Origin of the sequence: Moorena sp. SIO4A1, from assembly GCF_010672065.1 — a bacterium.
Taxonomy (GTDB): domain Bacteria; phylum Cyanobacteriota; class Cyanobacteriia; order Cyanobacteriales; family Coleofasciculaceae; genus Moorena.
In genome coordinates this window covers 57,672-115,342 of record NZ_JAAHHX010000011.1, presented here as the reverse complement: position 1 = coordinate 115,342, position 57,671 = coordinate 57,672, and the positions used below count along the sequence as shown (strand labels likewise).

Annotated in this window: 56 protein-coding genes (1 of these 56 only partly in view); 27 read left to right on the top strand and 29 right to left on the bottom strand. The window is 44.0% G+C overall.

Annotation, left to right across the window (positions count from 1 at the left end; genetic code table 11):
* From zwf to F6K53_RS11390, 3 genes are all read right to left on the bottom strand, one after another.
* Window positions 1–763, bottom strand: the beginning of a protein-coding gene (gene zwf / locus F6K53_RS11400) for a glucose-6-phosphate dehydrogenase (RefSeq protein WP_293017377.1). 767 nt of this gene lie to the left of the window's left edge; only the first 763 of its 1,530 coding nucleotides appear in the window; its start codon is at window positions 761–763; its stop codon lies off the left edge, out of view.
* 220 nt (window positions 764–983) lie between these two features.
* The gene (tal, locus tag F6K53_RS11395) at window positions 984–2,138 is read right to left on the bottom strand and encodes a transaldolase (protein ID WP_293017376.1); all 1,155 of its coding nucleotides are present in this window, start codon (window positions 2,136–2,138) and stop codon (window positions 984–986) included.
* Between the two features lie 43 nt (window positions 2,139–2,181).
* The gene (locus tag F6K53_RS11390; RefSeq protein ID WP_293080778.1) at window positions 2,182–2,508 is read right to left on the bottom strand and encodes a hypothetical protein; all 327 of its coding nucleotides are present in this window, start codon (window positions 2,506–2,508) and stop codon (window positions 2,182–2,184) included.
* A gap of 16 nt (window positions 2,509–2,524) precedes the next feature.
* Between F6K53_RS11390 and F6K53_RS11385 the strand changes: the two genes are divergently transcribed.
* The gene (locus F6K53_RS11385; RefSeq protein WP_293038000.1) at window positions 2,525–2,650 is read left to right on the top strand and encodes a hypothetical protein; all 126 of its coding nucleotides are present in this window, start codon (window positions 2,525–2,527) and stop codon (window positions 2,648–2,650) included.
* A gap of 112 nt (window positions 2,651–2,762) precedes the next feature.
* Here the strand turns inward: F6K53_RS11385 and fbp are convergent, their stop codons facing one another.
* The gene (gene fbp / locus F6K53_RS11380) at window positions 2,763–3,857 is read right to left on the bottom strand and encodes a class 1 fructose-bisphosphatase (protein ID WP_293017374.1); all 1,095 of its coding nucleotides are present in this window, start codon (window positions 3,855–3,857) and stop codon (window positions 2,763–2,765) included.
* A 244-nt stretch (window positions 3,858–4,101) separates the two neighbouring features.
* Between fbp and F6K53_RS11375 the strand changes: the two genes are divergently transcribed.
* A complete protein-coding gene (locus F6K53_RS11375; RefSeq protein ID WP_293017373.1) occupies window positions 4,102–5,184 on the top strand; it encodes an ATP-dependent 6-phosphofructokinase in 1,083 nt (360 codons plus the stop codon).
* A gap of 543 nt (window positions 5,185–5,727) precedes the next feature.
* On the opposite strand, the gene F6K53_RS11370 is transcribed toward F6K53_RS11375, so the two are convergent.
* Together F6K53_RS11370 and F6K53_RS11365 are read right to left on the bottom strand one after the other, a co-directional pair.
* Window positions 5,728–6,006: an RNA-binding protein gene (locus tag F6K53_RS11370; RefSeq protein WP_075902801.1), complete on the bottom strand. Its 279-nt coding sequence runs from the start codon at window positions 6,004–6,006 to the stop codon at window positions 5,728–5,730.
* Window positions 6,007–6,333: 327 nt separating this feature from the next.
* Window positions 6,334–6,552: a hypothetical protein gene (locus F6K53_RS11365; RefSeq protein ID WP_293017579.1), complete on the bottom strand. Its 219-nt coding sequence runs from the start codon at window positions 6,550–6,552 to the stop codon at window positions 6,334–6,336.
* A 167-nt stretch (window positions 6,553–6,719) separates the two neighbouring features.
* On the opposite strand from F6K53_RS11365, the gene F6K53_RS11360 reads away from it, so the two are divergent.
* A complete protein-coding gene (locus F6K53_RS11360; protein ID WP_293017372.1) occupies window positions 6,720–7,304 on the top strand; it encodes an Npun_F5749 family FMN-dependent PPOX-type flavoprotein in 585 nt (194 codons plus the stop codon).
* Window positions 7,305–7,343: 39 nt separating this feature from the next.
* Here the strand turns inward: F6K53_RS11360 and cysE are convergent, their stop codons facing one another.
* The gene (cysE, locus tag F6K53_RS11355; protein ID WP_293017371.1) at window positions 7,344–8,144 is read right to left on the bottom strand and encodes a serine O-acetyltransferase; all 801 of its coding nucleotides are present in this window, start codon (window positions 8,142–8,144) and stop codon (window positions 7,344–7,346) included.
* 56 nt (window positions 8,145–8,200) lie between these two features.
* Complete coding sequence (locus F6K53_RS11350) at window positions 8,201–8,614, bottom strand: hypothetical protein (protein ID WP_293068918.1); 414 nt, start codon at window positions 8,612–8,614, stop codon at window positions 8,201–8,203.
* Between the two features lie 597 nt (window positions 8,615–9,211).
* Between F6K53_RS11350 and F6K53_RS11345 the strand changes: the two genes are divergently transcribed.
* Together F6K53_RS11345 and hrcA are read left to right on the top strand one after the other, a co-directional pair.
* A complete protein-coding gene (locus F6K53_RS11345; RefSeq protein ID WP_293068915.1) occupies window positions 9,212–9,571 on the top strand; it encodes a rhodanese-like domain-containing protein in 360 nt (119 codons plus the stop codon).
* 417 nt (window positions 9,572–9,988) lie between these two features.
* Entirely contained in the window at window positions 9,989–11,080 is a 1,092-nt protein-coding gene (gene hrcA / locus F6K53_RS11340; protein ID WP_293080775.1) for a heat-inducible transcriptional repressor HrcA, read from the top strand.
* 29 nt (window positions 11,081–11,109) lie between these two features.
* On the opposite strand, the gene F6K53_RS11335 is transcribed toward hrcA, so the two are convergent.
* The 3 genes from F6K53_RS11335 to F6K53_RS11325 form a co-directional block, all read right to left on the bottom strand.
* Window positions 11,110–12,837, bottom strand: a complete 1,728-nt coding sequence (locus tag F6K53_RS11335) for a hypothetical protein (RefSeq protein ID WP_293080772.1) — start codon at window positions 12,835–12,837, stop codon at window positions 11,110–11,112.
* 90 nt (window positions 12,838–12,927) lie between these two features.
* The gene (locus F6K53_RS11330; protein ID WP_293080769.1) at window positions 12,928–13,278 is read right to left on the bottom strand and encodes a hypothetical protein; all 351 of its coding nucleotides are present in this window, start codon (window positions 13,276–13,278) and stop codon (window positions 12,928–12,930) included.
* A gap of 19 nt (window positions 13,279–13,297) precedes the next feature.
* A complete protein-coding gene (locus tag F6K53_RS11325; RefSeq protein ID WP_293080766.1) occupies window positions 13,298–17,170 on the bottom strand; it encodes a CHAT domain-containing tetratricopeptide repeat protein in 3,873 nt (1,290 codons plus the stop codon).
* Window positions 17,171–17,614: 444 nt separating this feature from the next.
* On the opposite strand from F6K53_RS11325, the gene F6K53_RS11320 reads away from it, so the two are divergent.
* Both F6K53_RS11320 and F6K53_RS11315 read left to right on the top strand, forming a co-directional pair.
* Complete coding sequence (locus F6K53_RS11320; RefSeq protein WP_293080763.1) at window positions 17,615–18,073, top strand: DUF29 domain-containing protein; 459 nt, start codon at window positions 17,615–17,617, stop codon at window positions 18,071–18,073.
* A gap of 281 nt (window positions 18,074–18,354) precedes the next feature.
* A protein-coding gene (locus F6K53_RS11315) for an IS630 family transposase (protein WP_293080760.1) occupies window positions 18,355–19,532 on the top strand; the annotation gives its coding sequence in 2 pieces (ribosomal slippage) (window positions 18,355–18,796 and window positions 18,796–19,532; 1,179 coding nt in all).
* A gap of 34 nt (window positions 19,533–19,566) precedes the next feature.
* Here the strand turns inward: F6K53_RS11315 and carB are convergent.
* Window positions 19,567–22,809 carry a carbamoyl-phosphate synthase large subunit gene (gene carB / locus F6K53_RS11310; protein WP_293080757.1) on the bottom strand — a complete coding sequence of 1,081 codons (3,243 nt, stop codon included), beginning with the start codon at window positions 22,807–22,809 and terminating at the stop codon, window positions 19,567–19,569.
* A gap of 594 nt (window positions 22,810–23,403) precedes the next feature.
* Between carB and F6K53_RS11305 the strand changes: the two genes are divergently transcribed.
* The gene (locus F6K53_RS11305; RefSeq protein WP_293019068.1) at window positions 23,404–24,711 is read left to right on the top strand and encodes a transposase; all 1,308 of its coding nucleotides are present in this window, start codon (window positions 23,404–23,406) and stop codon (window positions 24,709–24,711) included.
* A 51-nt stretch (window positions 24,712–24,762) separates the two neighbouring features.
* Window positions 24,763–25,452, top strand: a complete 690-nt coding sequence (locus tag F6K53_RS11300; protein WP_293068942.1) for a Uma2 family endonuclease — start codon at window positions 24,763–24,765, stop codon at window positions 25,450–25,452.
* A gap of 216 nt (window positions 25,453–25,668) precedes the next feature.
* Here the strand turns inward: F6K53_RS11300 and ispG are convergent, their stop codons facing one another.
* Together ispG and F6K53_RS11290 are read right to left on the bottom strand one after the other, a co-directional pair.
* Window positions 25,669–26,886: a (E)-4-hydroxy-3-methylbut-2-enyl-diphosphate synthase gene (gene ispG / locus F6K53_RS11295; protein ID WP_293043478.1), complete on the bottom strand. Its 1,218-nt coding sequence runs from the start codon at window positions 26,884–26,886 to the stop codon at window positions 25,669–25,671.
* 101 nt (window positions 26,887–26,987) lie between these two features.
* A complete protein-coding gene (locus tag F6K53_RS11290; RefSeq protein WP_075906439.1) occupies window positions 26,988–27,191 on the bottom strand; it encodes a hypothetical protein in 204 nt (67 codons plus the stop codon).
* A gap of 759 nt (window positions 27,192–27,950) precedes the next feature.
* Here F6K53_RS11290 and F6K53_RS11285 point away from each other — a divergent pair.
* The 4 genes from F6K53_RS11285 to F6K53_RS11270 all read left to right on the top strand — a co-directional run bounded on the left by F6K53_RS11285 (window position 27,951) and on the right by F6K53_RS11270 (window position 29,139).
* Window positions 27,951–28,058, top strand: coding sequence for a pentapeptide repeat-containing protein (locus F6K53_RS11285; RefSeq protein ID WP_081431319.1), 108 nt, complete (start codon window positions 27,951–27,953; stop codon window positions 28,056–28,058).
* On the top strand, window positions 28,045–28,173 hold the full coding sequence (locus F6K53_RS11280) for a pentapeptide repeat-containing protein (RefSeq protein WP_081431320.1): 129 nt from the start codon (window positions 28,045–28,047) through the stop codon (window positions 28,171–28,173). The genes F6K53_RS11285 and F6K53_RS11280 overlap by 14 nt, the downstream gene beginning before the upstream one ends.
* Window positions 28,174–28,182: 9 nt before the next feature.
* Window positions 28,183–28,320, top strand: a complete 138-nt coding sequence (locus tag F6K53_RS11275; RefSeq protein ID WP_293043480.1) for a hypothetical protein — start codon at window positions 28,183–28,185, stop codon at window positions 28,318–28,320.
* Between the two features lie 177 nt (window positions 28,321–28,497).
* Window positions 28,498–29,139 (top strand): DUF6391 domain-containing protein, encoded by a 642-nt coding sequence (locus F6K53_RS11270; protein ID WP_293019073.1) that lies wholly within the window; start codon window positions 28,498–28,500, stop codon window positions 29,137–29,139.
* Window positions 29,140–29,529: 390 nt separating this feature from the next.
* Here the strand turns inward: F6K53_RS11270 and F6K53_RS11265 are convergent, their stop codons facing one another.
* Window positions 29,530–29,868: an NfeD family protein gene (locus F6K53_RS11265; protein ID WP_293019074.1), complete on the bottom strand. Its 339-nt coding sequence runs from the start codon at window positions 29,866–29,868 to the stop codon at window positions 29,530–29,532.
* Window positions 29,869–30,731: 863 nt separating this feature from the next.
* On the opposite strand from F6K53_RS11265, the gene F6K53_RS11260 reads away from it, so the two are divergent.
* The 7 genes from F6K53_RS11260 (at window position 30,732) to F6K53_RS11230 (ending at window position 36,711) form a co-directional block, all read left to right on the top strand.
* Window positions 30,732–31,691 (top strand): DUF362 domain-containing protein, encoded by a 960-nt coding sequence (locus F6K53_RS11260; RefSeq protein WP_075902836.1) that lies wholly within the window; start codon window positions 30,732–30,734, stop codon window positions 31,689–31,691.
* A gap of 567 nt (window positions 31,692–32,258) precedes the next feature.
* Window positions 32,259–32,471, top strand: coding sequence for a hypothetical protein (locus F6K53_RS11255; RefSeq protein ID WP_158069760.1), 213 nt, complete (start codon window positions 32,259–32,261; stop codon window positions 32,469–32,471).
* Between the two features lie 60 nt (window positions 32,472–32,531).
* Entirely contained in the window at window positions 32,532–32,726 is a 195-nt protein-coding gene (locus F6K53_RS11250) for a hypothetical protein (protein ID WP_075902840.1), read from the top strand.
* Between the two features lie 115 nt (window positions 32,727–32,841).
* Window positions 32,842–33,765 carry a Uma2 family endonuclease gene (locus tag F6K53_RS11245; protein ID WP_075902842.1) on the top strand — a complete coding sequence of 308 codons (924 nt, stop codon included), beginning with the start codon at window positions 32,842–32,844 and terminating at the stop codon, window positions 33,763–33,765.
* 489 nt (window positions 33,766–34,254) lie between these two features.
* A complete protein-coding gene (locus F6K53_RS11240; protein ID WP_070394912.1) occupies window positions 34,255–35,460 on the top strand; it encodes a Coenzyme F420 hydrogenase/dehydrogenase, beta subunit C-terminal domain in 1,206 nt (401 codons plus the stop codon).
* A 176-nt stretch (window positions 35,461–35,636) separates the two neighbouring features.
* The gene (locus F6K53_RS11235; RefSeq protein WP_293068887.1) at window positions 35,637–36,155 is read left to right on the top strand and encodes an MBOAT family O-acyltransferase; all 519 of its coding nucleotides are present in this window, start codon (window positions 35,637–35,639) and stop codon (window positions 36,153–36,155) included.
* 91 nt (window positions 36,156–36,246) lie between these two features.
* A complete protein-coding gene (locus tag F6K53_RS11230) occupies window positions 36,247–36,711 on the top strand; it encodes a hypothetical protein (protein ID WP_075902844.1) in 465 nt (154 codons plus the stop codon).
* A gap of 314 nt (window positions 36,712–37,025) precedes the next feature.
* Here the strand turns inward: F6K53_RS11230 and F6K53_RS11225 are convergent, their stop codons facing one another.
* The 3 genes from F6K53_RS11225 to F6K53_RS11215 form a co-directional block, all read right to left on the bottom strand.
* The gene (locus F6K53_RS11225; RefSeq protein WP_075902846.1) at window positions 37,026–37,271 is read right to left on the bottom strand and encodes a hypothetical protein; all 246 of its coding nucleotides are present in this window, start codon (window positions 37,269–37,271) and stop codon (window positions 37,026–37,028) included.
* Window positions 37,272–37,770: 499 nt separating this feature from the next.
* A complete protein-coding gene (locus F6K53_RS11220; RefSeq protein ID WP_293068883.1) occupies window positions 37,771–38,736 on the bottom strand; it encodes an alpha/beta fold hydrolase in 966 nt (321 codons plus the stop codon).
* Window positions 38,737–38,798: 62 nt separating this feature from the next.
* Window positions 38,799–39,419, bottom strand: a complete 621-nt coding sequence (locus F6K53_RS11215; protein ID WP_075902850.1) for a heme-binding protein — start codon at window positions 39,417–39,419, stop codon at window positions 38,799–38,801.
* A gap of 270 nt (window positions 39,420–39,689) precedes the next feature.
* On the opposite strand from F6K53_RS11215, the gene F6K53_RS11210 reads away from it, so the two are divergent.
* The 3 genes from F6K53_RS11210 (at window position 39,690) to F6K53_RS11200 (ending at window position 41,233) form a co-directional block, all read left to right on the top strand.
* Window positions 39,690–40,163 carry an EVE domain-containing protein gene (locus F6K53_RS11210; protein ID WP_293068880.1) on the top strand — a complete coding sequence of 158 codons (474 nt, stop codon included), beginning with the start codon at window positions 39,690–39,692 and terminating at the stop codon, window positions 40,161–40,163.
* A 20-nt stretch (window positions 40,164–40,183) separates the two neighbouring features.
* On the top strand, window positions 40,184–40,531 hold the full coding sequence (locus tag F6K53_RS11205) for a hypothetical protein (RefSeq protein WP_293043440.1): 348 nt from the start codon (window positions 40,184–40,186) through the stop codon (window positions 40,529–40,531).
* A gap of 267 nt (window positions 40,532–40,798) precedes the next feature.
* The gene (locus F6K53_RS11200; RefSeq protein ID WP_293019080.1) at window positions 40,799–41,233 is read left to right on the top strand and encodes a hypothetical protein; all 435 of its coding nucleotides are present in this window, start codon (window positions 40,799–40,801) and stop codon (window positions 41,231–41,233) included.
* A 173-nt stretch (window positions 41,234–41,406) separates the two neighbouring features.
* Here F6K53_RS11200 and F6K53_RS11195 read toward each other — a convergent pair whose 3' ends face one another.
* The 3 genes from F6K53_RS11195 to F6K53_RS11185 form a co-directional block, all read right to left on the bottom strand.
* Window positions 41,407–43,164: a peroxidase family protein gene (locus F6K53_RS11195; RefSeq protein ID WP_293019082.1), complete on the bottom strand. Its 1,758-nt coding sequence runs from the start codon at window positions 43,162–43,164 to the stop codon at window positions 41,407–41,409.
* Window positions 43,165–43,479: 315 nt separating this feature from the next.
* On the bottom strand, window positions 43,480–44,772 hold the full coding sequence (locus F6K53_RS11190) for a cytochrome P450 (protein WP_293080753.1): 1,293 nt from the start codon (window positions 44,770–44,772) through the stop codon (window positions 43,480–43,482).
* A 195-nt stretch (window positions 44,773–44,967) separates the two neighbouring features.
* Window positions 44,968–45,207, bottom strand: a complete 240-nt coding sequence (locus F6K53_RS11185) for an SDR family NAD(P)-dependent oxidoreductase (RefSeq protein WP_293019085.1) — start codon at window positions 45,205–45,207, stop codon at window positions 44,968–44,970.
* A 910-nt stretch (window positions 45,208–46,117) separates the two neighbouring features.
* Between F6K53_RS11185 and F6K53_RS11180 the strand changes: the two genes are divergently transcribed.
* Window positions 46,118–46,924, top strand: a complete 807-nt coding sequence (locus F6K53_RS11180; RefSeq protein WP_293068871.1) for an NADH:flavin oxidoreductase — start codon at window positions 46,118–46,120, stop codon at window positions 46,922–46,924.
* A 151-nt stretch (window positions 46,925–47,075) separates the two neighbouring features.
* Here F6K53_RS11180 and F6K53_RS11175 read toward each other — a convergent pair whose 3' ends face one another.
* From F6K53_RS11175 to F6K53_RS11160, 4 genes are all read right to left on the bottom strand, one after another.
* Window positions 47,076–48,251, bottom strand: a complete 1,176-nt coding sequence (locus tag F6K53_RS11175; RefSeq protein WP_293068868.1) for a catalase family protein — start codon at window positions 48,249–48,251, stop codon at window positions 47,076–47,078.
* A 65-nt stretch (window positions 48,252–48,316) separates the two neighbouring features.
* On the bottom strand, window positions 48,317–49,768 hold the full coding sequence (locus F6K53_RS11170; protein WP_293068865.1) for a Dyp-type peroxidase: 1,452 nt from the start codon (window positions 49,766–49,768) through the stop codon (window positions 48,317–48,319).
* Between the two features lie 60 nt (window positions 49,769–49,828).
* Window positions 49,829–51,151, bottom strand: coding sequence for a hypothetical protein (locus F6K53_RS11165; RefSeq protein WP_293068862.1), 1,323 nt, complete (start codon window positions 51,149–51,151; stop codon window positions 49,829–49,831).
* Between the two features lie 69 nt (window positions 51,152–51,220).
* A complete protein-coding gene (locus F6K53_RS11160; protein ID WP_293068860.1) occupies window positions 51,221–51,652 on the bottom strand; it encodes a hypothetical protein in 432 nt (143 codons plus the stop codon).
* A gap of 445 nt (window positions 51,653–52,097) precedes the next feature.
* On the opposite strand from F6K53_RS11160, the gene F6K53_RS45815 reads away from it, so the two are divergent.
* The gene (locus F6K53_RS45815) at window positions 52,098–52,331 is read left to right on the top strand and encodes a transposase (RefSeq protein ID WP_364302975.1); all 234 of its coding nucleotides are present in this window, start codon (window positions 52,098–52,100) and stop codon (window positions 52,329–52,331) included.
* A gap of 465 nt (window positions 52,332–52,796) precedes the next feature.
* Here F6K53_RS45815 and F6K53_RS11155 read toward each other — a convergent pair whose 3' ends face one another.
* Window positions 52,797–53,228, bottom strand: a complete 432-nt coding sequence (locus F6K53_RS11155) for a hypothetical protein (RefSeq protein ID WP_293068857.1) — start codon at window positions 53,226–53,228, stop codon at window positions 52,797–52,799.
* A gap of 79 nt (window positions 53,229–53,307) precedes the next feature.
* Window positions 53,308–53,883 (bottom strand): bifunctional adenosylcobinamide kinase/adenosylcobinamide-phosphate guanylyltransferase, encoded by a 576-nt coding sequence (gene cobU, locus F6K53_RS11150; protein ID WP_293080750.1) that lies wholly within the window; start codon window positions 53,881–53,883, stop codon window positions 53,308–53,310.
* Between the two features lie 137 nt (window positions 53,884–54,020).
* On the opposite strand from cobU, the gene F6K53_RS11145 reads away from it, so the two are divergent.
* Entirely contained in the window at window positions 54,021–54,746 is a 726-nt protein-coding gene (locus F6K53_RS11145; protein ID WP_293068851.1) for a hypothetical protein, read from the top strand.
* Between the two features lie 40 nt (window positions 54,747–54,786).
* Here the strand turns inward: F6K53_RS11145 and F6K53_RS11140 are convergent, their stop codons facing one another.
* On the bottom strand, window positions 54,787–56,034 hold the full coding sequence (locus F6K53_RS11140) for an RNA-guided endonuclease TnpB family protein (protein ID WP_070394933.1): 1,248 nt from the start codon (window positions 56,032–56,034) through the stop codon (window positions 54,787–54,789).
* Between F6K53_RS11140 and F6K53_RS11135 the strand changes: the two genes are divergently transcribed.
* Complete coding sequence (locus F6K53_RS11135; RefSeq protein ID WP_293068847.1) at window positions 56,033–56,314, top strand: hypothetical protein; 282 nt, start codon at window positions 56,033–56,035, stop codon at window positions 56,312–56,314. The two genes, F6K53_RS11140 and F6K53_RS11135, sit on opposite strands and share 2 nt — an antisense overlap.
* Here F6K53_RS11135 and F6K53_RS11130 read toward each other — a convergent pair.
* Window positions 56,289–57,434 (bottom strand): two-component regulator propeller domain-containing protein, encoded by a 1,146-nt coding sequence (locus F6K53_RS11130; RefSeq protein WP_293080747.1) that lies wholly within the window; start codon window positions 57,432–57,434, stop codon window positions 56,289–56,291. The genes F6K53_RS11135 and F6K53_RS11130 overlap by 26 nt on opposite strands.
* Between the last annotated feature and the right edge of the window lie 237 nt (window positions 57,435–57,671).

The following is a 57,671-nucleotide window of genomic DNA, read 5'->3' as shown; positions in this document are numbered from 1 at the left end:
TATCCCGCAGTGCGCCGGATTTGTCGTAGTAACCTGCCCGTTCCTCTACCCCTACCGATTCGCCTACGGTAATTTGGATATGGTCAACAAACTGGCGATTCCAAAGGGGCTCAAATATAGCATTACCAAAACGGAACACTAACAGATTCTGAACGGTTTCTTTGCCGAGATAGTGGTCAATGCGGTAAATTTGCTCTTCCTTGCAAACTTTTTGTACCACCCGGTTCAGAGATTGAGCTGAACTTAAATCCTTTCCGAAGGGTTTTTCAATTACCAAGCGCTGCTTGACTGGGTCACTCAACATTCCCGCTGCCCCCAATTGCTGGATGGCTTCTGTGAAGAATCTGGGAGCTACCGCTAAATAAAATACCCGGTTTCCCCGTGTTCCCCGTTTACCATCGAGTTCTGCCAAGAAGGCTTTCAGCTTCTGGTAACTTTCGGCTTTATCCATGTCACCGGAACAGTAAAACAGGCCATCGGCAAAGTCTTGCCACAACTCCTCCGATTGAATCCCGTCGGAAAATTCCTCAATTCCCTCCCGCATTTGTTCCCGGAAGTAGTCATGAGTCCAATCTCGACGGGCAACACCAACTATGGTAATTTCTGGTGGTAGACGTCGTTCTCGTTTAAGCTGGTAAAGTGCTGGTACGAGCTTGCGTTTAGTCAAATCTCCGGACGCGCCATAAATCACCATAATCAATGGTTCTGGCGTGCGCTCCTGTTGCAAGCCCACTCTTAAGGGATTTTCTAGCAGAGTAACCATCTTTGCCTATTGAAGGTGATCAGGGTGTTCGCGTAGCGTGGCCTTTTGGCCAAGGTTATCAGGTTAAAGGTTAAAGGTTAAAGGTTGTTGTTACCCAGGTGTTCGTTTTAGGGTAGGCTGAAGGGTGACGGTTAACACTTTAAATTAGCTTTCTATCGAAGCCATTTTGTCAACCGACAACCTTCAACCTAAATTAACTGGCAACCTTCAACGTCTTCTATTACACCGTAGCCAATAGTTTGACTTTGCTTTCTAAAGATGATATTAAGGAATCAAAGGGCTTAACAAATTTAACGATCCCTTCCTCAAGTAATTCATCCATAACTTCGCTGAGATTGATATTGACATCAGGATCGTTAAGAGAGTTTATGGTTTGGTAAGCTTCTTCAACACCTGTCTCAATCCGACTTTCTGGGGAACAGTGATCGGCACAAGCTTCGATGGTATTGGGAGGCAGGGTGTTGACAGTATTCGGTCCAATAAGTTCATCGACATACATCACATCGCTGTAGGCAGGGTTTTTGGTACTGGTGCTTGCCCACAATAACCGTTGTACCTGTGCACCTTTTGCTGATAGAGCTTTCCAGCGATCGCTTTGGATAATTTCTTTGTACTTCTGGTAGGCAACTTTAGCGTTAGCGATCGCAACTTTGCCTTCGATTCCCTTTAGCTTCTCTGTCACATTGGGGTCATCGCTCGCCGCACTTTTTTCCTCCAATTTGGCATCCACTTTGGTATCAATGCGGCTGAGGAAGAAACTAGCTACAGAAGCAATCTTGCTAATATCTTTCCCTTCTGCGGCTCGTTTTTCCAAACCCCGGATATAAGCCCAGAATGTCTCAACGTAGCTTTCTACAGAGAAGAGCAAGGTGACATTAACGTTGATGCCTTCACTGATAGCTTGCTCTACTGCGGGTAACCCTTCTGGGGTACCGGGAATCTTAATCATCACGTTTTCCCTACCAATAGCTTCGTAATAGCGTTGGGCTTCGGAAATCGTGCTTTGAGTATCTTTGGCGATAGTGGGTGGGACTTCAATGCTGACGTAACCATCTAACCCATTGGTTTGGTCGTAGACAGGTTTGAAGATATCACAAGCATTAGAAATGTCTTCAAATACCAGGGTTTCGTAAATTTCCATCACCGACTTCTCGGCACGAATACCGGCTTCGATATCGGTATCGTAGATGGCATTGCCTGCGATCGCTTTTTCAAAAATTGCTGGGTTGGAGGTTATCCCACAAATTCCCCGGGTTTTAATCAGTTCTTTTAGTTCTCCAGACTCAATCAGCGTGCGGCTGAGATTATCCATCCAGATACTCTGACCATAATTTTTTTCAATCTGAAAAATCGGATTCTCGGCTGTCGTTGTCATTGCTTAGCTCCTTATGTGTTATTTGTCAAGGGTTTAAGGTTGTTCACCTTTCGGGTTCGGTGTAGGGTTGGTTGGTTGAAGGTTGAAGGTTGGTTGGTTGAAGGTTGGTTGGTTGAAGGTTGGTTGGTTGAAGGTTGGTTGGTTGAAGGTTGGGTGGTTGAAGGTTGGGTGGTTGAAGGTTGATTGGTTGAAGGTTGGTTGATTGGTTGTTCGCCTTGGGGTTCGGTGTAGGGTTAGTTGGTTGGTTGAAAGTTATTGGCTTGACTATTGGCTTGACGGTTGGTTGGAGTTCGGCGAAGCTTTTCTCAAAGATTAGCCGTGGCCTTACCCCAAAGGAAAAACCGAAGGGTAGGGAGGTATTCATTGCCACCTTCAACCGGTTAACCTTGGCCTTTGGCCACGCGATCGCTCGATTGCGGGACTTCGTCCATCGCGTTCAACCGGTTAACCTTGGCCTTTGGCCACGCGATCGCTCGATTGCGGGACTTCGTCCATCGCGTTCAACCTGTTAACCTTGGCCAAAAGGCCACGCGTGCGCGTTCAACCGCTTAACCTTGGCCAAAAGGCCACGCGTGCGCGTTCAACCAGTTAACCTTCAACCTTCAACCTTCAACCTTCAACCAGTTAACCTTCAACCGGTTCACCCTGATCTACGTGCCCTGCCACTTCCAACTTTTCTTGCGCCTGCCTTGCCTTTTCCTCGATGAAGGACTTGACCAAAGCTACATCCTCTTTGCTGCCAATAATTAATGGAGTACGAGCATGGAGGGTTGTTGGCACAGTGTCCAAAATGTCTTCGGTACCTGTACTGGCAGCGCCTCCGGCTTGTTCTATCAAAAAGGCTAGGGGAGAAGATTCGTATAGTAGACGCAACTTCCCTTCTGGTTTTTTCACAGTACCGGGATAAAGGAATACACCGCCCTGATACAAGATGCGGTGAAAATCTCCCACTAATGCCCCACCATAGCGAGCGGTATAGCCTTCATGGCGATGGACATAGCGAACATAGTCCCGTATGGATTCTTCCCACTGCCAGAAGTTGCCTTCATTGGTGCTATACACTGGGCCATGTTCTGGCACCTGAATGTTTTCCTTCGACAGGATAAACTCTCCCAAGGTTGGATCGAGAGTGAAGGCATGAACACCCGTGCCGATGGAATACACCAGCATTGTGCTAGGACCATAGAGAACGTAGCCAGCAGCAATTTGCTTATGCCCGTTTTGGAGAAGATCACGGGCTTCCCCGTCTAGATCCTCTCCTTCTTGCTTACGAATCGAAAAAATCGAACCAACATTCAAGTTCGTGTCGATATTGGAGGAACCATCAATGGGGTCATACAGCAGAGTGTAACGTCCAATTGGGCAATTCTCCGGGATATAGTAGGGTTTTTCCATTTCCTCGGAGGCCAAGCGACAGACGAGACCACTTTGCTTAAATACCGAGATGAAAACATCATTGGCATAGAGATCCATCCTTTTGACAGATTCACCCTGCACATTGACTTCACCGGTGAATCCTAACACCCCTTCCATCAAACCAGCTCGGCTCATGCGTTGAGCAATTAGCTTGGCAGCTAGGGCGATGCGATTCATGAGGGCACTTAGGTCTTGTGCCTCCATCGAAAAACTTTGGAGTTGCTCGAAAACGTGACGGGATAACGTTTTACAATCCCGATCCAGGGCTCTTTCTTGAGTTCTAGGTTCAGCTCCCTCTGCCATAATTTTTGTCCTCCCTAGGTCTTAGGGCACTTGGTTTGTCAGAGATGTTGGTGTTCGCAAGAGTACCGATTGGCCCAGTGCCTAGTCCTCTTCACTTTCTATCTTAGGGAGGCATTTTTGATGATGCTTAATAACTTTAGAAGAAATACAGAAATCAAATCTTCACACCATTTTTCTTGTCTTGGAGCCTATACCTGAGGTCAAATTGATCTGAACATAAGCATTGCAACCTTAAACGGAGATTATGGGAGAAACTAAACGCATTGGCATTCTCACCAGTGGTGGAGATTGTGCTGGTCTCAATGCGGTGATTCGAGCTGTGACTCACCGAGCTGTGGCTACTTACAACTGGGAGGTGCTTGGCATCTGTCGGGCTACTCAGGGGTTGATGCAAAATCCGCCTCAAGCGATTAACCTAACTTTGGACAAGGTTGATCGGATCTTGACTATGGGTGGTACAATGCTTGGCACTACTAACAAAGGCGACCCCTTTGCTTTTCCGATGCCAGATGGTACGCTATGCGATCGCAGCAGTGATATTGCTGATGGCTATCACCAACTGGGACTAGACGCTCTAATTGGTATTGGAGGTGATGGCAGTTTGGCTATTTTGCGCAAACTTGCCCAACAAGGGGGGATGAAATTGGTAGGTATACCGAAGACTATCGATAATGACGTTGCCATTACCGAGCGCTCCATTGGGTTTGACACTGCCGTTAACATTGCCACCGAAGCTCTAGATCGCTTACATTTCACAGCGGCTAGCCATGACCGGGTGATGATTTTGGAAGTGATGGGGCGTGATGCTGGTCACATTGCTATCAGTGCTGGCATTGCAGGAGGGGCTGACGTTATTCTGATTCCAGAAATTCCTTATACCCTTGACAATGTCTGCCATAAAATTAAGCAACTTCAGGAGCAAGGGCGAAACTTCTGTTTAATCGTTGTTTCCGAGGCGGTTCGCACTGCAAGCGGTGAGGTGCTTCAGAGTAATGTGGGGTTTGGTGAATGTCGATTAGGTGGCATTGGCCAATATCTAGCCCAAGAGATTTGTAATTCGATTGGAGCGGAAACGCGAGTTACAGTTCTTGGACACACCCAGCGGGGTGCCACTCCTTCACCCCTTGATCGCTTAATTGCCTCAGCCTTCGGTGTGGCAGCAGTTGACTTAATCGCCAATGAACGATATGACCAGATGGTTACATGGCAATATCGCCAGGTTGTAAGTGTACCGATTGAGGAAACGATTAAGCATTATCAAGCTGTGAATCCGAACGGAACTCTGGTAAGAACCGCTAGAGGATTAGGTATTTGTCTAGGAGATTAGACAGTTTTAATATCATGAACTTTTTAAGTACATGAATCTTGTTGACTGTTGACTGTTAGTGGTCAACGGTCAACGGTCAACGGTCAAATTGAGAACTCGTGAAGTACCCCCACCTCGCGTACCAGGTGGGAGTGTCCGTCTTGATTACAAGGGCTTATCCCTCGCGACAGGCGGCATTCTCGCGCCTGCTTCCAGGACTTTTGCTGGACTGTTCCCCCAAGTCGTTTCCGCTATGGGGCCATGTTTATAATCTCTCACCTAGAGTCTGACGTATATAAACCGACTACACAGGATTTACAGGTTTGATTTCCCTTTCGTTGAGAGGTCGTGCCTCCAGGTTATTCAGAATCTTGTTCTGCCCTTTGCCGTACCGCTCAACATAAACCTAGTTATAGCACAGAATTTGTCGTTTCTTGACCGGATTGACCGGACAGAAGGCGTAAGACATGTGCGCCCCTAACCCCCACCTGAACGTTCGCGCAGCGTGGCGATAGCCAGGTGGGGGAATACGTCGCTCAATCTTGTTCAACAGCTGATTACCAACTACCAGGAATTGCGCCGTGGAGCGTTACTACGATTTTCCCGAGGTCTGGCTTTATTGACCCTGATTCTACGTCCCATCCACTCAGCACCATCCAACTGAGATATAGCTGAGTCTTCTTGATCTGATTCTGTCATTTCCACAAAGGCAAACCCGCGCATTTTGCCGGTTTCACGGTCTGTGGGCATAACAACTCGTTTAACGGTGCCGTAGTCTCCAAAAACTGTTTTTAAGTCGTCTTCGGTGGCTTGATAGGACAGGTTTCCGACGTAAATGGTCATGTCGATCGATGAGGCAGAACATAGAACTAAAGTTCAGAGGCACAGAAGAACGGAGTACAACGTATTTTGGTTGCTCACGGTCATATCTGAGGAACCAGTGGTAAATTTCGACAGTGGGCAACCACCTCAGGGGGGGGAAGCAATATCAAAATTTTACCCTAGTAATCCCTGAACTTGTGAATACCGTTTCATGATAGCTCACTTACGGGATTATCAGTGGTTGTCTAGTTGACACTATTTAATAATTCATCAAAAAAATGTTTTAGGGTGGTGCTTAAGCACCAATTATACCCCAAACACCCACGCTAAATAGAGTTGAATTAGCTCTTAATCAATGGAAATCGACTGCGGACCATTATTTTTATCATTTTCGCTTCTGTTATGACCATCTTTGTCTGCTTCAGAGCCAGTTTGAGCCTCTAGCCAACTTTTGAGAGGATCATCTGAGAGATTCAGGCGGAACACTCCTGAAAAAAATCCGCCCAAAAAAGCTACAGGCTGCTGAGTAAATTCTTCAAAAATTGGTGTCAGTTCATTGAGGAACATGAGTTGCTCTCCTGGTGCTGGTTGTGCTGCCAATAGTTGTATGAGTGATTAGATTGGGATTCTAATTGGGATTCTAACGTTTTGTCAGCCAACTTGCGACTTGGTTCCATCCTGAGCTTGAAACTACCCTACATTTGCGCTATTTTCTGGGCTATGTCTCAAAAAAAATGCCTATTGCTCTTTGGCGATCGCCCCTAGCTCGCGCACTCCATCACAATCGGAGCCTAGCTTATGCCCGTTACTTTCAACTTGCAACCGTTGACCCCAAGGGCTATCCGGCTAACCGCACCGTAGTTTTTCGAGGTTTTTTGGACAATTCCAACCAACTCAAAGTTATTACCGATACCCGTAGCCAGAAAATTCACGACATTAATCATCATCCCTGGGGAGAAGTTTGTTGGTACTTTCCTAACACTCGCGAACAATTTCGTTTAGCAGGCCAGTTGACCCTGATCACTGCTGATTATGCCGACGAAGGACTTCAACAAGTCCGCCAAGAGACTTGGCAAAATCTTTCTGATGCAGCTCGTTTACAATTTGCTTGGCCTGACCCTGGTGTTGCCAGAGTAGCAGATAAACAAGCCTTTTCCCCACCGCCACCTGCCCTAGATCAGCCTTTGCCAAATTTTTGCCTATTATTGATCGAACCAGTCAAGGTGGATCACCTAGCGTTGCAGGGTTTCCCCCAAAACCGATGGCTTTACTACCAAGACAGTTCTGGGGAGTGGTTTCAAAAAGCTGTTAATCCTTAGCTTCGGCTGTTTGGCTGTGCCAGTAAGAGTTTTATGCTCTTAAGAATCCCCCGCTATAATCTTCGATTTAGCGGTGGGAGTATCAAAACTATCTAAAAACTGCCGAATTTCTTTATCCTGGAGATCACAACATGGGGCATTAGCCCCCTTCTCTGGAGCATCTGGTGTTGAAGAGTGATCAGACATCATTGATGCCATTGAAGATTTTTGCTGAGCTAACTCTTGCAGCTGTTGTTCGAGAGACTCAATCCGGTCTACTAACGCTCGAATTACCTTGGCTTCTGAGTCAGGCAAGCTACCATGTTCAAGGGGATTGACTCGCACACCGGAACGATAGACAATCCGACCTGGAATACCGACGACAGTACAATCGGAAGGAACATCTCGCAAGACCACTGAGCCAGCACCAATGCGCACATTATTACCAATTTGGATATTCCCTAGCACCTTAGCACCAGCTCCCAGCACTACATTTTCTCCTAGAGTAGGGTGGCGCTTGCCACTTTCCTTTCCTGTACCGCCGAGGGTAACACCTTGATAGATTAGACAGTAGTCTCCCACAATGGCGGTTTCTCCAATCACCACACCCATACCATGGTCGATAAATACACCATGACCAATTTTGGCACCCGGATGAATTTCAATACCTGTAACAAATCGGGATAACTGACTCAGCAGTCGAGGAATGAATGGAATCCCAATCACATGTAACCAGTGACAGCAGCGATGGAACAGCAGAGCCTGTAGACCAGGGTAGCAGAACAAAACTTCCAGCCAGTTCTGAGCAGCTGGGTCACGCTCAAAGATAATACGGAAGTCAGCAATCAGGGCAGATAGCACTAGGGGTCACCAGAATTAATACTTGAACAGATTACTAACTAGTTTACCGTTTTTAGTTACTCAACAGCTGTCAGGGTGTAATCCCACCTTTGTCCTCCCTCAAAGGAACCTACCCAGATTTGGTATGTCCCAGCTGGCCAATTTTGTGCGGTTATGCTGGCATCTTTTTTTGAACCTGTATCATCCCCACAAAGGATCTGATTGTTGGGAAACTGAATTAGTAAAGTGGTATCCTTTCCCCCTGTGTTGACCCCTATAGTTAAATTATGGAAATCTGTCTCCAAAACCATCAGGTGATCTGGAGTAGGGTCTCCAAAACCGATACAGGGATCATTGTTGCGATCGCTATTCGCAATCGATGACAACGAGTAAGCACCACCGGTGTGACCACTGACCTGTCCTTGACTTGGGGAAAAACCAGGTGATAAGTTTAAAGAAGCAAAATTCGCTGTCTGAGATAAAACTGGCATAGAACAGAGGGCTACTATTAAAGCTATGACTCCTCTAACACCTTGTCGTACCATTGTCAAAACCCTCCTAAGACTAGTTGTTACTATTTCCTCCCTATTTGAGTACGAGTAAACTATAAAAAATTACAGTACTTACTTAGATTTTCCTATAAACCTCTGTTGTTTGATAGGAATACCTGTGACACTCTGCTATCTGCCACATTAATTATTTATTTATAGCTTTGGTATTAATTTATTCTTTACCAATTAGCTATCAGCTATCAGCTTAAGCGCTACTTGAGGTGCTACTTGAGGTGCTATCAGCCAACGCCTGAATACTTAGATGGGCAAATGACCAAACTTTCAATTCTGTAAAATCTCGAACTATTAAATTATTGTGTTCGATGTTTATTTTAAGCATGATAGCTGACGACTTAAAGCTGATGTTAATGCTGATCGTAACTCCTTTAAATATTGGTACATATTAATCAGCGACCATAGCTGCTCAGCCCATCACCTGATCATTATCTTTAGGGCGAATCAATGAAATTGGGATGACTAGAGGTAAAATAAAGGTCAAAACTAAGAAAACAAGCGCGTTACAGCTATTTCCGTCCTATGGTCGCTCAATCGTTTGATCAACCTCTTCTTGAAATCAGTGTTGAACAACTGGCAAGGCAGATGGCAGATTCCCCGGAGCAGTTACAGCTTATTGATGTCCGAGAACGGCAAGAAGTTGCGATCGCTTCTATAGAAGGGTTTGAAATTCTGCCTTTGAGTGAATTTGCTCAGTGGTCTGGGGAAATCTCTACTCGCTTTGACCCCGCAGTCGAAACCATGGTCATGTGCCATCATGGTATGCGCTCGGCTCAGATGTGTCAGTGGTTAATCAGTCAGGGGTTCACGAATGTCAAGAATGTAGCTGGGGGTATTGACGCTTACTCAATCATAGTTGATGATAGCATTCCTCGTTACTAATTGCAGGTCACTGCTAACTACTGCTATGAGTAGATTCTGCTATCTTAGAACAAATGTTCTTACAGCAAATATTATTAGAGAAAATGTATTAATAACCAACTTAATCCTTGGGTGAGCAGAAGCTGCCATAGCTATGGATAAATGCCAGATACTTCCAACTTTCACCAAAACCAACCCTGATTTTTGGTGATTGATTGGGATATCTAATTATCAGCCCTACTGTTTTGGACTAAAGACTGCTTAACTCAAGCCAGCTTTTAGGCAAAATTCTATGTCTTAATTCAGTCGCTCATGGGGGAAACCCCCAAAACCGCGCTGCATCGCTTCCTAGTTATTATGTTTTATCACCTTAATGGTAACTCCTCCCTCTAATTTAGACTTTTTTCCCTTTAAAATGAAGTTCAGCTTTGGTTCAAAATGTCTCGCCAACAACTAAGTTTAACAAGTCGGCAACAACATATTCTCTGGGCGACTATTCGTCACTATATTGCCACGGCGGAACCGGTTGGTTCTAAAGCCTTGGTTCAAGAATATGACCTGAGTGTTAGTCCAGCGACGATTCGTTCTTGCATGAGTATGTTGGAAAAAGTTGGACTACTATATCAACCCCATACCTCTGCAGGTAGGGTTCCTTCTGATTCAGGTTATCGAACCTATGTTGACCAGCTGATTCAACCGTCAGAAACCTTGAGTCAGTATGTTGAGAATTTATTGGCAGAGAAGTTGAACTGGGAGGAAGCTAAGTTTGAGGTATTGCTACGGAATGCTGCTCAAATTCTGGCAACGGTTAGTGGATATATTGCTTTAATTACTTTCCCTGACAATCGCACTACTCGCCTGCGCCATCTACAGTTGATGCACCTAGAGCTAGGGCAGGTGATGTTGATTATAGTTACCGATAGTTATGAAACTCAGTCGGTATTGATGAATCTGCCCCAGTCAGAGGATGATAGGACGGTTGATGAGTCGATTGTGGAGCGGGAGTTAAAAATATTATCTAACTTTTTGAATAGTAAGCTGCGCGGAAGAACTCTCAGGGAATTGGAGAAATTAGATTGGGGTGAATTAGACCGAGAATTTGTCCGCTATGCGGATTTTTTCAGCAATTTATTAGCTGAGTTGACCCGCCGCACTGTAGTCCCTAAGTCCAGCCCGATTATGATTCGTGGCATCTCAGAGGTGTTGCGTCAACCAGAATTTTCGGAAATAGACCAGACTCTAGACTTGCTGCATCTGTTGGAAGAGGAACAGGAGCAACTGTGGTCAGTAATCTTTAAAGTACCGGAAGAGTTTGAAGTTAACTCTCGTGTGAATATTAGGATTGGTGCGGAGAATTCCTTGGAACCGATGCGTGGCTGTACTTTGGTATCTGCTAACTATCAGCAAGACCAAGTGCCGGTGGGAAGTGTGGGAATTATTGGACCAACTCGCATGATTTATGAAAATGCGATCGCATTAGTGGAAGCAGCGGCAGATTATCTAACGGAAGCCTTGAGTCAACCAGCGTAAAGTAACCTCTTCCCTACTCCCTTTGCAGATCATTTTGACCCCCGATGGATAATTCGATCCACAATAAAAGCAGCGATCGCACCAACTCCAACACCAATCAAAACATGAAATAGCACAAACACGAAACTGTAACTCAAACAAGGGTAGAGTCCATCTTTAGGGCAATCTAAGGATCCCTTCGGGTCTAGTTTGGTCAGGATCACTTCTAGAGGTTGTTTAGCGTCGCTTTGGGAAGAAATACCACTGACCGCTAGGCCAGTACCGACGAAGGTAATCCAAAGTTGTAGTCTTTTCTCCTGTTTCTCAGCTTGTTTGTCTCGGGCTCGATCAGCCTCCTCTTTATCTCTGAGGGCTTGTTCCAAAGCGCGATCGCGTTCTGCTTGTTCAATTTCCACAATACCTCTGATTGAGGAAATCGCTTTGTCTAACAGTGCGGAGCTATGGGCAAAATAGCTTAAGTTTATTTGAATTTGTTCTTGATAAGTAGGGCTGATTTTATGCTCAAATACTGACAAAAAGCTTAAATCTTCGTCATTGGGTAATTTTTCTTGAATTTGTTGAAGCTTTTCGGAATAATTGTGAGCATTAATCTTGATTGTCAAGCTATAGCTTTCTAACTGTCTCAGCCAGTCTGAATAGTTCAAGTCTAGCTTCGGCAGTATTCTCAGCTTATGCTTAAAGTCCAACAGTTCCGCTTCAGATAATACAGCAACTTTCGCCCCCCTAGCCCCCCAATTTTGGGGGGAATTATTCGCCCCCCTAGCCCCCCAATTTTGGGGGGAACTTGAGTTAAAGTCCCCCAGAATTGGGGGATTTAGGGGGCTTGCAGCTCTCGGTAGTGAGGTCAATTCATCTGGCTGTAAGCTCTGATTATCTTTAATTTGAGCCGTTTCATTGATTATTTTTTTAATCTCTTGATATTGTTGTTTAACATCACTATACACCTCCCGGCTGATTTGATAAGCTCGAATGACTTTCTGGCGATAAAAAAATAAATCAATAAAGTATTGATAAAACAAGCTAAAGTTTTCGTCAGCTCGGGCACCATAGTTGCCATTAACGTCTTCTCCTAAAAATAGCCAAACAAAAATTTGGCCATAGTCTTGAGATTTATCAGGAATGCCATATTCAAAAATCGGACTATCAAATAATTGACCTTCTTGATACAGCGCTGGACAGTTATCCTTATCCTTTTCCCCCAGAAAATTCTGGACACACTGATCAGCTATCTCTTTCCATACATGGGAATCTTGCTGCTGCTTCTGGGGTAGCCAAGCAGTTAGTAACAGAATTTGTCCTAGGGAACTGTTAATGTTACTGTTAATTTTACTGGGAAGAAAGCACTGGTCTGGATTAAAATCCTTGAATATAGTCAGGTCTACGTCTTCGGTTTTCTGATTATTCTCAACTTCAGGAATACGAATATTCAAACCGAGAGCATAACTATCATAGATCTGGAGTGGACAAGCTTGACCAGTAATCCTTATTCCTTTGCCATTATTGACAGGTAACTTACCCTCCAAGGGTAAGAGAATATTATCCTTGGTGGCTCCTTTTAGTAAAGCAATGCGGGAACCTTCTGCAACCTCTCTCAGGTCTAGCTTCTCTTGAATTTGGAATTTAGCACAAATCTGATCGTACTTGTGCCAAAGCAGTTCGCTGTTATAATCCGTGTCTGGTTGGGAATCACTACTAGATTTATTTCTAAGATGGAAGGCAAAGAGATGAATATTAGGTGCGTAGATTTTATGAGTCATTGTTTGAGATTTTTTTAGCTATTCAGCCGTTAGCCATCAGCCGTCAGCCGTCAGCTATCAGCTATCAGCTGATAGCTCAATGCTTACCCTTTATTGCTGACTATGCTCTTGATCCTGTTGATTAGTTTTAGCTTTAATAACTTCTTTGTTGGTTTGTCGCAGTTCAAATAAGTTTTCAAGAATACTTGCTTCGGAATTAGGCGGAAGATCGGGCGAACGCTTTAATTCCTTATTATCACCAAATAGGCTTATAATAGTATCTCTGACTTGTTTATGGGTTTTGAACCATTTTTTGAGGATATTAACTAATTCTGTTTCCTCTATTTTAGTGTCTAAAGCTGCTAAAACTTGGTCTAAGCTTTGCAAGTCTTCAAGTTCAAACTTTTCAAATTGAGTTTTTATTATTTGCGGAAAAACTTGGATAATTTTTTCAATTTTCATTTTTTTTATGTTTATCTCACTAAAGATAGTATTGTCCAATGGCGCAGTAAGCCGCCCAATGAAAAGGAGAATCAAATGGGGTTTCTTCATTGTCAAATAAATCGAAGTATTCCTCCACTTCTTCCTTAAAGTTATTAGCCAATTCCAACTCTTGAGTTAACTGTTCAGCCCAATCTAGCAATTCCTCTACAGTGGCATCCCGCAGCCAGAGTTGCGCTTGGTTAAGGGCAACTGCTAAGGACATTGGCTTTAGCAGATTCTGATAAAATTTAATCATCAACAACGCTGTAGACACCTGGTTGACAGTCCAAAGGCTACTAACTACTGCTGGACTACCCGCAACTAGGAAACCACTGGGTAAACCAATGTATTCGTCACTGATTTTGGTGTAATCAATCAATCCTGTTTCGCAAGCAGAAAGAGTGACAAGGCCACATTGTTCTAATTTCTGTTCTAATTTCAGGGCAAAGATAGCATCTAAGGTGAGGCATTTGTCTAAGTCAATTACTTCATTGTCATCCAAAGGTAGATATTGTTCTGGATTGAGTTCAGCTGGTGCAGGGCTGAGGCGTGCATCTGCCAAAATCAGAGCCGATTTACCTGGTTCTTCGTAGTTAAAGTAACCATGACAGCTAAAATGGACACAGTGGAATGTGTTGAGAGGTTTGCTATCTATGGCGGCTTTGGTGGCAGCGTTTTCCACAAGGACATCTGTATCCGCTGCATTGAAGTAGTTTTTGATTACTTCTACTTCGATGTTAGCGTAACTTAAGTCACCCGTGGGGTTTTGAACAGCAAACATATGGGTAAAGTCAAAACGTTTTCTGGTTTGAGCAAGTTGCAGTAGTTGACAGCTAGGGGCGTAACTTACCCCTGCTGGAAAGCGATTCATCAGAATTTTAGATGTAGCTTCTCCCTGCTTACTGTTAATCGGTAAAGCATGAAGGGGAAACAAATGTAAAAACTGATGGGGGATTAAAATTAATCTGTCGCACCTTTCGGGAATCTGCTCAATAATGTCATCAATAGAAATAATTTCTGCCAGTGAATGTAGGCGGTTACTAAGGTCGTTTTGCCAATCATATTTTTTTGTATTGTAGTCTCGCCAATATCGATTTGCCCAATTTAACAATTCCTCGAAGTCTTGTGACTCAGATTGCCAAACTATTGGCTGTTCAGTTTGGCGGGTGAAGATGAAAGTGAGCAGCTTATTGCGTGTAATGTAAAATTGTACAATAGCAGTGTGGTCATCCAAATTTTTATTATGAAATTTATCAAAGTTAAAGCTAGAACCGATAGGTAAATATTGGTCTTGTAAATCATTGCGCTGCTGTCGCAATTGTTGAAGACGTTGTGCCAGGACGGTTGGATTTTCAGCTTTGCCCTGTTGGATTTGATATTGACCTGCTGCTATTTCATCCCTGTATTGTTCTAGTTTAGTAACAACATCTACAGGAAAGATAGTTTTCAGGTCACCGCTGATAATCTTTTCAACTAAATTCTGGGTTTTGCTCCGTTCAACATATTCAATCGCTTCTGTGCTCTTATTTGATTTTAGGCAAGTTTCTACAATGCCTCGATAGCTTCGGTTGTATTGTTCAGCTAGTTTGGTCTTGTCTTCTTCTACTCCAGAACCAGAATTAATTTCATCTCGCAGGAATTCTACTGTTTTAATGGCAGCATCAAAAGCCTTGTAAGCTTCCGGAAAATTTTGAGCATCTTGGTAAGCAAAACCAAGATTATTGTTAGTATCTAGATACTTTTGGGGAAATGCCTCAAAGGTAAAAACTCTAAGAGCCTGTTGTAAACAAGCGATGGCATCTTCTATATTCTGAGCTTTCTCCCCTTCGATGCGGTCACGGTAAGCATTTCCGATATTATTTTGTGTCGATGCCCACTCAATAGGAAATGCCTCAAAGGTATAAACTCTAAGAGCCTGTTGTAAACAAGCGATGGCATCTTCTATCTTCTGAACTTTCTCCCCTTCGATGCGGTCACGGTAAGCATTTCCGATATTATTTTGTGTCGATGCCCACTCAATAGGAAATGCCTCAAAGGTATAAACTCTAAGAGCCTTTTGTAAACAAGCGATGGCTTCTTCAATATTCTGTGGTTTCTCCCCTTCGATGCGGTCACCGTAAGCAATACCGATATTATTTTGTGTCCTTGCCCACTCAATAGGAAATGCCTCAAAGGTATAAACTCTAAGAGCCTGTTGATAACAAGCGATCGCTTCTTCAATATTCTGTGCTTTCTCCCGTTTTATTTGGTCACCGTAAGCATTTCCGATATTATTTTGTGTCCTTGCCCAATCATAAGGAAATGCCTCAAAGGTATAAACTCTAAGAGCCTGTTTGTAACAAGCGATCGCTTCTTCAATATTCTGTGCTTTCTCCCCTTTGATTCGGTCAATGTAAGCAATACCGAGATTATTTTGTGTCGTTGCCCACTCAATAGGAAATGACTCAAAGGTATAAACTCTAAGAGCCTGTTTGTAACAAGCGATCGCTTCTTCAATATTCTGTGCTTTCTCCCCTTCGATGCGGTCACCGTAAGCAATACCGAGATTATTTTGTGTCCTTGCCCAATCATAAGAAAATGCCTCAAAGGTATAAACTCTAAGAGCCTGTTGATAACAAGCGATCGCTTCTTCAATATTCTGAGCTTTCTCCCCTTTGATGCGGTTACCGTAAGCAGCACCGATATTATTTTGTGTCGTTGCCCACTCAATAGGAAAAGCGTCACGGGTGTAAACTCTAAGAGCCTGTTGGTAACAAGCGATCGCTTCTTCAATATTCTGAGCTTTCTCCCCTTTTATTCGGTCACGGTAAGTATTTCCGAGATTATTTTGTGTCGATGCCCACTCAATAGGAAATGCCTCAAAGGTATAAACTCTAAGAGCCTGTTGATAACAAGCGATCGATTCTTCAATATTCTGAGCTTTCTCCCCTTTGATGCGGTTACCGTAAGCAGCACCGATATTATTTTGTGTCATTGCCCAATCATAAGGAAATGCCTCAAAGGTTCTGAATCTAAGAGCCTGTTGATAACAAGCGATCGCTTCTTCAATATTCTGAGCTTTCTCCCCTTTGATTCGGTTAACGTAAGCATTTCCGATATTATTTTTTGTCCTTGCCCAATCATAAGGAAATGCCTCAAATGTTCTGAATCTAAGAGCCTGTTTGTAACAAGCTATGGCATCTTCAATATTCTGAGCTTTCTCCCCTTTGATGCGGTCACGGTAAGCATTTCCGATATTATTTTGTGTCGTTGCCCACTCAATAGGAAATGCCTCAAAGGTAAAAACTCTAAGAGCCTGTTGATAACAAGCGATCGCTTCTTCAATATTCTGAGCTTTCTCCCCTTTGATTCGGTTAACGTAAGCATTTCCGATATTATTTTGTGTCGTTGCCCAATCATAAGGAAATGCCTCAAAGGTATAAACTCTAAGAGCCTGTTGGAAACAAGCTATGGCATCTTCAATATTCTGAGCTTTCTCCCCTTCGATGCGGTCACGGTAAGCATTTCCGATATTATTTTGTGTCGTTGCCCAAGCTTTTGGAAAAGCGTCGCGGTTGAAAACAGTTAATACGACTTCATAGCCAGTGATTGCAATTTCCATAGTGCTGGCTTTGTCACCCAAGGGGAATTGCTGAATTAGATTGCTAAAATTGCCAATATCTGCTGCTAAGTATTTCGTATAATCTGCTTCCAATTCCGCCAGCTTACTTGTTGCCCAATCCCGCAATACTTCTGCTAATCTACCATTAAGTTTGTCTGTATTGTCTGCCAGTAATGGGTAAACTACCTGGGCGTCACCATTACTGTCTGCGGTTGCTTGTAGAACCTCTAATAGAAAGTCAAGTTGGGCATCAGATGTATTGTCAGCCATTCCCATCAACTGCTCTTCAATATTTATTGAAATATTATAGCGTTTCTTAAGAAGTCAGAAGTTAGAAGTCAGAAGTTAGAAGTCAGAAGTCAGAAGTCAGAAGTCAGAAGTGGGTAGTGCTGTATTAATATCTAACATACGAGTACCCATTAACCGCAAACCAGTACTAGTTTTTCGCAAACCAGTACTCGTTTCTCACATACCAGTACTAGTTTCTCACATATTAGTACTATTTTATCAGTAACTAGTACTTGTTGCTAATGCACTAGTACTTGTGTATTAAAAAATGGTACTAATTTGTTCTTAACAAGTACCATTTTCTCACATGGTAAGAGGGAATAGGTAAGAGGCAAGAGGCAATAGGCAATAGGCAATAGGCAAGAGATAATAAACTATATAGGTATTTAGATTAATGTAAAAAACTGTAATAATTTTTTAAATTGTATGGATAAACCTTCCCTATACGAGCAAGACTTTTATGCTTGGACTCAGCAGCAGGCCCAAGCACTGAAGCACAAGCAATTTTCTAAGCTTGATTGGCAGCATCTGGAGGAAGAAATTCAAGCTTTGGGAAGACAGGAATATCGGGAATTGGTAAGTCGCCTTTGCGTTCTGCTTGGTCATCTGCTGAAGTGGCAGTATCAACCAGAGAATCGTAGCCGCAGTTGGTTTTTGAGTATTAGAGAGCAACGTCGGGCAATTAAACGGCATTTACGGCAAAACCCCAGCTTAAAGTCTCGCCGGTCGGAAGCAATGATGGATGGCTATGAAGCAGGTGTTGATTTGGCTTTGCGAGAAACTAATTTACCAATACGAACGTTTCCAGAAGCTTGTCTTTATTCCTTTGATGAGATTATTGAGGATACTTTTTTGTGTGATACTAGCCAAGATTGGGAAAATTAGTGGGACTTACCAAGTTAAACCAAAAATCAAGGGTTTCAGCTATAGGGAACAGGGAACAGGGAACAGGGAACAGGGAACAGGGAACAGGGAACAGGGAACAGAAGGTTTCAGGAGAATGGTAGTGGTAAAGATGTAGTCCAAACCCTGGCGGTGCGTTACGGGACGGGCTATCCTAACACTGGCTACCGAGAAAATTAGGCCGAGCCCGTCCCTAACACACCCTACTGGACTGGCACAGCTAAAATAGTGCAATAGAAGGATCATTATTTGAGGTCAAAAAAATGGGAAGAGGTCGTAGAGATAAAGTGCTGCTGACAATCGAACAAAGACGAAGACTAGAAAACATCAGTCGCAATGGCTATGCTCCTGCCAAGAAAATCCTCCACGCTAGGGTTCTTCTGATGTGTGACGAAGGAGAACAAGCGATAGATACATGGACAGATGAAGGGATAGCCAAAGCTTTAAATCTACATCGAAATACCGTAGGGCGTATCAGAAAAAGATATCTGACCCAAGGAGAAGAACCAGCACTCAATAGAAGGTTAAGAAAGAAACCACCAACTCCGCCAAAAATAGATGGCGCGACAGAAGCCCAAATCATTGCCATGTGTTGTTCAGACCCTCCAGAAGGAAGAGCAGATTGGACGATTAGACTACTGACATCGGAACTGAAAAAGCGAAGAGTAGTCACAGAAATCTCTCGTGAAACGGTACGTCGCACTTTAAAAAAAACCAGCTACGTCCTTGGAAAGTAAAACGTTTCTGTATTCCTGAACGAGATTTGGCCAGATTTGTCGCCCAGATGGAAGTAATTTTAGACCTTTACTGTTCTGAGCATTGTCGAGATCAGCCATTGATTTGTATGGATGAAGCATCAGTCCAACTCCTAGATCATCTCTATAAACCGATTAAAATGCAACCTGGTCAAGACCAGAAAGAAGATTATCACTATACTCGTGAAGGGACACAAGCCCTGTTTATGTTTTTTGACCCTAATGCTGGATGGCGGCGAGTTAGCAATCGAGACCATCGGTCTCGTGTAGACTGGGCGGAAGAAATTCGCCAATTACTGGATGTTGACTATCCCCATGCTAGTAAAGTCAAATTAGTCTGCGATAATCTCAATACTCATAATATTGCTTCTCTTTATGAAGCTTTCCCGGCTGATGAAGCTCATCGTCTTGCCAGACGACTAGAAATTTATCATACTCCTCGTAATGGCAGTTGGTTAAATGTAGCAGAGATTGAACTAAGCATTTTAACCAAACAATGTTTAGCCCGCAGGATTTCTAGTCCTGAAAAATTGGAAAAGAAGTTAAAAGCTTGGGAACAAGAGCGAAACAAAACAGCCAGTCAAGTAATTTGGCATTTTTCAACCCCGGATGCCAGAGTCAAACTTAAACACCTTTATCCAGTGTTTGAAGATGAAGAGATGGCAGATTATAATGCACCAAATTAGCTGTGCCAGTCCACTACGGCTGTGAGAGCAAAACCTAATTCGTGATATAATCCTGTAGAGCTTTAACTCCCAGTGGTTGCGACTGTAGTGAACGAATTGCTGCTGCTGTTGCTTTAGCACTAGCAATTGTAGTTACAATCGGAATCTTATACCCTAATGCTGTTCGGCGAATTAACCGCCCATCGGCATAGGCATCTTCTCCAGAAGGGGTATTAATAATTAGCTGAATCTTTTGATTCTTAATCCAATCCAAGACATGGGGACGTCCTTCATGGAGTTTTAACACCAACTCTACATCCAGTCCATGCTCTTGCAGCACCTTGCGAGTGCCATCCGTTGCCACTAGCTCGAAACCCAACTCGATTAAGTCTTTCGCCACTGGTACTACATTTTGCTTGTCTCGGTGATTTGTAGAAACGAACACTGTGCCAGACAGGGGTAAACGCTGACCAGCTGCTAATTCTGCTTTGGCAAATGCCTTGCCAAAATCTGTGTCAATCCCCATTACTTCCCCAGTAGAACGCATTTCCGGTCCGAGGAGGGTGTCTGTACCAGGAAATTTCTCAAAGGGCAATACCGCTTCTTTGACTGCAATGTGCTTAGGGCTAGCTTCTTCAGTTAACCCAAGGGATTCCAAGGTTTCACCGGACATAACCCGAGATGCTAACCCCGCCAGGGGTACCCCTGTTGCCTTGGAGACATAGGGAACTGTTCGGGATGCTCTGGGATTGGCTTCGAGTATGTAAACGGTTTCCCCTTGCACCGCAAATTGAATATTCATCAACCCCACCACCTTCAGGGCTTTTGCCAGCTGATAAGTCCAAGTGCGAATAGTTTCCAAAGCAACGGGTGTTAGAGAGGTGTGGGGTAAAGAACAAGCAGAGTCTCCGGAGTGAATCCCCGCCTGTTCGATGTGTTCCATGATGCCACCAATCACTACCCGACCAGTCTCATCTGCGATCGCATCCACATCTACCTCTACTGCATTCTCCAAAAACTTATCAATCAGAATCGGATGCTCTGGTTCCACCTGCACCGCAAACTTCATGTAGCGTTTCAAATCCTCATCGGAATACACAATTTCCATAGCCCGTCCCCCCAACACATAAGACGGACGCACCACCACTGGATAACTAATCCGTTTCGCCACTTCTAGTGCTTCCCCATAACTGCGAGCAGTTCCATTGGGTGGCTGCTTAATATCTAACTTCCGCAAAATCTTCTCAAACCGCTCCCGATCCTCAGCTACGTCGATTGAGTCGGGAGAAGTTCCCCAAATTTGCGTTACCAGTTGTTGCTTGCCAACCTTTAAGGCTTCTTGCAACGGCACTGCTAACTTAAGCGGTGTCTGTCCCCCAAATTGAACAATAATCCCTTCCGGATTTTCCGCCTCAATAATATTGAGTACATCCTCTTTGGTCAGGGGCTCAAAATATAAGCGATCGCTTGTATCATAATCTGTAGAAACTGTCTCTGGGTTGGAGTTGACCATGATTGTCTCAAACCCCTGCTTACTCAGAGCATAAGATGCATGACAACAGCAATAGTCAAACTCAATTCCCTGACCAATCCGGTTTGGTCCCCCACCTAAAATCATCACCTTCCGCCGATCCGAAGGTATCACTTCCGACTCTTCCTCATAAGTGGAGTAATAATAAGGTGTAAATGCCTCAAACTCTGCGGCACAGGTATCTACTAGCTTATATGCTGGTACTACTCCTAGATGCTTACGGTATTCACGCACCTCATCTTCCGAAGTCTTGGTAGCAAAAGCAATTTGGCGATCGCTAAATCCCTGACGTTTGACTGCCCATAACTGCTCTTTGTTCAAGGTCTGCAATGGGTTACGTTTGAGGAATTTTGACGTTTCCAGCAACTCCGCCAATTTATCCAAAAACCAGGGGTCAATTCCTGTGAGTTCCTGTACTTCTTCTAGGGTCATCCCTAGCATCAAACCATGACCCACCGTGAAGATACGTTCTGGATTCGGGGTTCGTAAACCATAGCGCACTTGTTCGAGAGATGGCAGCTTCTCTTTGCGATCGCATCCCCACCCAAAGCGTCCAGTTTCCAGGGAGCGCAACGCTTTCTGAAACGATTCGAGAAAGGTCCGTCCAATCGCCATCGCTTCTCCCACTGACTTCATCTGAGTAGTCAGGATTGGTTTACTACCGGGAAACTTCTCAAAGGCAAACCGGGGTACCTTAGTTACCACATAGTCAATAGTTGGTTCAAAGGAAGCAGGAGTTTGTTTAGTAATATCGTTGGGAATTTCATCGAGGGTATACCCCACGGCTAATTTAGCCGCAAACTTAGCAATCGGGAACCCTGTTGCTTTCGAGGCTAGGGCAGAACTACGAGAAACCCGAGGATTCATCTCAATGATAATGACCTGGCCATTGATGGGATTGACAGCAAACTGAATATTTGACCCTCCGGTTTCAACCCCAATCTCCCGAATAATTTTAATCGAGTAATCCCGCAACCGTTGGTATTCCTTATCTGTCAGGGTTTGAGCAGGAGCAACAGTAATCGAGTCCCCAGTATGAATCCCCATCGGGTCAACATTTTCAATGGAACAGATAATCACTACATTATCTGCCAAATCTCGCATCACCTCTAACTCATACTCCTTCCAGCCCAACAAAGACTTTTCCACCAAGATTTGAGACACTGGCGAAGCATCCAAACCCCCCTGAGCCATTGTTTCGTATTCTTCTTTGTTATAGGCAATGCCACCACCACTACCCCCCAGGGTAAAAGCCGGGCGAATAATCAGCGGGTAAGAGCCGATTTCTTGTGCGATCGCTTTAGCCTCTTTGAGATTATTCGCAATTCCCGAAGGACAGACCCCTACCCCAATTCTTTCCATTGCTTCCTTGAACAACTGGCGGTCTTCAGCCTTTTCTATCGCCTCTAGCTTTGCCCCAATTAGCTCCACTCCATGCTTTTCCAACACCCCATTCTTAGCTAGGTCAACCGCAATATTCAGAGCCGTCTGACCCCCCATGGTTGGCAGTAAAGCACATGGTTGCTCTTTTTCGATCACCTTCTCGACGATTTCTGGAGTTAGGGGCTCGATGTAGGTACGGTCAGCCGTTTCCGGGTCAGTCATGATACTAGCTGGATTAGAGTTTACCAGTACCACTTCATAGCCTTCTTCCCGGAGTGCCTTACAAGCCTGAGTCCCGGAATAGTCAAATTCACAGGCTTGTCCAATCACAATCGGACCAGAACCAAGGAGCAAGATTTTGTGAATATCATCGCGGCGGGGCATAGTGGTTGCTCTGTGGTGACATAAACGTTATTAGATCCTGACTATTATATGCTTGCTTGCCAAATTATTCCCTAGTTATTTATCCAGCTTTTACAAAGCATCTAGCTTTTACCCAACAAACCTGATTTGTTTACCGTTGAGCGTTGACCGTTGACAGTCAACGGTTAAGTTAACCATTTCCAGTAAAGCTGTCAAACTAGAGGTAGCGATTTTGCCTGTGAGTGCTATGACCCTTGCCAACTTAAACGGGCAAGGGGTCTCCCGTTATAATCTCCGATTTAACGGGTTAGAAGTTACCGTAAGACAGGCTCGCCTTATTTCATATAACTTAAACTTATGACTCACAGACTGTCGCGCCTATCGCTCAACGTAATCAGGTTTCGTCTCCGGTGAATTGCCCGACAGCGTCTTGAAGTTCTCAACAGATTGGCCTCTGGCCACGCTTTCGGCAGAGCCGACGCTGCGCGAACGCTTCATCGCGTTCGCGAAGCGTGGCCAAAGGCCTCAGCTTCCGCTAAAAGCGATTGGCCTCTGGCCACGCTTTCGGCAGAGCCGACGCTGCGCGAACGCGATCGTAAGTGGTACAATAGCACAGTGATATTAACCTACTGCTACAGAATCAAGCCTAGTGACGAACAGATAGCCACGATGGATAGATGGCTAGAACTGTTGCGCCGTCACTGGAACTATGCTCTAGGGCAAAGGCTTGATTGGCTCAACAGGACTCGTTCACCAGTTGATAGATGTAGCTTACTTTATGAGCCGATTGGTGAAATTCCTCACCCGGTCAACTACTACACCCAGCAATCTGCTCTCAAGGAAACTAAGCGGTTGTTCCCTGAGTACAAACAAATTTACGCAGAGACGCAACAGGTTAACCTACAGCGGCTTAACAAAGCCTGGGAGAAATGGCGAAAACCAGACGCCAGTGGTAAGCGTGGTGGAAGACCTCGCTTCAAAAAGCCCGGAGATCTCCGGTCATTTGTATTCCCCAGGGTTAACAATACCAAAGCGGGAGCGCACCTAGTTGACGGTGTTTTAAAACTAAGTCGAATTGGGTCAATACCTGTGGTAATGCATCGGCCATTACCTGTTAGCGAAGCTTGCCCGAAGGGCGTGGGTTTTGTACTCAAGCAATGCACTATCGTCAAAAAAGCTGATGGTTGGTATTGTTGTATTTCGATGAAAGATGATACCGTACCTGAACTGCTACCTGTAGATTCAGTCAATTCTGCCGTTGGTATTGATGTTGGCCTGGAGAAATTCTTGACGACATCTGACGGCGAAGCAGTGCCTATCCCGCAGTTTTACAGAAAAGCTCAGGACAAACTTGCTCAAGCTCAAAAAGTAATGTCGCGCCGTATCAAGGGTTCTAAAAACTGGAAAAAAGCTAAACATAAAGTAGCTTTGATGCACCTTCATTTAAGCCGTTGCCGAAAAGAATTTCATTATCAGGTTGCTCATTGGCTGTGCAGTAAGTATGACTTAATTGCTCACGAAAATTTAAATATCAAAGGACTCGCTAGAACTAATTTAGCAAAATCAATACATGATGCGGCCTGGGGAGCATTCTTGGAAATATTGCAAGCAGTGGCGGTTAAACGCGGTTTGTTAGTTCAGGAAGTTAACCCACGTGGCACAAGTATCGAGTGTTTTAGTTGTGGTTCTAGGGTCGAAAAAACTTTAAGTGAGCGCATTCATTATTGTTCTAGTTGTAAAGTTAAAATTGACCGCGACTGGAACAGTGGTATCAACATTTTAAATCGTGGACTATTGGCGGTTGGACTGCCGCTTAATGGCTGTGGTAAATCGGTACAGGATATCGTTCGCGTAGCGGAGGCATCCGCCGAGGAGCAGCAAGTCTCATTCGTGAGGTTGAGAAGCCCACATCATAATCTTTGATTTGATGTGGGAGTAGTCACGAATTCAGAAGCCACTGTGGAAGTCAATGTAATGGCTGAGTCAGAAAGTATTATCATTCCACCATGTGATTTATGGAGTGATGAACCCCCCTTGGAAAGCGATCGCCATCGAGATCAAATTGAGCTGTTACTCGCTTGCCTCAAGTGGTGGTGGCGAGAACGAAGCGACTTCTATGCTACAGGGAATCTCACTATCTATTTCAGTCCTGAGCATATTACCACCAGAGACTTTAGAGGACCCGACTTTTTTGTAGTACTCGGTACGGAAAATCGACCCCGCAAAAGTTGGGTAGTATGGGCAGAACAAGGAAAATATCCCAATGTGATTATTGAACTGCTCTCTAACAGTACAGCTAAAGTTGATAAGGGATTAAAGAAAATCCTCTACCAAGATACTTTCAGGACACCAGAATATTTCTGGTTTCACCCCGATACCCTCGATTTTCAGGGATTTCGCCTGATGGGAGGCCAGTATCAACCCCTCGACCCTAATACTCAGGGGTGGCTGTGGAGTCAGCAGTTGGAATTATTTTTAGGTGTGCATAATTCCCAGCTACGGTTTTTCAGTGAAGATCAGCAATTGGTACCAACACCAGACGAGAGAGCTCAAGCTGCTCAACAACAAGCTCAAGCTGAACGGCAACAAAGAGAACTTGCCGAAAAGCGGGTAGAGGAATTGCTAGCTAGACTCAAAGAGTTAGGTGATGAGTCAGATGCATGATTCTCGCCATTGCTCTAGGGCTTGTGACAGCATCGGTCAAGTAATTCTAAAACTACGTAAATCCATGATCAATCAACTGATCGAGTGATGAGGAGGTTAATTGCTAATTGTCAATTTATAGGACTTGTGATCATGAGTGGAACACAAATAAATTGTAAGGGCGCAAGGCTTGCGCCCACAAAGTGATAGTTTTTTATAGTTTTTATTCAAAAATTATTAAGGATCTACCCAGCGACCATCAGCTTTAATTAAATTAATCAACTCCTCTACTCCTTGATCTTCAGGTACCTTTTTAATTTCCTCCTTACCGCGATACAGAGAAATATAGCCAGCTTGCTTACCGACATAACCATAGTCAGCATCAGCCATTTCCCCAGGACCATTAACAATACACCCCATCACAGCAATATCTAAGCCAGCGAGATGTTTAGTAGCTTCCCGTACCTTATGCAGCACCTCCTCTAAATTAAATAAAGTACGACCACAGGACGGACAAGCCACATACTCCACCATAGTTTTCCGCAATCCCAGAGCTTGCAGAATACTGTAGCAAACAGGAATCTCTTTTTCTGGGGCTTCCGTAAGGGAGACACGAATCGTATCACCAATCCCCTCAGCTAGCAGAGTAGCAATACCAGCCGTAGACTTAATCCGTCCATATTCCCCATCCCCAGCTTCAGTAACACCCAAATGCAACGGGTAATCCATCCCCAACTGATTCATCCGCCTTACCATTAAGCGATAGGCGGCTAGCATCACAGGTACCCGTGAAGCTTTGAGGGAGATCACCAAATTGCGGAAATCTAAGGATTCACAGATACGAATAAATTCCAGAGCAGATTCCACCATCCCTTCCGGGGTATCACCGTAGGTAAACAGCATCCGTTCCGCTAGGGAACCGTGATTGACTCCGATGCGCATAGCTTTACCTTGGTCACGGAGGGAAATGACCAGGGGTTCTAGGGTTTCCCGAATTTTTTCCCCAATTTCCTCAAATTCAGCTTCAGTGTATTCACTGCGATTGGCTTTGGGCTTTTCAAAGACATACAATCCTGGATTAATCCGTACCTTATCCACATGCTTGGCAACTTCCAGAGCAATTTTCATGCCATTGTGATGGACATCAGCTACTAGAGGCACCGCTTGATAGGTCGCTGCTAGTTTCTCTTTGATTTGGGCTAGAGCCTTAGCATGTGCCATACTCGGTACAGTGACACGGACAATCTCGCAACCAATCTCGTGCAAGCGGCGAATAGCAGCAACGGAACCATTGATATCTAAGGTATCTTCATTAATCATCGATTGCACCACCACCGGGTATCCCCCGCCAATAGTGACATTAGCCACTCTGACAGGGCGGGTTTGACGGCGGTGGATAGTAGTATCGAAAGCTGGTAGTGTACTAGCCCTTTGAGGTGTACTTAGAGTTTGCATAACCTGTTAGTTGCTTGGCGTAGCGAAAATAGTAGGTTTTTGTATTTATTCTCTTAGGTTCCCATAGAATCAGGCGCTTTTGGCTTAGGGGTGAGAGTTTCCTACTCAGGAAAGTCGGGAATCACCCATTTAGGGGGTTGAGATAGTTTCTTGAGCCGTGCTTCCTCTGCCAACTCCAACATTTTGTCCAATGAAGTACCGTTAATGAACTGGGATGCCTCAGCAACGTATTGTTGATTGGGGCATTTGTCACCTAAGATACAACCGTTGATGCAGTCTTGGGCACAATTTACATTAACTTCCACAGTACTCTCCTTATGGTTATAGCTAGTAATGACCACCCGGGCAAATTACATTCCTCATTGGCTAAAGTCATTGCTCTCAATTTTACGTTTTTTAGGAGTCGCTTGTTGGTCTCAACTTGCTGTTCAAATTCAAATCTCTATATACTATTAATAAAGTAATTTGTATCTATGGTAGAGAGCATCTCAAATAACAACAATAATCACCCCAATAATACCACAGAACATGAGGATATTAATCATGATGTTTTACTGAAGATGAACTCCCGAAACCGTAAAGAATTCAGCGTTATAAAGAAGTCATATATCAGTTTTTTTAAAAGGGGGTAAAGGTAAATTATCCATAAACCGTTTTGTTGGAATTTAAGCAAATTTGATTTTGTAAAATGACGGCAAACCTAGAGGAAAATAAAGCGTTATTGGAAATTATTTTACACAACGATTATCAAGTCTTTGCCAATACATTTACGGCGGTTTGCATAACTAAGTACCTGGACAAAAATAAACCTCACTTCTTGATGCAATAGCGAGTGGGGGAAACCCCCTGTTCCCTTGCTGCATCGCTGTATTAACTTCTGTAAAGTTGCCAAAAGCCCCTCTGCTCCCAGCTCCCAGCTCCGAACGCGCCCCGCGTGGCCCACGGCCTCAGTCCCTGCTCCCTATTTCAACAGTTAATTTTACTTTTGTCCGACTACTTACCAACCTAAGCGGTGCTGATTTACGTCGTACTAATTTACAGCAAGCAATCTCAGCAATGCCAGTTTGAACGAGAGTAATCTGCTTCATGCTGACTTACAAAATGCTGATTTGAGCGATGCTAATCTCAGTGGTGCTAGTCTGCAAAATGCCAAACTAAGTGAGGAAGACTAACCTTAGCTATGCTCAATTAAGTCATGCTCAGTTGAGTTATGGAGACCTCAGTGGTAGTGAACTCAGTTATGCTCAACTGCGTCACGTCGATCTGACTAATGCTGACTTGAGTTAGACAAATTTGATGGGTACTAACCTATTTGATAGCAATCTTCAGAAAGTCAATGTCCAAGGTGCTCAATTTTGGTACAATACGGTTTTGCCCGATAAAATTAAACCTGAGCTAGAACAGCGAGGAGCTATATTTATTGTTAATGGTTAATTGTTAATTTTTAATGGTTAATTTACGAACAACTAAGAATGATTAAGTTTTCTAAGCATTCAGCTATCATTATTAAGCAGTCAGCTGAATACTTAGGAATTTTAAGTATTCAATCGGACACAATGCTACAGTGAAAGTGTCTGATATTAATTAACCTGCTTTTGCTTTTTTGCTGCCATGAGTAATTCTGCTTCCGTAAACACCAGTAACTTTTGGGACTTTGATTTTACAGCCCCTCAACCGACACAGGATACGGATTTGCTTAGGCAGCTGAATTTCGTTCCAGGGTTAAAAGACATTCTCATGCTGCGTCAGGTTCATGCTCTAGAACACGCTACTGTCTGGGTTCTAAGTGAACGCTATGGTGCTAGTGGTGCTGGTGCAACCCCAACCACTCCTCCATCAGATAATAATGCTATAGGAGGACTATCAACTGACCAAGGATTTTATCTCTATGGTCAGGTAAATTTGGCTGACTTGAGACGAGCAGTACCCACTGCCCTAGAGCGACTGACTCGGGGAGAATGGGATATGGCTATCCACCCCCGGTGCGGCACGAATCTCTCAGTAGCAGTGTTTTTAGGTGCTGGACTAGGGTTGGCTGTTCATCTGTTACTGCCGCGAGGACCGATTGAACAACTGTTGGGTCTTGGCTTTGCAGCGGTGGCTGCTACTCAACTAACACCTGATTTGGGCAACTTAGCACAACGGTACTTAACTACTGCCATTCCTTTTAACCTGGCGATTGTAGACATTAGGGAAACATCTGATATCTGGGGACGTCCAGCCCATTTTGTCCAGATGCGATGGATTGACTAAGCTTGAACTGTTATTTGTCCTTGGTTAGATCAGTGCAAGAGAACCGACCCACTTATACCAATTCTTAAAAGTAGGACTAAGCATGCAGATGGTGAGATGGGGAGATGGGGAGATGGGGAGATGGGGAGATGAGGAGATTTTGATTAATGGTGATTATCCGGAAATAACATAAGATGCAAGCTTTAGATGCAAGCTTGGCCACGAAAAAAAATCCCACATTCAGACGTTATATATCTTACATATAACGTCTGAACTTTGTTTATTTATCCTGGCTACGAGAACATTAACTGTTTCACCGAAAGCGAAGCTTTTCAAGTAGTGCGTAAGCTGACTGCTGATAGCACCTCAAGTAGCGTGCGCGTAGCGCATAAGCTTACGGTTAGTTAAACTCTAGCGCCACAGTTTGGAAAAGACTGAGCTCAGTTTTTGAGTGAATCCCAAGCTCTGGGATTCACTAGCTTCTTCAACCCCCGGTTCATCCTCTGGTGAATTGCCAGGGGAAATATAGCCGGCAGGAACCACCAGCAACGTAATCCCGTGTCGGCCCAGCACAGTCACTTGGTCATCAGGCACAAGGGTAACTTGGGAATCATGATCACATAACCGGGCGGGCCAGTATGTGGCTTTAAATTTGACTCGCCCAGGCTTGGTAGGGGTAATGGTACTTTCTACCTTGCCAAGGCCTGGTTGTGGAAATAGGATGGAATCAGGAGCCTGTACTTTAATCATTTGTGTGTTCACCTCGTTTGACTGATTATGTTATTCTGTTCAGCCTGCTTGGTACAAAACGTTTTAACCAGGGAAAATCTGGCAACGTAGGCTGAATGTGAAATTTTTTTGCCTTAAGTGGCGATTAACCCGTGCCATAGATCGGTTTTCAGTCAAGAGAGCATCGGTATTATCCAGTGTTCTAGGTATTTTTAGCGTCAACAGAGAATTCCGATCTTCCTGAAAATTAGCCTTAAATTCGGCAACGGAAACGTTTATTGGTTACAGATTAGATACACTTCCCAGCATCCAAGGAATGACACAAGGAACCATTCTTCCTCAGGAGAGTAAACACTTCAGGATTAGAGAAGTTAGAGAATTATAAATTTGTTAAAATCCACATCCTTTAAAAGTTTGGTAAGTGCACTACTGTATCCAGGTACTGTCCTTAAAACCCTGGAGTAGGACAAATGCGTTCACTGATACACCCTGAAACGATTGAATAACGCTTTCAACCTAAACATGACCTAGAGTGATTATTTAAGGCTTAACCTAGATACAAGACCGCAGACGCAACTGACAAGCTGTAGATACATTGGAGAATCAGTAGATGTATTATGTATTCTTATTCTACATGTGTAGCGAAGAATCTGCCACCCTAGGGTAAAAGATTTTCATAATACAACAGACAATTGCTACGATAGGCAACTTCCTCCAGGAATAATACCAGATTTTCTTGAAAATTGTCACTTATCTGTTGGAGGCGGGAAACAATCTGAAAAATTTCCAATCTCCAAGTGTACTATAAGTTTACATCTTTGACAGGAAATTGGTATAACAATACACAATTGATCATTTTCCCCTGACATCAAAACTATTAAATTATGCAAACTGTTAGTTTAATTCGTGCTGATTCCTATAATAGACAACTCTTACGAGCTTCCTTGGAAAGGCTGCTAGAACCTTTGGGAGGGATGAGTGCTTTTGTTAAGAAAGGTAATTCGGTTCTGCTGAAACCTAATTTACTTACTGCTGGTCGTCCTGGTAAAGAATGTATCACTCGCCCTGAAATTGTTTACTGCGTGGCTCAACTAGTCAAAGAAGCTGGGGGTAAACCCTTTTTCGGAGATAGCCCAGCCTTTGGGAGTGCTAGGGGTGTGGCTAAGGCGAACGGCTATCTGCCAATGATGGCAGAACTTGATATCCCTATTGTTGAATTCCACGGCAAGGGTTATGAAACTGCTAGCGAAACCTTTAATCATCTGCGTTTGTCTAAAGAGGCCATGAATGCGGATGTGGTGATTAACCTACCGAAGGTAAAATCCCACATGCAGTTGACCCTGACCATGGGGGTTAAAAATTTATTCGGCTGTGTTCCCGGAAAAATGAAAGCCTGGTGGCATATGGAAGCGGGTAAGGATGAGACGCGCTTTGGGGAAATGCTGGTGGAAACAGCACGGGCGATTAATCCGCAGTTGACTATCATTGATGGCATTATTGGTCAGGAAGGGAATGGTCCGATTGGTGGTGAACCGAGACATTTGGGGATCTTGGGAGCATCAGAGGATGTCTTTGCTCTCGACCGATCAATAGTGGAAATTCTCAATGTTGAGCCAGCTCTGGTTCCTACCCTAGCAGCTCAAAAACGGCTAGGGTTGTTGCCAGACTTAGCAGAGATTGACTTTCCTTACCATCGACCTGTAGAAATCCAAGTGAGGGATTGGAAACTACCTGATACTATGACACCGATTGATTTTGGTATGCCTCGAGTAATTAGGTCTACCTTTAAGCATTTATATATTCGGCTTATCAAAGAGCCCATTAATGCTTATGGTAAAAGCTAGACAGTCATAGGTATTTGGTAAAATTTGCTACAACACTATCCTAGATTAACCAAGTAACCTAGAGTTACCCTCCGATTGCTTAACCATCCCGCCCTATTGCTAGCGGCGGTTTTTTATTGATTAGTAATCAGTCATTGGTGAATACCAGAAAACTTGTGACTGGCCACAAAGCACTTATCACCAGCTTAGTAATTACTAATCACTAATTACTAAGCTGGTGATTGGTGAATACCAGAAAACTTGTTACTGACCACAAAGCGCTAATCACTAATCACTAATTACTAAGCTGGTGATTGGTGAATACCAGAAAACTTGTGACTGGCCACAAAGCACTAATCACTAATTACTAATCACTAATTACTAATCACTAAGCTGGTGATTGGTGAATACCAGAAAACTTGTTACTGGCCACAAAGCACTAATCACTAATCACTAATCACTAAGTAGTCATTGGTAAATACCACAACACATAGTCCAACTTTGTATAATTAAGTACTGTCTAGCTGGACTATTGGTCAAGTCCAGCAAACAGTGATAGACTTTCTGCTTACTTATAAGAGACCGAAGGTGGCATTTAAAAAGTCAAACAGCCTGATGCGTCTAGGTTTGAGGAAGTTGCGATTAGCCCGAAGGGCGTTGGCTAGCGAACGCAGCCATGTATACTTTGACCACTCAGCTATCAGCCATCAACAGTTACCCTCGGACGTTATGGCCACTTGGGAAGATCCAGTAGGGGATTTCCGCTTTGGTTACAATAATGACTATCTCTCGTTTATCTAAATTGGTGAGGACTCTGGCTACCTCACCTTTAATTGTGAATACATCAGTACTTTCCCCTGGATGCAAAGTTATCAAAAGGTGTTAGGCAAATATCTGCCTTTTGAGCAGGTATTTGCAGCATTGAAGACAGCAGCAAAGAAGGGGATGAATGCTTTCTCGTTGCCGGATACTGACCCAATCAAAGCTAAACTTCGGCTTCTTTGTAAAGAAGCACTGACTGACCAGGGCATGGGGGTGATTTCTATAGGTATCTAGGAGAGTTTCCGTCCGCCAAAACCAGAGCCTCCAAAATATGATCCCATTTGCTTGGAAGCAGCACCCATTAACATAGAAGTGTCAAAACTTGGTAAACTGAAACCTTTGGACAGCCATGTCAGAGCTTACACTCTCTAAAACTATAGTGTCAATGCCAGTGGCAGCACCACCTACTCAGGCTGAGCTCCCTTGTGATGATGATATACCAATGGAAACCGCACGGCACAAAGCCCAAATGGATCTGCTCATTTATACCCTATCGCCTTGGCTAGATAATAGGTCGGATGGCTATGTCGGTGGTAATATGTTTGTTTACTACAGCGTTGCCCAACTCAAAAATAAGGACTATAAAGGACCAGATTTCTTTGTTGCTCTAGATGTACCCAAGGGAGAGCGTCGAAGCTGGGTGATTTGGGAGGAGGAAAAGGCTCCTGACGTGATTATCGAACTTTTGTCGGCAAGCACTGCTGAGCGTGACAAAAACGAGAAAAAACAGATTTATCAAAATCAGATGCGTGTGCCAGAGTATTTCTGGTTTGATCCGTTTAATCCAGATGATTGGGCTGGATTTCATCTCCAAAATAGAGTTTACCAACCGATAGAACCTAATGAGCAAAACCAACTGGTATCTCAGGCATTAGGTTTGAGCTTGGTGCGTTGGCATGGTGAGTATAACGGCATCGAAGCAACTTGGTTACGCTGGGCAAATTTGGATGGGGAGTTACTGCCCACTTCTGAGGAAAAAGCTGAGCAAGAACAACAAAGAGCCGATCAAGAACAACAAAGAGCCGATCAAGAACAACAAAGAGCTGAACAAGAACGGCAAAGAGCCGATCAAGAACAACAAAGAGCCGATCAAGAACAACAAAAAGCCGAGCAAGAACGACAAAGAGCTGATCAAGAACAACAAAGAGCTGATCAAGCGGAGTCTCAGTTGCAGCAGGTGGCGCAGAACTTGTTAGAGCAAGGGATGACGGTGGAGCAGGTGGCGAATTTAACAGGTCTGTCTGAATCTCAGGTGGCAGAATTTGGTAACTAAAAGGAGGGTTTTTCTGGTTTTCTTTTCCCTTGGTGGGTGGGCGCACGCCCTGCGCCCCTAAGGTGGTACTTTGATTGACCTGAGGGTCCAATTATCTCCTCTTTGTGCGATTGGCCGTAGGCCACGCTACGCGATCGCATGACTTAATTGAGTACAAATGTACCAAATAAGAGAAAATTAAGAGAAAATTAAGAGAAAATCCGATCAGTGTTGGCAATCGAGATATGCGATGCTAAGCATTGAGCCGCGACGGGAACGCATTTACACTCCTGTCTATTGTGTTGGAATCGATAACCAAGATCCAAATTAACGCTGACGGCTGATAGCTGATATCACCTCAAGTAGCGTGCGTGGCACAGGCTTTGGCCTTGGCCTTTGGGCCACGCGGGGCGCGTTTGGCCACGCTGTGCGAACGACGCGCTTGAGGTAGCGCATTAGCTGACGGCTGAATGCTCACCATCGTGAGACAATAGACCATTAGTTAAGCAAATGACTTCAGTGACACCTCAACCTGCCAAACATAAAAAAGCGAGAGCCTTAAAACCAAGTAGCCGACGCCCTGCCAAGGAACTGTGTAGCGAGTGTGGACTTTGTGATACATACTATATCCATTATGTCAAGGAAGCTTGTGCATTCTTAAACCAGCAAATAGCTGACTTGGAAACAAAAGCCCATGGACGTAGCCGCAATCTAGATCATCCAGACGATTGGTACTTTGGTGTTAACCAGAAGATGATCACGGCTAAGAAGATTAACCCCATAGAAGGGGCGCAGTGGACAGGAATTGTCAGTACCATTGCCATGGAAATGCTCAAGCAGGGTAAAGTTGAAGGTGTAGTCTGTGTCCAAAACACTAAAGAAGACCGCTTTCAGCCAATGCCGATCATTGCTCGTACCCCAGAGGAGGTGTTAGCAGCACGGGTGAATAAGCCTACCTTGTCTCCTAACCTCTCTGTGTTAGAGCAAGTGGAACAATCAGGGATGAAGCGATTATTAGTAATTGGTGTTGGCTGCCAAATCCAAGCATTGCGATCAGTGCAAAACGAACTCGGTTTAGAAAAACTCTATGTTTTAGGTACGCCCTGTGTCGATAATGTCAACCGTGAGGGGTTGCAAAAATTTCTAGAAACCACCAGCCGTTCACCAGAAACAGTGGTACATTACGAGTTTATGCAGGATTTCCGGATTCACTTTAAACATGAGGATGGCTCGATTGAGAAAGTACCGTTCTTTGGCTTAAAGACTAATCAACTCAAAGATGTGTTTGCCTCCTCTTGCATGAGTTGTTTTGACTATGTAAACTCCCTAGCGGATTTAGTGGTAGGTTACATGGGAGCTCCCTTTGGTTGGCAGTGGATTCTCGTTCGTAATGACATTGGGCAAGAATTGTTGGATTTGGTGCAAGACCAGTTGGAAACTCAACCAGTCATGTCAAAAGGCGATCGCAAACAGGCAGTGCAACAGAGTATTCCTGCCTATGACAAGGGAGTTACGTTACCGATGTGGGCAGCAAAAATGATGGGAGTGGTGATTGAAAAAATAGGTCCGAAAGGATTGGAGTATGCTCGTTTTTCTATTGACTCCCACTTCACCCGCAACTATTTATATCTAAAGCGCAATCATCCAGAAAAGTTAGAGGCACATGTGCCAGAGTATGCCAAGCGGATTGTAGAACAGTACAAGTTGCCAGACTAAAAACTGAGGGATTGCTCCGGTTCGGTAGAGTAAGCGATCGCGTGCCTTCCAACTCAGCTACGAGAGAAATTCTAGGTAATGGGTAATGGGTAATGGCGATGCTGATCAGCAAGCGATCGCAAAGGCTTGAGCTGAAATAACAACAATAGCAGCACTAACTCAATCCCCAATGATCAATGACCAAGCTGACGGCTAAATGCTTAGGAAAAGTCAGCAATTACTGTTCATTGGACAGGAGATCAGGGAACTGTATAAATGTAGACCTAAAGATTGGTCAGTTTAACCCTGAAGATCTGGCGGTGGGGGTAACTATTTTCTCCATAGGGTTAATCAAAAAAGTCTTGATTGCTGACACAGCTGCTGTTTATGCTACTCCAGTCTTTAATGCTGCTGCTTCAGGAGAATTGCTCACCTTTTATGATGCTTGGAGTGGTGCCTTATTTTACACGTTCCAACTTTACTTCGATTTTTCCGGCTACTCTGAGATGGCTATCGGTGCAGCACGGATGTTTGCTATTAAGCTACCACTGAACTTTAACTCTCCTTACAAAGCAGTAAACATCAGCGACTTTTGGCGTAGGTGGCATATTACCCTTTCTAACTTTCTGCGGGATTATCTCTATATTCCTCTCGGTGGTAATCGTAAAGGCGAATTGCGACGCAATCTCAATTTAATAATTACCATGCTGCTATAGATTTGGCATTAGCTGTAGTCAGATACATAAAGAGACGTCCATAAGTTGTCTTAATGGAGCTACAACTTTTCCACTTGGTATTGATTACATCTTGACTCGTTCTCGTTCCTGGCTCAAACCTGGAGATTTAGTTCTTCTTCCTCTGGAATATGAGCATTATATACATGATGGAAAACCTAGTAATCTCTTTACTGATTATGTGTTGAGTCGGGATCCGGAATATTTACTATCACTGAATTTAATTGATCAAGTTCGTTTTATCAGTGCAATATCCTTGAAGCGTGTGCAACAGGGAATAGTAGCTAAATTTAAAACCCTTCAGTCCAGGAATTCAGCTTATCAGTCTCCAACTATTAATGAGTATGGAGATGAAACAGCTAATCGAAAAGCTGATATGACCCAAAAAGAAATCAAAACTATTGCCAAAATTACTTCAAACAAGAAGATATCTGAATCTATAACTTCAAGTCAGGGAATGAGTAGCATCATCAAATTTATAAATTGGTGCAAAAATCAGAAGATTAAGGTTATAGCAACTTGGCCAAATAGAATCTAATTTGATGTTTATCAAGAACCTAGACAGCAATATTTTTTTCAAAGTATAGAATTTATCAAATTTAGAGAGTTTTTATTATTGGTAAACCAGAAGATTTTATGTACAGTAAATCTATGTTTTATAATTCGATTTAGCACCTTCATGATTTAGGAAAAAATCAGAGAAATCAAGAGCTTATAAATTTAAGAAAACCCTATTTACAATCAAGTGAAACTAAGCGAAAATGCTCCTGTAGTCTAATATCTGTAGAGTTCAGAATTCAGAATTACGAATTGAGCTGGAATATTCCTGAACTCTGAACTCTGAATTCTGAATTAAGACCCCATTAATGAGTCTTTGGAGTCTCTTGGTGATGCCCCTATTTCTTCAGTCAATTGAGAGAGTTTAGTCGTTTCTGATTTAGGAATAATCACCGACTCTATACTCTCCCCCTCATCCAGTCGTTTAGCCACTTCTAGAATTGTATCTGCGATCACTACCGGAATCCTTACTGCTTTCGTTTGACCCAGATTCCACTTCGGCTTGCGACCACTATTTTCTCGATAACCACCACGGGGCATAACTTTACCTCACCTCTGAATCTGAAATAGTACGTTTTCCTTATATTCTACAATCTTCGGTTACTTCAATAGCTAGAGCTTGTAACACTTAACTAGTTAGTGATTTTTAGACAAAACCTGGTAATTGTAATTTTTTTTGCTATTCCGTACTTTTTATGATCAAATAACCCTATAAATTTCAGCCAATGAGGTGTCCTAACTGGAAACTACCAAAATTTATGAAGTCGCTTTAACTGATATCTTGCACCATTTTTAGTAGCCCTAGGCTAGAAAGAAACTTGAGTCCACTTAGGTAGGTGGACTTGGTTTGTCTAGCCAAAGGCTTTCGCCTAAGAGCCGACATTTCAGACTTGACGAATGGTGTATATATCGATTCCCAATAATTAGCCTAAAATAAACTGGATTTGTTAGCTAGATTAAGGGGATATCATAGTCTGTTATTCTTTCCTGTTCTGTAGCTGATATCCCGATCTCCCCATGACCTGATCTGATCACCTGATCACTTTTGTTGCCAGACTTTTAGCCAATTAGTTAGTGCTTGGGGCATTTCTGGATCTAGGGGTCGTTTCATAGCAGTAACAAAATCTTCATCTGGGTCACCTAATCTTCTGAAGCTGTGATCCAATCCAGGAAAAATATGAGTTGTCACATTCCTATTTCCAGCATCGATAAGTGCTTGCTGCATTTCTTGAGCTTCTTCTGGAGGTGTATTGTGATCCAAGGCACCGTGTAAAATTAGTACTGGGCATTTGACCTTGTCCACAAATAAATAGGGAGGATTGTCAAAATGCTCTTGAGCCGCCGGTAGGTAAGAATTAAAAGACCAATCTTCATCTCCGATGCGAAAGAACTCTTCACCCCTTTTTGCGCTAGCAATAATTTCATCAAACTGTTTGTATGTCCAATAAATTAATGGCATGTTTTTCTTGAAATTTTTGATAGTTGTACTATCTAATTTTTCAAAGGCTTCGGCTTGCCATTTGATTATCCCTTCTAGGTTGTTATAAATGCCACCTTGCCAAACAAAAAAATTAATGTCTGGGTCAGACGCTGCTAAAATTAAAGCAATTACAGCCCCTTCACTTTGACCAAGAACTCCGATTCTACTGCTGTCAATCTCAGGAATACTCCGCATCCATTCCAATGCCATCCGAGCATCATCTACCAAGTCAAATAGTCGAGTAGTATTAAAATTTCCTTCGCTTTGACCACATCCTCGCTTATCGTATCTAAATGTGGCTATCCCGATTTCCTCCAGAATTATAGCTTCATCCCGGAACAGGTTTCGCTCTGGTAATGGTTTAGGAAACCAATCGGTTTTTGAATTATCTATATTTCCTTCTCTTGTCTGAGGAAAAGACCCTCCAATGAATAGGCAAGCGGAGGGCTTTTCCACACCTTCTGGTAGGGTAAGTGTTCCATAAATCTTTGCACCCTTGGATTCAAAGAATTCTTGTCTTTCCATTTTTAAAAAATCCTGATCATTCTAATTATCATTATTGGTAGCAGGAATAAATTAAATTGGTATTAGTCATTTACCGCTCTAATGGGAACTTGAACTTCACTGCGCTTTAGGGGTTCCGGAACAAAGGGAGAATCATAGAAAAAGCGACGGGGTTTACCAACGACGGTATACTCCGAGTGTTGGGCTAACCATTCCTTCAACTGCTCAATACTTTGTTGGTAGCTGATATAACTATAGCTACCTTTCATCCCAAGGCTGACTACTGTCATCGGTGGTATGTCTTCTACCTGAATATTCTTTTCAATCTGCTCAGGAGTGATATTACGGCGGTGGTATAGAAATGATACATAGGCAACACCAAGCTGAGCAAGGGAATCTCCCTGACTACTTTCCAGGGTACTGATCGGATAACGAGTTTCGACCGGAGCAGTCATGGAAATATCGTTAGAGCTAATATGACGGTACAGGGAGCCAAAAGCACGATTAGCTGCCTCAGACAGCTCCCCAGAGTAGGGTACTGTGGCAGCGCGATAGGCAGGGTAGTGTTTGATTTCGATTTTGCCAGCTGGGGTAGGAGGTGGAAACCCTTCTGGTAGGGGAGCAGAGGCAGCACTGAACACTCTCCATCCCAGTAAGACAATTGCCAGTAAGCCTACAGGCAAGAGAAATTTGGATAGCTTCATCAGGGAGCAAAATTAACTAACAGTGGAAGACTACGCCTTGTTTAGCAAGTTCAAGATCATTATAGTTATAAGAAGAAGGAAAAATTACGAATAACAAAAAGCGACTTGAGCATAAACCAACTAACTAACCGGACTTGATCAGCATTTCCAAATAGATAAGGAAACCAAATCCTGATTTCGGATAACACCAAAAAATCATCGGGTTGTCTTGATGCAGTCGCTTTTTTGATCAATACTAGTTTCACATCTCCTTTTAAAAGCCTATAACTAATGAATTACTGGTTGATGAAGTCGGAACCACAAGTCTATAGCATCACTGATCTGGAAAAAGAAGGTAAAACAATTTGGGATGGGGTTCGTAATTACCAAGCTCGAAACTTTCTGCGTGAAATGAAGGAGGGAGACTTGGCTTTTTTCTACCATTCCAATACTAAACCCCCTGGAATTGTGGGCTTAATGGAAATTATTAAAAGTGAAGTAGTTGACCCGACTCAATTTGACCAAACTAGCCGTTACTACGACCCCAAATCAAGTGTTGAATCTCCGCGCTGGCATACTGTGGTAGTGCAATTTGTCGATGTTTTTCCCCATTTGCTAGAGCTTTCAACCCTTAAACAGGAGTTTAGCGACCAAGAGCTATGGGTGACCAGACGTGGAAATCGACTCTCGGTGATGCCAGTTTCTCAGGCAGTAGCTCATAAAATTCTAGGTATCACTCAAGCCAAAAATCCAAGTCAAAGGTAATATTTCAGGCCGATTAATGAATGATAAACTTGTCACGAGCAGTAAAATGGCGAAGACGCCTAAGACTTTGGGGGTTATTAACCCTAGCACTTTTTTTGTGTGGCTGGCTGCTAATTAATACTCTGAGATTGCAGGCAGCAGCATCAGCACCTGTGGATACGTTCTTTGTCCTAGGGGGGAGTATTCGTCGAGAAATCCATGTTGCTGAATTAGTCAAACAGCACCCAGACAAGCGAATTCTGATTTCTCATGGATCCCCAGACCCCTGCATTTGGCTAATTTTTCAGCGGGAGATGGCATCTTCGGAACAGGTTTGGTTAGAAAAGTGTGCTAATTCTACCTTTGGTAACTTTTTCTTTAGCTTCTAGCAAAAGAAGCCCCACAACGAACATTCGCAGCATGAGTGTGGGATGAATTTTGCACAAGATATTTATGTAATAGGGAACAATTACGATTGAAGATCGTCTATAATAAAAGAAGTAGGGAAGACAAATTAAGAGCTAACCGCCACCTACTTACTAAAAATAGAACTTATTTATTGTTCCGGCGCGGAGGGGCATCCAGTGTCGTTAATAAAGCTTACCGAATATCCGTTCCCGTTAGGTGGAGTTGGTAAGAAGCCCACACTGTAATCTTTGATAAGCGTGTGGGAGTATGTCACTATCCCAATTTTCCGGCGTTGGGGTGTTCGTAGGGTTAAGTTAATTACCTCTTGCACCCATCTACCACGGGCTCAGTGGATGGCGCAAATTCTACTGGGAGCTCATGGGATTTGGGTAGACACAGATTTGGTGCCAGAGAAAGGTATTCCTGGTAATTCAGAATCCCCTCTCAAAACTGGGATAGACATTGCTCGCAGCTTGGTTTGGGCGCTGCTGTCTCAAGTCATTCAACCCCGATGCTCTGATCTAATCCAGCTCACGGATGTAGACATGAAGGCTTGGGGTGAGTCGGGTTTCAAGTGTGAGCGTCAGGGCGGAATTTCCTCAGGTGCGACCCGTGGCGAATTTATAGCAGAAGTCAGAAGTCAGAAGTCAGAAGTCAGAAGTCAAACTCTTGCGCTTACTTAGGTTTGAGACTTTTGTCATGTCCGCGCCTGCCCTGGCGACTGCTATAATTCTTAATGGGTCAAGCGCACCTAGGGAGATTTGATCTCTACTGTCATTGGTGCAAACCAAAAGCAACAATCCCCGTCTCTGAGCGAGCGGAGATTGTCAATTAACCCAAAGGTTCAACTGAGCCATTATTTGACTATGCGCTTCCAGGGAGCAAAGCCATTTTCAACACCCTTCAGACTAGCAGCTAAGCTGGGGTAATGTCGGAGCACAACACTTATGAAAGTGTTCTTTTCAATCCAGTCCAAACCGAATTGAGTATAGATTTCGGCAGTGTAATCCTTGGTAAAGAAGCGATCGCTTTTCAGTCGTCGGGATGCCATCAGAATGAATATCCGAAAGGCGGTATCGCTGAAACCAAATCCCTTGGGAGGATTTTCGGCAAACATACCTATCATTAGGTCTACACTATCGATATCATTGTTGTAAACCTCCCGCAATTCTTTCGCCCATTCTGGCTTCTCAGTGATTTCCTCGAAGGATTTAACTCGATCGCGACCAATTAGTTCCCGGAACTGGTTGTAGCGGGGAACCCCTCGCTCCCGGTCTCGCAGGATATCTACAGCAGCTAAGTCAAATACTTCACCGTTGTCCCTCACTAGCTGCTGCAATTTCTTTGGATAATTGTAAAGGGTGACAGCACCTGGGTGGCTGATTCCGAAGGTGTAGAATAAATCAGCTATATCTACCTGTTCTAGAATGGCACGTGAGCGCTTGCCAGACACTTCAAAAAAGTCTTTCGTCAGCAGCTCTTTACCGTCTTTAACTGAGTAAAACGGGAATTCATCGGGGATGAGGGGATGCATCCGATACACAGAAACGAATTCTTCGGTGAGGTAGTAGGGAGCACTGTGGTGGTCAATAGATGATCCGATAATGCCGCTGACTACTTCACTGTCCCCAATACGCCCAAAGCGATTTTTGAATTCCTCACCCAATATACCCCACCAATTCGTTCTCATGGCAACTTGCAAAGCGGGATGTGCCAGGATGCCCGGAGTCCATTCCACAGTATGAATTTTAGCTAGCAAGGCAGCATTAATCAGTCGAGCGTGGTCGAACAGGTCATCATCTGTCCAGTCAGGGTATTGTTTTTTCAGATGATCACAGATAGTGTTGTGCTCTTTGACGAACAGGATATGCAACATGCTTAGTCCTATCCACCAGTTATCGTCAAAGCCCACAATATCGATTCCGTTCTCTGGGTTGACAGGTAACAAACCGTCATCACCAATGATCATCTTACCATCGACATGGCTACGCACCTTATCAATAGTTTCCTGATTACTGCCATAGATTTGGGAAGCATCCCACCAGTGAGTTTCTTGGTTGATAAAGGTTGGGGGATTTTTGGTATCGTCTTCAGAACGAGTAGGGTCTTTTGGAGTTTTTTCGATTTCCAGAGGTCTATGCTCTTCGGGCCAGGGGTCATCCTGTTCCAGAGGAATCTCGATTTTCTCTTCGGAATCATTAAAGGTATGAGAAAACCAATCGTGAGTCTGGAATTGAATCCAAGCTGCAGCTGTTAGGTTTAAGGTCGAAGCTGGGACAAATTCATCCCGGGTCAATAACTTCCGACTGATCGTACGGGGGTTGGGATTGAGTAAATTCTTTTCGTCGGGGTATGCGTATTTCAGGGCTACATTGCGTCCAAAGCGGGTGCCAGCCATCCCCATTTTGGGATCATTGGGGTCATTAAATGAACCATCCGCTGTACGAATTTTAAGATGGCGACCATCAGGACTAGGAGTCGGTTCAGGGGGCTCCCCTTTTGTGGGTAATTGGGAGGTATCGTGCAGGTTTTCTTCCCGCATATTCTCGCGGAATTTATTTAATTTGAACAGGGCTAGAGGAGTAGGAAACTTATGCCAAGGTTTCTTTGTCATTGTGCTAATTCCTTTAGTTTTTATTACCGAGGTATTTAGTGTTTTAGGTTGGGAGTGTCAGGAATTCCGGTCAGAGCTTACTGCTCACTCCTAAGCTTAGGTGAATAGGACTGAGCATGATCTTAATTAATCCTTAATTCACCGTTGTCTAGCTCTTTCTATTTCTTAGTTTTTTATGTTGATCATAACTCATTAATTTATAAATTAAAGAGGATTGACTAATAAATCTAGTGTTGTATAATTTACAGGGATTGACAGTACCCATCTCGGGTACTCTTTGCTGATCACTCAACTGTCAATTAATTTCACAAGCCGTCAAGGGTTAACAAATTGGATATCCTTTTCTGGGAAGTAGGCTGGTAGAGGGTCTCGGGAGAGTACATTGGTTTTGGATGTCAGCTGCTGCTGGTCTAGGAGAATTGCGATCGCACTCTTACACACAAACAGGATCAAATCCCTTCCGGGGCAAGTACGAGATCCTCTCAGAAACAAATTGGAGTAAGTCGAATTGTCCTGATCGCTCGGATCTAGCCACCGTTGAGGTACAAACGAATCGGTGGATGGGTCTAAAGACCGTTCCCGTTGCATGATTGGGAAAAAGTGTAGAATTTCCATGTCTGGCGGAATACGGGTGTTATTATAAGCGTCGCCAGCTGTTGTAATGTGAAAGGTTCTGGTCACTGGAGGGAACAAACGACCAGTTTCCAACAAACAAGCTTCTAAATAGCTGAGTTTAGCAATGGTTGAGGCTTTCTCTAACGAACCCGCTTCCTTGATTTCCTGTCGCACCCGTTCGAGCACTTCTGGTCTAGAGGTAATCATAGTCAGGGTTCTCGCCAGCAAGTCAGTCCCTGAACCAGTAAAGGTAAACATCCAGTGGGGGATTTGTTGCAGGAGTTCCTCTTCAGTAGTGTAGGGCTTTATGCCATGAGCCATAGACAACAGGCATGGCTTTTCAGACGCTTCGCTGCCTTCCCAAAGCTGCTCAAGAGTTTCATAAAATTTTTCTAAACGCTTAGTTTCAAACCTTCCCAATAGAATCCGCTTGATCGGATTTCCCACCATTGAGAATAACACCTGTATATCCTTGATCAACCGCTCAGGAGCAACATTTTCTCCAAACACGATGCCAAGCATTGCCTGACCCATACATTCCCGGATATCCTCAATGTTGGACACTGGGTTTGAAAAAGCATGATTTACCTGTTCGAGGAAAGCCTGTTGGTACTGGTGCTGGCAACCTGTGCCAAGCACTCCCTCGTTATAAGGTCTCAGGCGCTGCCACTGCTGATCATGGCTGATAGTGAGGGCGTTGGGGGCAAGGAAAGACATACCATCCTTCTTGAGATTCCCTTCGATATAGCCTTGGCTGTCTGGTGGGTCTTGTAAAATCCGGTCTGATAAGTCACGCCCAGATACTAGCAAGACTTTCTTGAGAAGAAAGTTTAGAATGACATTTTTACTACCATAGCGTTTGATTACATCCTGAATCCAACCCCCTAATACTTTTTCAAGGTCGAAACCACGGGGGTTACGGATAAAGCCACTGGCTAGATTACCCAGAAGCCGTAACAAGTCGAGTACATTGGTAGAAGGGTAGGTGTTCATTATTCATTGCTCATTGTTTTGTTGACAAATCTTTCTTGAGGCTTTCTTTGAAACTTATCCATTGCTTCTATTTTCATGAAGGCTATCAGCTTAAGCCAGAATTTATAAATCCACTGCCTAATCAGAACTAGTGGCTCCTTTCTTGCATGTTTCTTACCACTTGGGTTACTAGATTTCGGGGCATAAATCTTATACTCAGGGCAAGCAACTGGTTTTTGAGACCAGGGACAACACCGGAATAACCCTGACAAATGTCCCAAATTTTTCCCTAAAATCCTCGGCCAGTTGAGATAGTTTCGACTCACTTCTGGCAACTAGTACTAACTTGTAGCCATCGCGAGCAAATAACTTAGTAAATTCATAACCAATGCCACTGGATGCACCAGTAATCAGAGCGGTTTTGGGACGATCCTTTACCTGATTTTTTAGATTCATTTGAGGTGTATTTTTACAAAAATTAACCCAGGAAATCTTGAAGAATTATTTCGATAGCCTTTCCAAAGGAATTGGAAACAAGGATTAGAGTTTTTTCATTACAAAAAATCCCTAGATACTTGATTAGCTCTAGCATGCATGCCTCTTGCCTCTTGCCTTTCCCTAAGGGATTATGTTCACAACTCAAATGGAAATGCTATGTAGGTTATAGTTATCCACTAGTAGTTGTAACTTAAATTACATTTTAAGGAGATCACCAGATCCTAGGGCAATGAAAAATCAAACCAATGAAGCACGCAGAGGGACTATAGTTGAGGTATAGCATACTTTTGAGAAATTTAGGGAGAATGGAGACCCTAGCTGAAGTAGGTGGTTCAGTTGCCAAAAATCTCTCTATTGCCTTGATAGTTATCCTCACAGGGAGCTTTTCCAAAACCCGATTGTTGTTAAAAAACTTAATAATCATGAAATATCAATGGTCGTTAAGTCATAATGGAAAGTGTTGGAAATTATAGTTTTTCGAGGAGAGACTTAACAACATCCAACTGGGGAGCAAGATTTTGTCAGGACTTACCCAAAATTGGCCAACAAACGCCCTTATACAAATTTGTGATAGTTCAATGACTCCTCCCCCACCCCAAAGCAAGGGGATTGGGTCAAAGGGGATAGTCACTGACAGTAATTTATTCCTAGCCTAGGGACAGCGCGTAGCAGAGAATCGGGGATCAGAACCAAATAAGCGTCACAAAATAGAAAGGAAAAAAGACAAATGACATCCTTATTGTTATTTACTCTCAATAGCAGCCTTAGAAAGTTTTCCTAAAAAAATATTCGGCCAGCATCTGGAATGCTAGGCATTGAGCTTGTAGCTTGCTTTATTCCGACAAAAGCCAAGATTCAACTAAATCAAATGGAAAAGGATATAATTTTTGAACCGTTGGAGTTCCGAAACTTGACCCTAAAGAATCGGATCTTTCGTTCTAATATCTCTGGTCGATTTGACAACTATGATGGTTCCGGTAACCAGGCACGGATCAATTGGGAAGAGAAATTTGCCCGAGGCGGCGTCGGTGCAATCGTCTCTTGCTTTACACCAGTCCAAATCCGAGGACGAATTTTACCTAACTATGCCACGATTGACCGGGATGATCGAATTCCTTTCTGGCGCAAGGTCGGGGAGAAAGTTCATGAATATGACTGTAAGTTTTTGATGCAACTGAGCCACTCTGGTCGTCAGCGGGATGTTGGTGGTGTGGAGAATTTGTATAATAAGGGTCTTAGTTCAACCAGTGAAACTGAGTCATTTCATGGGCTGGAGTGTCAGGCAATGACACGCAAGGAAATCAAGGAAATGATTCAGGCGTTCGCTGATGGTGCCAGACGAGCTCGTGAGGCAGGACTTGATGGGGTAGAACTGCACAGTGCCAATGGCTATCTGATTACCCAATTTCTGAGTTCAGGCATCAACGACCGCAAGGATGAGTATGGCGGTTCTCTGGAAAATCGAGCTCGTTTCTTACTGGAGATTATCCAGGCAATACGCAAAGAGGTAGGAAACGATTTTCACCTCCAGGCAAAAATCAGTGCAGTGGAATACAACAATGCTGTGATTCCTTGGGACAAGCCTGGAAATACCCTGGAAGACTCTATCCAAATCTGCAAGTGGGTGGAGGAAGCTGGAGCAGATGCCCTTCATGTACCAAATCCGCTTGACTGAGACTCTATTCAAAAAAATCAAAGTCCTTGCCTAGAGAGGATTTGATGATTTGTGTAACTACACTATGATAACCGGATTTGGTATCAATGGGTATTGCCTAGTTCCGTTGGTGTAACTTTTCTGTGTTGAGAGTCTTAACCCAAACTCATATTTATTGATAAATAATCCAATCACTCTGCGGCTCTATTCGTTTATCTCCATTCATCTGCTGCCGAAACTTAGATGTTTCTAGGTAAATATATTTTCTGGCTCTACTTTGGTTACCTAAAGGTCGGTGCTCGGCAATGCAATGCCACGGATTATAGGAGAGATTGCGAGCAAATGCGAGTTGAACTGGTGAATCGAATTCTTGAGCAGGAATACGCAATGTTGCCACTTTGATGTAAGGAGACAGAGTTTCAGACCAGACCACTGAAGCATTTTCAATGGGCATCCGGTGAGGATCTGTTTGAAATTGCACCATGAAATCAAAACAGACCTCTCGTTCGTCCAATACCTTGACCATCGCTTCTCGGAGATAGTCATAGGACGGATTTTTAGGGATAGGGGTTTTCTCGTCAGTGCTGGGTTTAATGGAATATTGGACTGCTTTTCTTTCCCCATAGAGGTAAGGGACACAACTGAAATACCTCACTTCTAAAGGACTGGTATGGGCTTTGGCATAGAGCCCCTGCATGATTGCATCTAACAGATGAGAGTCAAAAGGATTCAGAAAATACCAGGCGGGGGTGTCGTTAAAAACCTGTCGTTGTAACTTGAGATTTTCAATAATATTGGGGGTGGTAAAGGTAGGAGAACTGATACCTGTGAAGTCTTGGGTCATCTTTTCATCATCAATAAGTTTTTCACCTTCTACATCCATCAGTTTGATGCCAATGCTAAGAATGCCATTGTTGTATAAATCATGGGTTTCTAAAGGCCCAGGACCTGAAAACCGCACCCAAGCAGCATAGGTTTTGGTTTCTCGAAAGATTCCTACTCTTAACTCATCAGCTAAATCGGTAAGAACTTCAAAGGTTGCTTTAACAACTCCATAAGTTTTGGTATTGCCAGCTCGCTCAGCAACTTTTCCAGTGTAGTTTTTTTTCAAAAACTCAGTCATTTGCTGAGCAATATCTCGGGTAATTTTTTCTTCATCCGGCAGGAGTTTTTCTTGAGCAATAGCCAGATGATCGTTTTTCCTACTTAGATTGATGATAAATTGGGTAACTGCTTGAATTCTTTTTTGAAACAAGCGGTCGAAGCTATCTCGAATAGCCGGATTCAATCGACGTGTGAAGTTAATTAATTTCACGGAAAGGGCGTTAACTATTTTTGGTATGCTCATGGCTCTCATCCTTCACAAAATCTGATTTTATGAATTAAGTTCTATTGCTTGGTCATTTTGAGCATTTACTCTGAAATCGATGCCAGATACCGGATAGCTTTGATGCCAGGTAAGAAAAAGTAAGCGCCTCCCCGAACGACTACAAATTGCGGTAAATTTTTAATCCGTTTTCTAATCGGTTTTCCTGGAATTGTGAAAATATCGGTATTTCCCATTTTTCCAGGGTGGCGATCGCCCACCAAAGGGTCTGTCTCCTCATAGAGACCGTTAAATTTTGGATTGTTGACCCAAGTATGCTGTACAAACTCAAACTGCCGATTGATATTGGCATTAATACAGATGAAATGGATGCCTCGCTCCCCTGGGTTGGGGTTATTGAGGATGGCTTCTGGATCAAACGATGGACTGATCGGTTCTCCATAGGTTCGACCCCGGCGGAGCAGCCGATGGGTTTTGTTGATGGCTATAGATCTCTCAGTGCCTGGAGCCGGGTCTAAGGAGTCTCGGGGGTTGGAGCGGCGGATATGGGCACCAAAGGGACACCGAAAACCCTGAGGATCTACATGGTGGTAAGCAAAATCATTCTTATCGATAACGTTCGGGTCATCTCGATCTGGGGACTGCACCAGGGAGGTACCACTAGGCCAGCGACCAACCATTTTAGCGGCGAATTTGAGACGCTCCTCAGGGTTACTGGAGCCATCAGGATTTTGGGTGACTTCCTCTAGAAAGCGCCAAAATTCCTCAACTTTTTGGCTCAGATGTCGGAAGACCAGGTAACTACCATTGCGACCGAGATCATGGAAGGCAAATTCACCAGGCGGCAGAATATTGTGAGGATCGAGATCAGGTTTTACCCTGGGACTTTCTGCCAGCAAATTGTATTCATTGTTATAGCCTAGGATAAATTCTCCCGCTTTGATAGTATTATCTGGTGACCCGACCCGGTTAAGACCTTCAATAATAGGTTGACTAATCCCATCTTGAAAACCAAAGTGTTCTCGAAATCTCCCTGCTTCGTCTTTGAGGGTTAAAGTATCCAATTTCAGAATAAACTCAACCCCACCTTTGGGCAACTGATCGACCAGTGTGGTACAAAATTCATCCAATTGCTCATCATCAGTGGCATATAGGAGCAGGAGGATGTGCACTCTCGTCTGCTGCGGATTCGTTCCCCCCCAAACCCATAATTTCGGATCATTTTCACTGTCCTCATGATCGCCAAGAATACGACTGCGATTAGCTTCAGTCATGCCTTCCTTAAACTCTGTGGGGAAAGTGCTGAGGGTGCTTTGATGCAAACCTAAAGTGGTTAATCCTTCGTAAGTAAAGGCAATATTTAGGCAGAGATCGGAGGGGGGATCCTGGCTGGTTTGCACTCGATCTACCAAATTGCTCAGCCACTGTCTAGCTAGAGGGGCGTCCTGGATGTGTAGTAGGACATAGGCAGCAGCTTTGAGATTACCGCAGCCACTGGCGATAATGCTTTGAATATCCTGAACTTCAAGGTGAGACATAGGGCTTCCTGGAGTAGTCGTTAATAGGACATAGCAGCTAGAAAAGAGGGGCAATTTAACTCAGAACCGAGACAGCCATGCTTGCTGTTGAGCAGTGTCTAAAGGTTGGAACAGTCCAGCTCGAATCTGGGCATTGTTGCTGATGTTGACCGCTGAAAGATTGGGATAGGCCGCATACCAAACCTGGCTGCGAATCTGATACTTGCGAAGGACAGCTTTATAAATTTGTTCATCTCTAGCACCACCCTTTACCAGCCAACTGGTTTTGGGATAATCCACCCCGTGACCAAAGATTATGTTTAATCCCCAGGCTAATTTGTTGATGAAGTCATTCATATAGTCTTCTAAGTTGAAATCGTAGTTGCTCATAAACAGCACCCGTCGGCCTTGATCAATCACCACCCAGCGGGCGAAGTGAATGGTGTCTACCCCATATAGATTGAGCAGAGGAACCGTTCCCAAATCACCGTTGTTAAAGACGTGACGAGTGGCAAAATTAGCCAGCCAAAGAATGACCCTCAGGGTGATGTAGCGGAACCAACCCGGTTTGACAAAACCCACCACACTGAATTGATTTTGACTAAAAAAGTCTTCATCTTGGGCAAGGTGAAGGCGATGAAACTGACTTAGTCTAAATTTTGGATCCTGCCTAGGATGAGGAGCTGTTTCCTCTTTCCAGCGCAAAATTGCAACGAATAGGGGGGAGATTGGCAAGAAGGCCAATCCTAGCAGCAGGATTAAGAACAAGCCAACGATCAGATGCAGCTTGTCTCGAATCTGCCACCCTAGATCGGGGGGTACTGCCGGAGTCAGAGCCCAGGAGAGGGAGGGATCTTGCTTCACAAAGTTCTGAATGGCCCGACGAACCGTATCCACATCGGAACCGTCAGCTCCTTGCTGGTGCTGGTAGCGATCTAGAAAGAGCTCGATCTTGTCGTGCAAGTCGGCTTCCTGGCGAACCTGTTGTACTGTGCGACCTATGGTGTTCACATAGAAGGTCTGAGTATTGACCCGGTGTTTCTGCAGGTAGGCGATCCGGCTGCTGACAGTGAGCCGCTGGGGGGAGGGATAGCCTTCGCAGTGGCTAAAAATTCGATCCAACCCATAACCACCCTCCTCCGCTAGTGAGCGCAGATACTCCTTCAGAGGAGCATCAAGGCAATTTGAGAAGGCCAGACTGGGCGGAATTGTGATGCCTAGTAGGGGATCTTTAACCGCCTCCAGGATGACAAACCTGGCGAAATGAACCTGCGGAAACTGAGCAAAGGGAATCAGGTCGTTATGCCCGACGTTTTGCTGGATGGACTGGAGCACTTCCCTCAGGCAGTCCATCTGGTCAGCCTTAATTGGAGCGATTACGGTGAGGGTTTCTTGGTAGGTCATACACCTGTACCGATAGGGGTATCTCTTCTCTAGTCAGGTTATTGGCCAGCCTAGAGACCATTTGGGCGATTAAAATTCCAGGGAGAAACACAACACCCGGGTTGTGTCCCAGTAAGCTTGACCCAGATAAAGACCAGGAGAAACTTCCCGAATTTCATCGCGAATTTTTTGGGCCACAAACGATGTTTTGGAATAGTCCAAAATCGTGGCTTCTCCCTGGGTGAACCAGCTCTCGCCGGGATCAACTTTGGCTTTGATCATCTGGATGCTAAATAGGCTGACACGATTGAGTAAGAAGCCCTGATCTCGATAAAATACCTTCCCCTGCCAGGCTAATAACTTGACTAAGCCAGAGCAGAGATTGCCTGTAGGCAGGCTTGTCAAAGATAAGACAGTGCCTTTCCCTTCTCCATCGGGGATGTCACCCATGGGACTGCGCTGATACAGCTGATCCAACTCGGTCGGAGATAATTTCTGAAGGTCTGCTGTCGTCATGGTCATCTCTAGAATCTTCCTTATTGGTGATTGAATGGGTTAGACAGGTATCGGTTTGTCGGTTTCAGAAACGGGGTGGGCTAAAGAAGCGAGTTTCTCTGAGAATTGCTATATCCTTGGTTGGAGTTCTGTGGTATCTCACCCCTAACTTTTAATTTAATACATTCATCCTGTTTATGGGGTGGTGTTGTTTTTCTGTGTTTAAAAACTTAATCAGAACGGCAACCCATGACTGACAATTTAAAAGCGAATGAATTTTGTCAATACGTCTACGGAGAAGTCGAACCGGTGTAGTGGGGAAAGCGAATGGTGGATTAATAATGCGAGTTAATACCGAGATTATGAACCGAATCCTAGCCAAAGAAAGCTGCTGCTCAAGGGATTGATAAACAGCACCCTGCCTTGCTAGTCCAAAACCTAAGCCCGGTGGCACACCACCAAGAAGCTCGAAATTCCCAAAGGTTTATTTTTAGAGTTTTTACCCCCTTACTCTCCTGAGTTACAGCCAGCAGAGCGGTTATGGCCTCTTCTAGATCAGGCGCTCATCAATCGGGTATTTGAGACGATAGAAGCATTGGAAGAAGCAATTTTCCAGCGTTGTCGTCAACTCATCAAGCAACCTCAAATACTTAGGAGGTTGACTCAATTCCATTGGTGGCCGTCATTGACAACTTGCATTGTCTAATTAAACGGATTCCATATTATTATAAATAACTTGGGTACAGCTCAGATTTTCGGCTCTCCTAGACTGATGATATTAAATTAGTAGTTTAATAGTAGTTTAAATGAAGCTTAACCCCTTAAATAGCAAGGGATTCAATAAACTAAAAATACATTGTCTTAATGCAGTCGCTCATGGTTTGAATTTACCGTAAGATAGGGTCGCCTTATTAAAAAATATTTAACCCTTTTCTGCATAACCTGCTAACTATAAAGGCTCCACTATCTAAGGTTTTGTCTCCGGGGGAAACCCCCAAGACCGCGCTGCATCGCTTTTATTAAAATTGCATTTTTAAATTACTCAAAGCCTTACTTATTAAGCCCTGAGCGCGATTATTTTATACTAATTTATCATCGCCACACTAGGAGAGCCACTTTTTGTTGCCAACCCTACAAGCTAAAAACTAGTATTTTATTTTTTTCTACTCTCTTAAGTAATTTTATTATCAGTAATTTGATTTAAGCGATCGCAAATCCCTCTTAGTTTGGTTTGACTACACACTGGATCTCGTGGTGCTGGCAATTCTGTGTTGGGCCATGTGGGTAAATCAAAACAGGGACAACAGGTTGGTGGTATGCCAGCGGTTTTAATGGGTACAGGCATATCACAACGGGAACAAGGCAGTATATCCCACTTGGGTGTTAATAAATCCGCAATTGTTTCATCAGTTCCTTCCAGGTAACAATCACCAGTCTCTGGTGAAATAGCTAGCTGCCAAATCGTTTCAAATTCTTGGCTGTAGTGCTTGCCATTTGTTAATGATTGTGGCTGCATAGCTAAAAAACCATTGTGCATCACAACTTTTTTGCCTAACTGGAACCAGTAGGTGAGATAGCGTTTGACTTGTTGTTCAGATGCCATGGCTTTGTTAGTAGTTATTTGTTAGGAGTTATTTTTAATCCCCACTGCTGGTCTCTTCCCCCTCTTGCCATGGATTGGATTAGGTTTGAGGTGATTGGCCAACAGTACCATTATAGGGTAATGGTTGACCCAAAGTACTGAGATTAAGCACATGACCACCGGTGACTAAGTAGACTGGGTTAGCCAAGTGCCCCAAATGACGCACCACATTTCCCAAGCGATCGCGAAACGCCCTACCCATAGGATAAGCTGGCACCACTCCCCAGCCAGCCTCTTCTGCAACAAAAATTACAGAACCTTTAACTTTGCTCAAACTATTCCATAAGCTTTGTAACGTTTGGTGCCAAATCGTATCATTCTGTTCTAAGCAATTAGCAACCCAGGTTCCTAGAGAATCTACTAACAGGCAGTGATTGATGTCAGAATAGTTGGTAATTGTTCCTGCCAAGTCCAGTGGTACCAAAAGGGTTGTCCACGAACTGGGGCGTCGCTGCTGATGTTTTTCAATCCGGGCCAGCCACTCTGGATCATCCGGGTTGGTTGTGGCAGTAGCAACGTATATTACCGATTTCCCAGTCTGCATCGCCAGGGTTTCTGCCCACTCGCTTTTGCCAGACCTGGATGGTCCGGTGACTAAAATTAAATTAGTGCTCAATTTGGTACTGGTAAATTTGGTACTATTCAAGGCTATTGGGAGTTATATTGCCATTGCGCGAAAATTAATAAAGCTTATAGTTCAATAATGGGCATCTTCCCCCTTGAAATCAACTATATTTCCTCAAATCAGTCTTCATGAAATCAAAATTGCGACGGATCGAGACAACACTAAATCAGTTAGCAAAAGCTAGTGCCACTGATTCATCAAAACCATCCCCAGCTGTGGCTGATCAAACTAATCACCAACAAGCAGGTGTAGTAAGTCGTAGAAATAAAAAGGAACCTTCTTTCTCTATGGCAGTACAACCGTTCCCTACTCGCCAGGATGAACAGAAGATACCGACTCTGCCTAGATTGAAATACCCTAAACTGGGAAACCATCGCCATGGTGCTAATCCAGCTTTGGCCATGAATCTGTTGCAAGACATTGAGGGAATTGTTCTGGGTTGGCAGCAGGAACTGCACAAAATCCTCCGGCAAATTCAAGACCTATACTTAGAAGGACCAATTGTTGATGGCTGGTTAGAGTCTCAAGCGAGTCAACCCCAAGATGCCATAGGAACCGTAAGACTAGCCCATGGTGACCGGATGATGGACTATGTGGATGAAGGGGTTGAGCAATCTAATACTAATGTTACCTATCAATCTCCTCGTACTGGTTATCGTCTTTGTGGCTTGGATGAGCAGGGTCAATCTTGGTCAAGGTTTTGTCCAGCAGATCAGGTTCCCAGTGTGAGCATGGCCATCGCTCGTTATCAAAAACTGCGACAACTATTGATTCGGAAAAAATACCTCGAAGATCGCCTTAGTCAACTAGCAGAAACATTAACTGTGATGCACTCTCAGCTAAATAGGCCTTGACATCCTCCCCACCCTATAGAGGGATGGGGATTCCGAAGAATCACTTCTTGGAGTTCCTGGTTGTTCCCTGGCGGGATTTCGGCACTTGGCTAGAGGTTTGAGCCCCCGCTAGTACGCCTGCACAGGCAGTTTCCATTCCCCGATTGCCCACGGGTACTGAGTTTACTCCACGCCATAACACCATCTCGGCAGCCGCATGATCGCGATGAGTCTGGTATCCACATTCAGGACAATGATGAACCCTTTCCCCAAGGGGCTTACCCACAGTTGCGCCGCAACTTGGACAGGTTTGACTTGTACCGTTGGGATTGACTCGCATAAAAAATACCCCCCGTTTCCAGCACACCCATTCCAGGCGAGAAAGAAACGCCCCAAAGGATGCATCAATACACTCTTTGCGGAGCATCCCTCGGTTGAGTCCAACTGTATTCAGGTCTTCTGCAAAAATGGTTTGAGCTTGGTCACAAAGGTTATGTGCCGTTTTGTAATGGAAGTCTTTGCGCTTGGCGGTAATCTCATTATGCAATCGCGCCACCTTGATTTGAGCTTTTTCCCAGTTAGCAGAACGCTTTTGTTTTCGTGCGGCTCGACGTTGCAGCAATTTCAGCTTGCTGTATTGAGACTTCAAAAACTTAGGACGTTCAAAAAAGTTGCCATCAGATGTGGTGGCGAATCGCTCCAATCCCAAGTCAATGCCAATCGCTCTACCATGAACAGAAATATCGGGAATCGACACTTGAGATTGAATCGAAACAATTACATACCATTGGGTTCCACGAGCCTTAGACAACACCCTTACTTGCTTGACTTTAAATCCATCTGGAATTGGGCGACTATAGCTAATTAGGATACTTCCAATCTTGGGCAGTTTAATTTCAAAGCCATTAATTGGGTTGTCTTTGAACTGTGGAAACAAGAAAGACTTGAATTGTCCAAACTTCTTAAACCTTGGAAATCCAAAACCACGTTTTTGAAATGCTTTCCATGTGTCATGCAACCTCCGAATCGTAGTTTGCAACACTTGAGAATAAACATTCTTGAGGTCTGGCCAGGTCTGTTTCAATTTAGGCAAATCATTTTGCTGACGATGATAAGATGGAAAAGGGACGTCGGCGGGAATAATGTATTCCCGATTCAATGAACACCTATCCATCAAACACTTACGGGAGTTGATCCAGTCCTTAAGTTCGCCCAATGCACGGTTATAAACCTGGCGCGACGTTTCCAGCCATTCGAGCATTGTTGCCGATTGGTGCAGGTCTGGATAAATACGGTAAGTGTAGTTCATGGTAAGCATAACCGGATTTTACCACACAGCCGCACGAGTGTTAAAATCTCAAATACTAAAAATAATTGGCTTAGCAACGCCCTCCCTATCCATCCCCACCCTGAAGAAGGATGGGGAATTCCGTGAAAAAAGGTTAATCAAAGCTGCTGATGGGAGCGTCAATTTTTTTTTGCGATTGACCTTTGGTCACGCTTTCGGCAAAGCCGACGCTGCGCGAACGCGAACGCACTCACTTAGAGCCGATGCTTCCCAAGCTAAAAACTACCTGGAATCTCTCTAACAAAGCCCAAATGGGGTTCGATGCGACCTGTACTCATGCTCACCCAAGCTAGTCCTTCCGAAGTTCCGATCCACAACTTGTTACCAGTATTAGGAGCTAATGCCAGAATACGACTAGAAGGTAGCTTGCCTAGTTTAGCCAAAACTTCTCCACTGTCTCGTTTAATTTTAAATAAGCCATTATCCGTACCAACCCAAACATTACCATCTAGATCAAACTGCACAGCAGTGACATTACGTCCTCTTAGGGGAGTTACAGACCTGAACACTTCGTAAGTGTCTGGGTTAATCACCAGTAAACTATTAGGAGTGCCAGCCCATAGCATTCCCTCCGGTCCTCTGGTCAAGGTTTGTACCGTGTTTCCTGGTAAATCCTTGATGCGAGCAATCACAAAAGCACTAGCAGTATCGACTCGCACTAGCCCTTCTAGAGTCCCCACCCACAGCTGACCCTCTTCATCTAGAGTCAAAGCATTGGCACTGACACCGGGTAATTTTTGTAACGTTGTCATCAACAATCCCTGGTCAGGGCTAATCAGAGCCAGACCGCGATCGCTTCCCACCCAAAGATAGCCACGAGTGTCAATCAACAGGGACAACACATTATTAGACGGTAAGGTAAAGTTTTGGGCATTAATTTCATTATTACGAGGGTCTATACGCAATAGTCCTTCATAGGTTCCTACCCAAATCCGCCCTACCCGGTCTTGAGTTATAGCACCAACAGTGTAATTCGGCAGACTGAGGCGAGTGCGGATTTTTCCAGTATTAGGGTCAATTCTAGTTAATCCTAGCCAAGAGCCCACCCAAAGCTCACCAGTAAAATCCGGTTGCAAGGCAGACACCCGAAAATCTGCTGGCAGGGGCTGGGTTTCTTGCCTGAGGCGTTGATCAGGCAAAGGTCTAGTGGGAGGCGGAGGGTTTCCCCCGGAGGTGGGGGGGGATACCTCTTTATTTACCGAGTTAGTGGATAACTGTGTCTGAGCGATCGCTGTTGAAAAATATGATAAATAGTTGTTTGGCTCACTGTCTGGGATTGACACAGGTAAGATTTGCCCCAGCAGTGTAGCACTGACTACCAGGCCGATACGGTTAGTTAAGCATGCCATTATTTTCAGCATCTTGATTAAGTCTTTTGTTGATCAGGAATTACTGTCACAAGCCCCGCTGCCCAACCTTGTCAAGGAACCTATTATAGTCAATTTTATCGTTTTTGTTACAAAAATGTGATAAATATTTACATTTCGTCACGTTATAAGAGGAGCTGATACATTCCTAAAGAATATTTGAGGTTCAAGTGATCCAATTACCTGGTATATTTCAAAATGATTAAGAAATTCTGAATTGCCTTAGCGACT

Bases quoted from the DNA above. Each gene is read 5' to 3' on its own strand.
- F6K53_RS11140 (WP_070394933.1), bottom strand. From the start codon at position 56,034: ATGAACTACACTTACCGTATTTATCCAGACCTGCACCAATCGGCAACA.
- tal (WP_293017376.1), bottom strand. From the start codon at position 2,138: ATGACAACGACAGCCGAGAATCCGATTTTTCAGATTGAAAAAAATTAT.
- F6K53_RS11350 (WP_293068918.1), bottom strand. From the start codon at position 8,614: ATGCCAGTTTTATCTCAGACAGCGAATTTTGCTTCTTTAAACTTATCA.
- F6K53_RS11175 (WP_293068868.1), bottom strand. From the start codon at position 48,251: ATGAGCATACCAAAAATAGTTAACGCCCTTTCCGTGAAATTAATTAAC.
- F6K53_RS11180 (WP_293068871.1), top strand. From the start codon at position 46,118: ATGGAAAAGGATATAATTTTTGAACCGTTGGAGTTCCGAAACTTGACC.
- F6K53_RS11275 (WP_293043480.1), top strand. From the start codon at position 28,183: ATGGGTACTAACCTATTTGATAGCAATCTTCAGAAAGTCAATGTCCAA.
- F6K53_RS11135 (WP_293068847.1), top strand. From the start codon at position 56,033: ATGGTAAGCATAACCGGATTTTACCACACAGCCGCACGAGTGTTAAAA.
- F6K53_RS11130 (WP_293080747.1), bottom strand. From the start codon at position 57,434: ATGCTGAAAATAATGGCATGCTTAACTAACCGTATCGGCCTGGTAGTC.
- carB (WP_293080757.1), bottom strand. From the start codon at position 22,809: ATGCCCCGCCGCGATGATATTCACAAAATCTTGCTCCTTGGTTCTGGT.
- F6K53_RS11235 (WP_293068887.1), top strand. From the start codon at position 35,637: ATGACCAAGCTGACGGCTAAATGCTTAGGAAAAGTCAGCAATTACTGT.
- F6K53_RS11360 (WP_293017372.1), top strand. From the start codon at position 6,720: ATGCCTATTGCTCTTTGGCGATCGCCCCTAGCTCGCGCACTCCATCAC.
- F6K53_RS11300 (WP_293068942.1), top strand. From the start codon at position 24,763: ATGGCTGAGTCAGAAAGTATTATCATTCCACCATGTGATTTATGGAGT.
- F6K53_RS11195 (WP_293019082.1), bottom strand. From the start codon at position 43,164: ATGACAAAGAAACCTTGGCATAAGTTTCCTACTCCTCTAGCCCTGTTC.
- F6K53_RS11155 (WP_293068857.1), bottom strand. From the start codon at position 53,228: ATGGCATCTGAACAACAAGTCAAACGCTATCTCACCTACTGGTTCCAG.
- F6K53_RS11325 (WP_293080766.1), bottom strand. From the start codon at position 17,170: ATGGCTGACAATACATCTGATGCCCAACTTGACTTTCTATTAGAGGTT.
- F6K53_RS11270 (WP_293019073.1), top strand. From the start codon at position 28,498: ATGAGTAATTCTGCTTCCGTAAACACCAGTAACTTTTGGGACTTTGAT.
- F6K53_RS11265 (WP_293019074.1), bottom strand. From the start codon at position 29,868: ATGATTAAAGTACAGGCTCCTGATTCCATCCTATTTCCACAACCAGGC.
- F6K53_RS11220 (WP_293068883.1), bottom strand. From the start codon at position 38,736: ATGGAAAGACAAGAATTCTTTGAATCCAAGGGTGCAAAGATTTATGGA.
- F6K53_RS11190 (WP_293080753.1), bottom strand. From the start codon at position 44,772: ATGAACACCTACCCTTCTACCAATGTACTCGACTTGTTACGGCTTCTG.
- F6K53_RS11345 (WP_293068915.1), top strand. From the start codon at position 9,212: ATGGTCGCTCAATCGTTTGATCAACCTCTTCTTGAAATCAGTGTTGAA.
- F6K53_RS11210 (WP_293068880.1), top strand. From the start codon at position 39,690: ATGAATTACTGGTTGATGAAGTCGGAACCACAAGTCTATAGCATCACT.
- fbp (WP_293017374.1), bottom strand. From the start codon at position 3,857: ATGGCAGAGGGAGCTGAACCTAGAACTCAAGAAAGAGCCCTGGATCGG.
- F6K53_RS11215 (WP_075902850.1), bottom strand. From the start codon at position 39,419: ATGAAGCTATCCAAATTTCTCTTGCCTGTAGGCTTACTGGCAATTGTC.
- F6K53_RS11160 (WP_293068860.1), bottom strand. From the start codon at position 51,652: ATGACCATGACGACAGCAGACCTTCAGAAATTATCTCCGACCGAGTTG.
- ispG (WP_293043478.1), bottom strand. From the start codon at position 26,886: ATGCAAACTCTAAGTACACCTCAAAGGGCTAGTACACTACCAGCTTTC.
- F6K53_RS11375 (WP_293017373.1), top strand. From the start codon at position 4,102: ATGGGAGAAACTAAACGCATTGGCATTCTCACCAGTGGTGGAGATTGT.
- F6K53_RS11370 (WP_075902801.1), bottom strand. From the start codon at position 6,006: ATGACCATTTACGTCGGAAACCTGTCCTATCAAGCCACCGAAGACGAC.
- hrcA (WP_293080775.1), top strand. From the start codon at position 9,989: ATGTCTCGCCAACAACTAAGTTTAACAAGTCGGCAACAACATATTCTC.
- F6K53_RS11365 (WP_293017579.1), bottom strand. From the start codon at position 6,552: ATGTTCCTCAATGAACTGACACCAATTTTTGAAGAATTTACTCAGCAG.
- F6K53_RS11330 (WP_293080769.1), bottom strand. From the start codon at position 13,278: ATGAAAATTGAAAAAATTATCCAAGTTTTTCCGCAAATAATAAAAACT.
- F6K53_RS11245 (WP_075902842.1), top strand. From the start codon at position 32,842: ATGTCAGAGCTTACACTCTCTAAAACTATAGTGTCAATGCCAGTGGCA.
- F6K53_RS11320 (WP_293080763.1), top strand. From the start codon at position 17,615: ATGGATAAACCTTCCCTATACGAGCAAGACTTTTATGCTTGGACTCAG.
- F6K53_RS11205 (WP_293043440.1), top strand. From the start codon at position 40,184: ATGATAAACTTGTCACGAGCAGTAAAATGGCGAAGACGCCTAAGACTT.
- F6K53_RS11225 (WP_075902846.1), bottom strand. From the start codon at position 37,271: ATGCCCCGTGGTGGTTATCGAGAAAATAGTGGTCGCAAGCCGAAGTGG.
- F6K53_RS11165 (WP_293068862.1), bottom strand. From the start codon at position 51,151: ATGACCTACCAAGAAACCCTCACCGTAATCGCTCCAATTAAGGCTGAC.
- F6K53_RS11145 (WP_293068851.1), top strand. From the start codon at position 54,021: ATGAAATCAAAATTGCGACGGATCGAGACAACACTAAATCAGTTAGCA.
- F6K53_RS11250 (WP_075902840.1), top strand. From the start codon at position 32,532: ATGCAAAGTTATCAAAAGGTGTTAGGCAAATATCTGCCTTTTGAGCAG.
- F6K53_RS11260 (WP_075902836.1), top strand. From the start codon at position 30,732: ATGCAAACTGTTAGTTTAATTCGTGCTGATTCCTATAATAGACAACTC.
- F6K53_RS11335 (WP_293080772.1), bottom strand. From the start codon at position 12,837: ATGACTCATAAAATCTACGCACCTAATATTCATCTCTTTGCCTTCCAT.
- F6K53_RS11240 (WP_070394912.1), top strand. From the start codon at position 34,255: ATGACTTCAGTGACACCTCAACCTGCCAAACATAAAAAAGCGAGAGCC.
- F6K53_RS11170 (WP_293068865.1), bottom strand. From the start codon at position 49,768: ATGTCTCACCTTGAAGTTCAGGATATTCAAAGCATTATCGCCAGTGGC.
- F6K53_RS11185 (WP_293019085.1), bottom strand. From the start codon at position 45,207: ATGAATCTAAAAAATCAGGTAAAGGATCGTCCCAAAACCGCTCTGATT.